Here is a 57,671-nt window from a genome sequence, read left to right as displayed (position 1 = left end):
CATTCTTCGTATTCTTTTTCGGGAACTGATTGTGATGTAATTGCACTACCTACTGAAAAGGAAACATATTCTTTTTCCTGATTGTATAAAATGCTTCGGATAACGACATTAAAATCAAAATCTCCCTCTGGCGTAAAATAACCTACTGCCCCACTATACAATCCTCGTTTGGTTTCTTCTAGTTTATCGATGATATTCATTACCGAAATCTTTGGTGCTCCAGTCATACTTCCCATCGGAAAAGTTGTTTTTAAAACATCAATTGGTGAATATTGAGAATCTAGTTTTGAAGTAATCGTCGAAATCATTTGATGTACTTGCAAAAAAGAATAAATCTTGCACAACTCTACCACTTCTACCGAGCCTTTTTGAGCGGTATGCGATAAATCATTTCGAACTAAATCGGTAATCATGATATTTTCGGCACGTTCTTTTGGATCTGCTTCTAACTGCTTTTTAGAATTTTCGTCTTCTATCTTATCTTCAAAACGTTTTGAAGTTCCTTTTATAGGTTGCGAAATTATCGTATCTCCTATTTTACGAATATATCTTTCTGGCGAAGCCGATAGTAAAAACTGTTTATTATTTTTAAAAAAAACAGTTAATGGTGCTTGTGATATTTCATTAAGTTTTTCGAACTTTTCTAATGGATTTATCGTTGCATTTTCTGCGTAAAACTCCATGCAAAAATTAGCTTCATAAATATCTCCACGATGAATATGCTCTAGAACCGAATTGACTTTGGCAATATAATCCTGTTTAGAAATTCGTTGATTGATCAGAAGATTCGTTTGGCTTTTTATATCCAACCTTTCACTTTTTACAATTTCATCATAATCTTCTTCGACCTCATCATCACACATCGATAAATATTGAATTTCGAGTTGATCTCCTTTCAATAAAAATATTTTTTTAGGCTGAAAGAAAAATAAATCAGGAAATTCTAATCCATCAAAATTTGTCGATTGTAATTCTTCGATATCATTTTTTAGATCGTAGGTAAGATAACCAAAAAGCCAATCTCTGGTCGTTTGTTGGTATTGTTTTAAGTCTTCGAATGCGTTATGAAAATCGGTTTTTATAGATGTAAAAGCATCGACAGCCAGCAAACAATCGAAACTTGAATATTCTTGTGGATACAAATTACTATCCATAAAAACAACTTCTCGGTGTTGTTGTGCCCAAACTAAAAGTTGCTGTTTAAAGGCCGCAGGATTCGAAATATGCTTGTGAATTGAAACTCTCAAAAAATTATTTTTTTTATCCGTCAAAATTACGACAAAAAAATTCCTTCGATAAAGTAATCTCAAAAAATATTGGCACGCTTTTTATTACACCACTTTATATTCATTTTATAAAATTGATACGAATATTGAGACAAAACTATTTTTATCCTTTTATAAAAAACACTCTATTAAGTAACCTAATTTATTAATCTATAATTATATCATTTACCCATGAAAACAATTGCAAAATTTGGCATGACTACAGTAGTAATCATCGCACTATTATTTTCCTGCAAAAAAGCAGATACATCTCTCGAAGACTCTGCTGCAGAATCAGCTGCTAGTACAGCTGATACAATTTCGTCATCCGCAGCTGTCGAAAAAAAAGATAGCGATCGTAAATTTATTCGAACCGCCGACATAAAATTTAAGGTCAAAAATGTAGCAAAATCAACTTATGCAATTGAAAACGCAACAACAAAATTTGGAGGTTTTGTTACTTATACTAATTTACAAAGTACAGTACAAGACGAAATACAAACCAAAATAAGTCAAGATAGTACTTTGCAAACCACTAAATATTCGGTAGTAAACGATATTACTATTCGTGTTCCCAACACTCAACTCGATACGGTTATAAAAATCATTGCCAAGCAAATAGATTTTCTGGATTACCGCGTTATCAAAGCCGATGATGTTTCTTTAAAATTGCTTTCGAACCAGCTTGCTCAAAACAGAAGTGCTGAAAACAGCAAAAGAATCGAGAATGCTATTAATACTAAAGGCAAGAAAATAAACGATGTTATGGAAGCAGAGAATACGCTTGCTGCACAAAAAGAACAAAATGATTCTAGCAAAATCGAAAAACTATCTTTAAAAGATCAGATAAATTTTAGCACCATTACTTTGCAATTGTACCAAAATCAATCTTTAAAACAAGAAGTAGTTGCTAGCATCAAAGACAATAACTCTTATAAACCAAATATTGGTATCGAAATTATTGATGCTTTAAAAAGTGGTTGGTACTTACTACAAGGTATAATTGTCTTTTTTATAAATATTTGGCCATTTATTTTAATTGGTACTGGTGGGTTTTTCGTTTATAGAAAATATGTTAAAAAACAGTCTAAAATATAAGAATTCATGTGTTTATTTATAGCGTAAAAATCATTATATTTGATATAACATTAAACAAATCCTAAAACATCATTAAATAGTTTATACAATTCATAATAATTTAATAATTAAACCCGTTTTTTAATTATTAAAATGAGATTATTTTATATCAAAAATTTTATTTTTTAACCTATAAAAATCATCTATATCATGAAAATCGCCACTATTATTATCCGAACTTTAATTGGTCTTTTATTGCTTTTTGCATCAATCAGCTTTTTCTTCCACCTTATGCCGGCAGAACCTGCAGCAAACGATAATTTTAAAGCTTTTAATTCGGGACTGGTTGCATCAACGTATTTAATGCCATTAGCAAAATCAATAGAATTAATTTGTGGGATTGCTTTTGTAACTGGTCGTTTTGTAACGCTTGCTAACATTTTAATCCTGCCTATTACCATAAACATCTTATTTATTAATTATTTTATGTCTCCAGAAAACTTACCTATTGCAGCTTTGTTATTTCTAGGTAATATATTTTTGATTTATAGATATTGGGATAATTATAAAACTGTTTTTACAGCGTAATAAAGACGCACTTTATTAGACGCATGCGGTGCGTCTCTACAGAACGGTGCATCTCTACAGAACGACCGTGCGTTACCGAAAATTCATAAAAAAACCCGACAATTAATTGTCGGGTTTTTATTTTTGGTATAATTTGTTATGCTAAAAACGCATTGTAGTGCATCTCTACAACGTTTTTATACGTGTAATGCTCTATTATCTGTTGCTGCTAATGCTGCTTCTTTTATTGCTTCTGCAAATGTTGGATGTGCATGACTCATTCTTGAAATATCTTCAGCAGATGCTTTAAATTCCATTGCTGTTACAGCTTCTGCGATTAAATCGGCAGTACGTGCTCCAATCATGTGTACTCCAAGAACCTCATCAGTTTTAGCATCGGCAAGAATTTTTACGAATCCATCTAAATCTCCACTTGCTCTTGCACGTCCTAATGCTTTAAAAGGAAAACTTCCTACTTTGTACTCTACTCCCGAAGCTTTTAATTGCTCTTCTGTTTGTCCAACAGCTGCAACTTCTGGCCAAGTATAAACTACTCCCGGAATTAGGTTATAATCGATATGTGGTTTTTGTCCTGCTAAGATTTCAGCAACCATTGTTCCTTCTTCTTCCGCTTTGTGAGCTAACATTGCTCCACGAACTACATCTCCAATTGCATAAATATTAGGAACGTTTGTTTGTAAATGATCATTTACTTCAACTTGTCCTCTGTCTGAAATTTTCACTCCAGCTTTATCAGCATTCAATCCGTCTGTGTATGGACGACGCCCTACAGAAACTAATGAATAATCTCCTTCAAGAGTGATTGTTTCTCCTTTTGCATTTTCAGCCTGAACTACAACAGCATCGCCGTTTCTTTCTACTGATTTTACTTTGTGAGAAACGTAGAATTTCATTCCTTGTTTTTTCAATACTTTAGTTAACTCTTTAGACAATGAACCATCCATTCCTGGAATAATTCTGTCCATGAATTCTACTACTGAAACTTGTGCTCCTAAACGTAGGTAAACTTGCCCAAGCTCGATTCCGATAACTCCTCCTCCAATAATAACAAGGTGTTTTGGAACTTCTTTTAAAGCTAATGCTTCTGTAGAAGTAATAATTCTTTCTTTATCAATTTTGATAAAAGGTAAAGACGAAGGTTTTGAACCTGTTGCAATAACAGTATATTTAGCTTCGATTGTTTCTGATGTTCCATCTTCTTTTGCAACTGCAATATGTGTAGCATCTACAAATGAACCTAAACCATTAAAAACGGTAATTTTATTTTTATCCATTAAATAATTAATCCCACCAACAGTTTGGTCTACAACCGCTTGTTTGCGAGCAATCATTTTCTCTAAATTGATTTTTACATCACCAGAAACTTCAATTCCGTGATCTGCAAAATGTTTAATTTCAGCATAATGATGTGAAGATGACAATAATGCCTTTGAAGGGATACATCCTACATTTAAGCATGTTCCTCCAAGCGAATTGTACTTTTCGATTATAGCTGTTTTGAAACCTAATTGTGCGCAACGAATTGCCGAAACATATCCGCCGGGACCTGAACCTATAATGACTACGTCAAATGAACTCATAGTATTTTGATTTTTTTATTTTTTAGCGATACAAAATTAAGGAATTAAGTTTTGTTTGAAGTTTAAAGTTTGAGTTTTTTCTCAGGATTTCTAGAAGTATGGAAAACTTATTGTAATAAATACATAAAAATGTTAAATTTTCTCTCTGTTTTAGCAAAAAATGCAGATTGTTGATTTGAGATTTTTGATTAACGATTGCTGATTTTTGATTTGAAAAATCTATCTCGCAGAATTATTTAAAAATCTCTCGCAAAGACGCGAAGACGCAAAGTGTAGAGTAAATACTCTTAATCTTCTTTTTTTCTCAAGTTTGTCACTCTGAGTCGAAGGGCAATGCGGGGTTTCGACTCCGCTCAACCTGACAAGATTGTATTTATATATATAAAGTGTATTTTTAAACGTTTATTATGCTAAGCCATATTAGTATTCAGTCTCTTTTCAACTTCTTCCCAACTACTACCTATACTTTTTTCAGAAAGATATTTTTCACGTTCTTCTGACACTCTGTTGTAATGTTCATTGGGTATTATTGAATTTATCTCTTCTTGATTAATAGCGTCAAAAACTCCTTCCAAAACTTCTAATTTTGAATCGTCTTCTATAAATTTCCCAAAATCAAGTATAAGCTTGTGTCTTAATTCTTTAATTTCCATTTTTATTTATTTAATTCAAATTTAAGCTTTTATACCTGATTACTATATGATGTTTTTCTATTTAACATTTTTAATAACCATTACTTATTTGTGATTTGTCGCTTTGTCTCAACGTATTGAGTAAATGCTCTAAATCATGTTTTTGTTGTTTTTTATCTCCTTGAGCGTCCCGATCCCGAAACTTCGGGACGGGAGAAAGGCGATGTGGGCTTCGACTCCGCTCAACCTGACAGTTTTTTGGTGTTTCTCGCGAAGACGCTAAGTCGCAAAGCCAAACCTTTGATTCTTTGTAACTCTGAATCTATGTAACTTCAAAAAAAAACTTAGAACCTCAGCATCTCAGAACCTTAGAACCTTAAAACGAAATCACTGTTGTATTTTTTACTTCGCTTATCATAAAGGTGCTTTGTGTACTACCGATATGTTGTAGGTTTGTGAGTTTGGTTACTAGAAATTCCCGGTAGGCTTCCATGTCTTTTACGAGTACTTTTAGAATGTAATCATAATCTCCACTTACGTGATGGCATTCGAGTACTTCTTTTAGCTGTATTACTTCGTTTTCAAATTTGGTTAAGAATTCTTTGGTATGCTGAATAAGTTTGAGGTGACAGAAGACTACAAATCCTTTTTCTATTTTGGATTTATCGACTAGCGCTACATATTTATGAATGATTCCTTCTCGTTCTAGTTTCTTGATTCGTTCATAAACTGCTGTTACGGATAGGTCTAGTTTTAAGGATAACTCTTTAGTTGTTTTTTTACTATCGGTTTGGAGTAATAATAGTAGTTTTTTATCGGTGGAATCTAATATCATAGTTGGTTGGTTTTTTAGTCTGAAAAATAATCTGTTTTGATCTTATTTCAAAAGTAAATTTAGACAATAAATCTAACTAAACATCTATTTATAGTTTAATAATCTAAATATAACAACTATGATTGATTATTATTCTGATATACTTTTATTTTGAATAAGATTTATGGTGTACTCGGGTTTCATAGCCCCGATAGTAGCGACATCCTTTTTCTTGATATCCTGACGGAGGAAGGGTTTCAAGAAAAAGATATAGCGGATAGCGGGAATAGCTTCTTAAATACAGGTAAAAACTAAAGCTCTTGTTTTTTTTTAATTTATTGATTTTTAATTAATTATATGTTTTTAAACAGATTAAATGTATCTTTATATATGTTTAAACCTACACAAAACATACTAATTATCAATTACAAAGAAAAACTGCTCACAAGTTTTTATTATTTCAATTCCCTAAATCTATTATTTAAAACTTAAAACAAAAACCTATGGAAAATTTCAGCCCAGCAAACTGTATTCAGGATTTACAATATTTCGGAGAATTCGGAGGTGTAAACCCATCTATTTCAGATTCTTCTACCTATACTTTTCTTTCGGCAAAAACAATGTCTGATACTTTTGAAGGAAATATAGAAGGATGTTATTTATATTCCCGCCATTCATCGCCTAGTAATTTATACTTAGACCAAGCTCTTGCTGCTATGGAGGGGACTGAAACTGCAAATGTTTCGGCTTCGGGAATGGGTGCAATTACACCTACATTAATGCAATTGTGCAGTGCGGGAGATCATATTGTTTCGAGTCGTACTATATACGGTGGAACGTATGCTTTCTTAAAAAATTTAATTCCGAGATTTGGAGTAAAAACGACTTTTGTAGATATAACAAAGTTAGACGTTGTAGAGGCTGCAATTACTCCTGAAACTAAGGTTATTTACTGCGAAACGGTAAGTAATCCTTTATTAGAAGTTGCGGATATTAGAGGTTTGTCTCGCCTTGCGAAGAAACATAACTTAAAATTAGTTGTCGATAATACGTTTTCGCCTTTATCCGTTTCTCCTGCCAGACTTGGTGCCGATATTGTGATTCATAGTTTGACAAAATATATAAATGGTAGCAGTGATACTGTTGGTGGGGTAACTTGTGCCTCTAAAGAATTCATTAACAGTTTGAAAAATGTAAATAGTGGTGCAAGCATGCTTTTAGGCCCTACGATGGACAGTTTACGTTCGGCTAGTGTGATGAAAAACCTAAGAACTTTGCACATTCGAATCAAACAACACAGTCATAACGCGCATGTTCTAGCCGATAAATTTGAACAAGACGGTCTTAAAACGGTTTACCCTGGTTTAAGAAGTCACCCTAGCCACGAATTATACAAAACGATGATTAATCCTGAATATGGTTACGGTGGTATGCTTACAATAGATGTTGGTTCTCTGGCTAAAGCCAATGAATTAATGGAATTGATGCAGCAACGTAATCTTGGATATTTGGCGGTAAGTTTAGGTTTTTACAAAACTTTATTTAGCGCTCCAGGAACCTCAACTTCTAGTGAAATTCCGCTAGATGAACAAGCTACGATGGGTTTAACAGATGGTTTAATTCGTTTCTCGATTGGATTGGATAACGACATCGAGAGAACTTACCAAATGATGAAAGCCTGTATGATAGAGCTTGAGGTTTTAGAAACACAAAACATTTCTTTATAAATAAATTTGCTTAATTTTTAAATTTTGTTTGGATCCGCTGGGGAAATTCTCTTAGCGGATTTTTTTATTTTATAATTAGACTTGCTTAGATTGTTAGACTGCTTAGATTATTAGACTTACTTAGACTTCTTAGATTATTGGACTTACTTAGACATCTTGGATTATTGGATTGTTGTTACTTTTTACTGGTACTGAAAATAAAAATCCGTTCTGAATTATACTCAGAACGGATTTTTATTTTAGACTTCTTAGATTGTTAGACTGACTTAGATTATTAGACTAGTTAGATTTTTTAGATTGTATTGACTTTATTTACATTTAACTTTTTACTAAAAGTAGAACTTACTGTTTCTCAACAAAATTCAGTTTACTATTTTTTCGGCTAAAGCCAAAGTATATGCAAAGTCCTATTAGCAACCAAACTGTAAAATAAATCCAGTTCCAAACGCTTAATTCGGCCATCATGTATAAGCAGCAAATTAATCCTAATAACGGAATTAAAGATAAATTTTGTTTAAAAGCCCAAACGGTTAATCCAACCAAAACAATTAAGAAAATCCACATTGGAATTTTATGTTTGAATAAACTTAAACCACTTTCATATTTTATAGAATCTGCAACTGGTAATCCTGCAATTACTCTTGCATACTTAGTTTCATCTTTTTGATATTGATTTAATATTTGCTCTAAATCTGGTTTTCCAGTTGTAGCATTTTTAGCATCAACGGTCACTAAATAATCATATACTTGTTTTGTATGGCTTTTATCTAATGATGTGATAATATCTGCTGATTCATTAATTTGAGTTTCATTGGTAATAAAACTCATTGTTGCTTTTTTGTTGTATCCAAAAGAAAAAACCAATCCGATTATCAATAAAACTGGCATTATGAATTTTGAATTTACATAAGGTGTTTTGAATTTTCCTCTTGGAATATTTGGTTTATTCTGCAATACCAAAACTCCTGCGCAAACTAATACAAAGGCAAATAATGTTCCGATACTACATAAATCGGTTACCATAGTAAGGTTTAGGAATAAAGCTGGAACCGCTACAACAAAACCTGTTACTATAGTTGCGTAAGATGGTGTTTTAAATTTAGGATGCACTTTAGAGAATCGTTTTGGCAATAATCCGTCACGGCTCATGCTCATCCAGATACGAGGTTGTCCCATCTGAAAAACTAACAAAACACTTGCCATAGCTACTACTGCACTTACAGCAATAATTCCTGACATCCATTTTAAATCTAATTTATCGAATACAAAAGCAAGTGGATCTCCTACATTAAGTTGGTTATAACTTACCATTCCGGTAAGTACCAATGCAATTGCGATATACAAAATGGTACATATTATAATTGCCCACATCATTCCTCGTGGTAAATCACGTTGTGGATCTTTACATTCTTCGGCAGTTGTTGAGATGGCATCAAAACCAATATAAGCAAAGAATACTGCTGAGACTCCTTTAAGAACTCCTGTTACTCCATTTGGTGCAAACGGATCCCAATTGGCAGTATCTACGTAAAAAACTCCTACTGCAATTACTAAAAGTACAACGCATAATTTTACAACAACCATGATATTACTCGCATTACGAGATTCTTTCATTCCGCGATAAATTAAAGCAGTAATCAAGATAATAATCAATAAAGCTGGAAGATCGGCAACAAAATGGAATGAACCTATTAAAGGTGATGTTGTCCATGCTGTATATGCTGATTGTAAGGCTGGTTCTAGATTCTCGAATGATTTCCCACCGTGCATTAACGCTGTGGCATCTTTAAATCCGTTAGAAGCTGTTAGATAATCCATTTGAACCCATTGGGGCAAATGTATTCCTCCGCTGGCGAGTAATCCTGTAAAATAATCACTCCACGATATGGCGACGGTTATGTTCCCGACCGAATATTCCATTATCAATGCCCAACCAATAACCCAGGCTATAATCTCGCCAAAGGCAACGTATGAATAGGTATAAGCACTTCCTGAAACTGGAACCATCGAAGCAAATTCGGCATACGCAAAAGCAGCAAAACTACAAGCAATGGCTGTAAAAAGAAACAGAAAAATAACGGCAGGACCTCCATCGGCACTGGCTTTACCTATTGTACTAAAAATACCTGCTCCTACAATTGCAGCAATTCCAAAAGCAGTTAAATCACGCGCCGTCAAATGCTTGCCCAATGTATTATGACCATCGGCATTATTTTTTTCGACTTGACTCAAAATATCTTGTACAGTTTTTTTTCGAAATAGACTTGAAAACGACATAGGTGTATTTGCTATTAATAATTAATTTCTTTCTGGCTTTTTGCTTTTATTTTACAAATAATGCAAAAATTATCGTGATTTCAAATATATAAAACGATTTTGTTTTGCAACACTTTTGATTGACTTTTATTATTAACTATATAGTTAAAAAAATACATTGTAGTAAAAATCTACTTTTTAAATTTTATAGATTAAGATATGCTTTTTTTATTCCTGAATAAAAGTCATTTTTTTTGCCATCTTTTTTTGCCATCCATAAGGCAAAATCGAATGTCCGTTTTCGACCATTGAATTCATTTGTTCCATGATTTTATCTTGTATTTTCTTTGGAATCGTATAAAATTCAGCATCTAAACTAAAATTCCTTTCATCATCCAAAATCCCATTCTGGATTCGAATCCCAATCTTTTTACCTTTATAATATAATAAGATTTTTATTCTCCCATCATCATATCCATTATATCCGTTTGTGCCATAAATTAGTATTGGTTCGATAATTCCATCATTATCAAAATCTTCTACATAGACATACTTTGTCCAAAACCAAATACTCTCTTCTTCTTTCTGTTTGAAATCATTGGTCTCGAAAGTTTTTATCCAACGGTTGTTTTCAATTTTAAAATTGAATGCTTTAACGGCATTATTAAAATTATTACCATCAACTGGTTCTTTAAATTTATCTTCTGTCAAGACTAAATAATATTCACCAGTTTTATCTTTATAGTTGTAAACTTTCCAAATATTAAAGTTTATTCCTAATTCTTTTCTTTTTTCTTTTGTGAAAATTTCATTTATTTTTTCTTTCGAAAGGGTTTTGTATTTACTGTTTTGCTCATTCATAAGAAATTCTGAAATCTCTCCGATTCGTTGTGTCAGAATTGCGATATTTTTTATTTCGGTATCCGAATAAACAATATTGCTATTATTGGTCACTGGTTTATACCAACTATACTTTTTGAAAATATTGGCATATTCTGGACTCGAAAACACATATCCTTTTCTTGCATAAATTTCGTTCTTTAATAATTTTAGAGAATAAATATCTTCGTTTTTTAGCTTACTTTCATCAATAAGCTCTAATGAACATTTAGAACAATCTATCTTATTTTGTGCTTTTACAGTAATAGTAATTAGTAAAATTATAAAGAGGTAAAACTTCATTTATATATGATTTGGTTGATTATTGCTTTTTGCCAGCAATTACACAAACTTACATGAATTATTATAAGGTTACAAATTTCATGAATTCAGATGATTTTTTTGCCTAGTGTTTAAGCATTTCTTTTATAGAGTCTGGCATAAAAGGATATTACTTCCATCAGGGCTAGGCGTTTTGACTTTCATAATAAAATTTTAACGTATTAATTCATTTCAAGTACCAAGACTTCTCCTTTAAATCATTCAAGGTTCTTGCAGGTACTCCATTTAGCTCAATCATTTTGTTACATATTTGATTAAAATCTGCATGATTATAATAAGCCAAATCGACAACTTCATCCATTTCCCTAGTACCTTTACATCCAATTAGAAGTCTATTTGATGAACTAAATTCTTCAGACAGCTCAGTCATAATTTTGATTAATTGTTCAGAAATATTTTTTTCTTCAAAATGTAAACTACCAAATCGTTCGATACATCCAATTAAAACAACATTTTTATAAATAAAAATATCAAAACTCCCTCCTTCCCCCATTATATATTCAGGTTCGTTTAATTCTGCCTGAATTAGAATTAGAAACCAGCTCTCGTCTACATTTTCTGGAAAATCTGAATATTTTTTTAAATGTAAAAGTTCTAATTTTAGTCTACTAAAAACATTATTTAATTTCTGTTTAATTTCCTCAATACTATAATTTTCTTCTTTTGGAATTATACAGTTTATACTTGACCCCATGTTTGTTACTTAATTAAATACCTATTAATAATAAAGTCAAGACTTAGTATTGTAATTTCAACTACCTATCTCGATACGCTTCCTTCAAAGCTAGGACGCTCAGCTTTTAAGAATTTTTATTAGAAATTATTTTACACAAAAAGTGATTCTTTAAGAACTCTATAACTTTTAAAAACACATCCAAAGACAGTCCCCTCTATTTTCTCTATAATTACCCAAGCCAATATCTCTTTCTCTATAAGCTGATATAACTCATAGTCAATATAATCAGCACTATAATTTAATTTCTGATAATCAGGATGAGTTCTAATAAACTCCGAAAATTTCCATTGTGAAAACTGAATTTCATTTATCGAAATGTCATATTCATAAATAACCCCGTCTTTTTCAACCGTACATCCACTTCCATGAAACCAATATTCTATTCCCTCAATAGTTCCTTTTCTCTCAAAACCTAATCTTGAAAAAGAGCATGGATTTACATCCATTTTATATTTGTCTTTTAATAAAGCTTCAAATGCCCTTATAAAATTGATATAGTCAGTTAGAATTTCTTCAATCATAATTTAATTTGAATCTAATATATATTTCTGCAATGATAACAAGAAAATTCATTCTATGCTTACAAAAAACAGAACTTCTCTTTATTTATTCAATATGGGAATATGAAAATTTTCTGCCCTAAACAAATTACATATATAAAATATCTGCTTTTTTTCACGTAACTAACATGGTTTTTCTCCTACTGCAACTATCATTTCGCAAGGCCCAACAAAACCGTTATCCGATTCAAAAACTCTCAACTCCTGTTCAATTTCCTGCCAAACAGTTTCTTTTTCTAAATCAGATAAATTACTCAGCATTTGGTGTAAAGCACCAAAAGATTCTTTTTCAAATCGAATACATTCCTTTGTCGAAAAAAGTTGTAATGGAGAATCTACATCCTCAGACTTTACATTTATAAATCCAGCAGTTAGAAACAACTTTTCAATAACACCTTCTGAACCTAAACTGAAAGGACCAGGTTGCCCAGACAATGGCGGGGCTAATTTTGCTCTGTTACGGATAATAGAAACTGGAATCGAGAAAAATTTATTCTTCTCAGGGGTCGAATAAACAATTGCAGCTACTTTTCCTCCAGGTTTAAGAACACGTAACATCTCTTTTAATGCCCGATGTTGATCAGGAAAATAAATAAGCCCAACTCTTGAAATAACCGCATCAAATTTTCCATCTTCAAGTGTTAGATTTTCTCCATCCATTACTTTAGTTTCAATATTCTCCAGTCCATTTTGTTTTGCTATTTCTTTGGCATATTCCAAGATATTTGAAGAAATATCAGTTGCCAAAACATAACCAGATTTACCTACTCTTTTTGCTGCTGTAATGGTTTGCTCTCCTGCTCCTGCTGCTACATCCAGAACTCGATCACCATTTTTGATGTTCGCCATATCCAACATTCTTTCAGTTGCATTTCCTAGCCACTTATTAAGCGTAGGACTCCATCGAAACCAAGCATTGGCAGTCTCTTGCCATTGTTCACGGGTAGTATTTTTATATTTTACAGGATTAAACTGAGGTATTGATTTCATAATATATCGATTTAATATTAATGAATATTTTTAAAAACAACCTACAATTTTTTTATTGGCAACTTCTTATCACACAAAACCATCCGAAATAATTAGATATGTATGAGCAATTCTTTAAATACACAAAATTAACCATAATTAATTGTTTTTAAGGAAATTACACTATTTTTAAATCTATATATGTGTGTGTTTTTATCTCAGTGAAGTAGAAATAACTACAACTACATTTAACTACAAAATATTTTGTCTCGGCCTAAAAAAGCGATACAGATTATTATATAAAATTAATTAAATAGAGTAAAATATTTTTGCAACAACTATAGTCTAAAATTATAAAGTACATATAAGAACAGGGTTAATCTAATTCATCATAATCTATAAACTCTTGAGGAATTACTTTTTTGAATAATTCTATTGTCTTTTCTACAAATTCTAGCGGCAAATCCTTTTTATAAAATGAAACTGTATAACTTTTCTGCGTATCATCTCTAAAAATTTCAATCAACATCTTTTCATCTTTATATATCATAATACCAATTCCGTCACGTTCATTAACATCACTTGCAATTTCTATTTCGTAATCTTTAAAATAAATATCTTCCATATTATTATCTTTTTTTAGGATAATCAAATATATAAATAATCAAAACCAATACATTTTAACCGCTCATATATTACCTCTCCTTATAACTGTTCATTATTAACACCGATTAAAATTTCCACCTACCCCTTCTTCTCTAACGCTAAAGAAAAAACAGGCAAAAAACAACCCCTAACTCAAAACACAAACCCACCTATAACATTTTTATCTTTTTCACTGAAATTAACTACAAAAAAACTAATTTTACTAATACGCACTGATAAACAATTAAATACAACATAAAACACAATATTAATTTGATTTTTTTTCCTAATAAATAACCATTTTTATTATTTATACATATCCCCACATCTAGAAAATAATAATTCAACAGAACTTAATTACTATGAAAAAAATTACTCTAATTCTCGTTCTAGCAATTTATTTTACTCCAACCTACTCTCAATCTAATCCAACTATTGACATCCTTTTTAGGAATAGTTATAAAGTTTTTGAACTTCAGAGACTTCCTAATGGAATGTATAGAGATTCGAAACTATTTAGCGGAAATGATTATCATCCAATATCAGCTGCTAATACAGGCATGGGATTAGTCGCAATATGTATTGCCGACGCGATGGGCTGGATTACTAACGGACAGGACTTGGCTTTGGCAACGCTTAAAACTGCAACGGGACATACTCAGGGTTTTACACCTGATAGAACATCTAATGGGTATTACAGACATTTTATGGATATAGATACGGGGCAACAAGCTTGGGGTTCTGAATACAGTACTATCGATACCGATATTTTAATGTCGGGAGCATTATTTGCAATGAAGTATTTTAAAAATGATGAAATCACAAAGTACTCCTTAGAAATGTGGAATTCAATTGATTTTGAAGCTGCCATTTCTGATGCTTCAGGAGGAGCTATTTATTTATCAATGAATGCAAACGGAACTGGCATATCAGGTTCTGCCTGGCCTTATAATGAGTACATGATAGCCGCTTGGCTAGCCAAAAATGCCTCTCAAACACCTACTGGACCAGGGAATGTATTGTGGAATAATCATTACAGTTCTCCAACTCAATTACCAAAAGTAAATTATAATTCTATTCCAGTTTTATCGGATAATGCTACACGTTTTATGCCTTCATTTACACATCAGTTCAATTATTATCTTTGTAATTACTTTACGACTTCTAGCGACTATATGCTGTTTTTTAAAAATGCGCAACAAGCCGATTTAGAATGGTGGAATAATCAGGGAGGAAATACCTATCAATGGGGATGCGGTGCTGGCTCAGCAATTTCGTCCTCCTATCATGCAGATGCAATAAATGATAATCCTGATCAGATTACATCACCTCATATTATTGCTGGATTTATTCCTGTAAACCCTAATAGTAAAAATGATTTAATTGCATTATGGGATAACAATAAAGGCAAATATCTTTTACCAAATTCAACTGACCCCATTTTATGGAGACATAGTGTAAGCAATACAGCCTGGATACCTAATGAAATCATTGGTGTTGATTTTTCTACCATGCTATTCGGGATTGCTACTTTACCAGAATATTTGGGAACTAGTTTTTTCTCAACCAATAACGCTTTTTTCCCTTTACCAACACCATCATCTCTAAGCGTATCAAGCTTCAATTCTAATACCATAAAACTTTATCCAAATCCGTTTGTAAATACCTTTAAATTAGAATTAGAGGAAATGAACGAGAATGTTTCAATAAACATAAATGATTTAACAGGGAAATCGGTTTACAATAAAACTTTTTCAGAATTAAAAAATCTTGATATTCAGCTAAACATAAGTAGTGGTTTATATGTTATTGATGTAAATAAAAACGGCGAATCGAAAAAGTTTAAAATACTCAAAAAATAATATTGAATGATACATTTCGTAAAGTTCAACTTTTGCACCTGATCCTTTTTTGCTCTTAGTCATAAAAACAAGAAAAATCATAAAAGTTAAACCCCGAAACTTTCGTTTCGGGGTTTAGCTTTTATAGAGAAAGACTCTAAAGTCTTTACTCTTAATCCCAGAAAAAATAAAGATTACAAAATATAATTTAAACGAGGATTGCACCATTTTCAGCTTCGTAAATCATCATAGGATAAAAAATTATTTAGCAATTTCTGATACAAGAATCAACTCCCCTATCCAATCACTGCTAAACTCAAAACTACATTTTATTATTTAAAAACTTCGAAACTATTCTACTTCTCATTGAGGACATATCCTAAATGTACATTTAAGATTTTAATAATAAATTAATACACAACAAACACATTTCAAAAAGAAACAGGTAATTATACTTATTGTAATGTGTAGCATTTCTTCTAATTTCAAACACACCACAAACAACTCAAATACAGTGTTTTAAAACCCGTAATCGTCTATTTTAAGCAGAGACGGTAAAAATAATTCTAGAGGAGACTAAGTAAAATTTATGTTCTAAAATTTAAAAAGTAATCTCCTGCTGTTATTTCGGTTTCCCATGGATAAAAATTCGGCATTCATACCATTTTTTTCTTTTAAACTATTGTGTACTAGTAACTTTATTATGAAATAAACCCCAACTGGATTTATTTTCAAAATATGTTTTTTTTAATTAATACTTCATAAGTATCAGCCTCACTGTTTTCTCGTAGCTATAAAATTATGCGTGTTATACTATATCAATAAGAAATAAAAAGTGGAATTCAGAAACCACTTTAATAAACGAGGCGTAACCTGAAAAGCCATATGAGTAAGGAACAAAAAAATAAAAAAAAATGGAAAATTCAATCGACTTAGAACAAAAAACATGCCCTTATCAAGCTCAAAATGCTCTACAAGCTCAACAAGCAAGTACAGTAGCGTTAATTCCAGACATTACAACGCCACTTGTATCAACAACTAATCAGCCACCAGTTGTGGGGCCTATTAATCTCGGGCTTTTAAATAATCTTATTGGTACTTGGAACAGTCCTACCGGAGAGGCTGCAACGGGCTATAATGTTATGCCCTTGCCACAGACAGATGCTCCAAATGGTTACATTACTAAAAACTTCCCTTATTTTGAAGAAATTACATTTACGCCTATAGCAGGTGGAGCACCAAATCGTGCGGGAAATTTTACACAAACAAGTGGAGTGTTGTTTTATGAACAACGAGTATACATTGCAAACAATGCCCAGCCAACTGGAAGTCAACCAATTGAAAACACTTTAATTCATGCCGAAAATGGCACTTGGTTATATCATTTTATACGACAACAAATGGAAGGCCCTTATGGTCCTGGCAATGTTCAAAACCCTTCAATTCCTGCACAAGATCCAAAAGTTCAGTACAACAAACAAATTTCGGTACCTCATGGAGTTTCCGTTTTAATGGTAGGAGGTCCAGTTGTTACCGGAACAGGAAATCCGGCTTTCCCAACCGCAAATAGAACTCAATTACCGTTTACAGATCCTAATATTATTGACCCATCAACCTATTTAACGAACCAATTAAAATCATTGAACGACAAAGGCATCACAGTTGTTAGCTATTCTAGCATTAATGTTAGCTCAAATGAAATATTGGGAGGCGGAATAAATAATATCCATTTTGAGGCTTCTTTTGGAAAAGTAGTTTCAATGGATACTACCTGGTATATTGAAACGTTGAGTAACGGAACTGTTCAATTACAATACATTCAAAATATTATTTTACAGTTTGAGATTAATGGTTATCCAAAACAGTTTTCACATATTGATGCTAACACTTTACAGCTTGTGGAAACGTATGTACAGGTCGATGCAAAATTACCATGGCAAAATACAGGAATTACTGTACAACCGGGGAAACCAATAAGTATAAATTACGATTCAGGCCTGTGGACTGCTGATCCTGCTACAAACAATGGTAATTTATATGACGCAAATGGATACTCAGGCTATAAGATAGATCTTCCCTTCTATCCACTTCAAGGTGTAAATATGGGATCGCTTATAGGTCAAGTTGGTACAAATCCTCCATTCTTGATAGGAAACGGCCCTGTTACAACTCCTGCAGGACAAACTGGACTATTAAGTTTATGCATTGACGATGATTTAAATGCTAAAGGTGGGGCTGGATTAGCCGATAACATTGGTAGTTTGCAAGTACGCATAAAAGTTTAAAATACTAAAAAAGACACTTTAAAATGAAGTATTTATAACCCTAAGATAAATACGTCTCCAAATCTACAATATCAGAAAAATGAAACCTACAAAAGAATTTACAGTGGCAGATTATCTGCTCACGCGTCTCAAGCAATTAAATGTTACCGAAGTTTTCCAAATCCCAGGCGATTATGTAAAACACTTTACGCAGGCCTTAGAAGACTTTGAAGGCATTAAAACCATTGGAGCTTCAAATGAATTAGATGCTTCTTATGCAGCAGATGCTTATGCTCGTACTCGAGGTTTAGCCGCAGTTTCCTTACAATATGGAGTAAGTACTTATAGTGCATTAAACGCTATTGCCGGAGCTTATGTAGAGCGTAGCCCAGTTATTGTAATTAGTGCTACTCCCGGAGCAGATGCCCGGCAAATAGGCAGTATGTACAACGTACTTTATCATCATTCTACAGGTAATCTCAATGCCGATCAGGAAATTTACGAAAGAGTAACTGTTGCAGCCGAGACTCTGAGCAGTTCTGTAAATGCTCCCGAAAGAATCGATAAATTAATCATTGCAGCACTTACACACCAGCGACCAGTGTACATAGCATGTTTTAAAGAAGTTTGGGGCGAACCTTGCCCCAAACCTTCGAATAAAAAACTAACACCACTGATAATAAAAAGTGAAGTAGCAGCACTTAACAATGCCGTTTCTCAAGCTTGGACTCAAATTAGTCAAGCAAAATCTCCTCTTATTCTTGCAGGTGTAGAAATCTTACGACACGATTTATCAAATCAATTAGAAGAACTTATTAAAGAAAGTGGCATGTTGTACACTACAACTTCACTAGGAAAAACAGTTCTGGATGAGAAAGGAGATAAATTTATAGGAACATATTCTGATCAAGCTTCAATACCCGAAGTTATCAAACTGGTTGAAGCTTCTGATTGTATTCTATCACTGGGAACTATCATTACCGATGATTATTTATGGTTGGTCGAAAATAAATTTTCGGATATGATTCAGGCAACCACTCAAGAAATGAGAGTTGGTTATTTTACGTATAATAATGTAACTCTAAAAGACTTTATCGAAGCATTAATAGAACGTTTTAAAAAAGCCGCAACATATCCTTTAAAAACTGTGGCGCCAGCTCAACCAAAATTCCCAGAACCCTGGATATCCAATTCAGATCCTAAATATGATAAAACACCCGAAGTAATAACGTTTAACCGTTTTTTTGAACATACGGTATCTTTCTTAAAAAAGAACAAAATGCTAGACGATATTGTTATGACTTTTGGTGTAAGTACCTCTATGTATGTGGCAACTAATATCTACGGATTATCTAAGAATGCATATATTTCTTCGGCTGCTTGGCAATGTATTGGTTTTGAAACCGGCGCTGCATCTGGTGCGCAACTTGGGAGTGGTAAACAAGCCTGGACTGTAGCTGGCGATGGTGGTTTTATGACGGTAGCACAATCACTTTCGACTCTTGTAAAATACAATATCAACTCAATACTCTTTGTAATGAGCAACGGAGTATATGCCATAGAGCAAGTATATGTAAATATAGATGCATTTAAAGCAGGACCATCTCATAAGTTTGATGCGTTTGATATTCTTCCAAAATGGGATTATCAGGCACTAGCCAAAGCATTTGGTGCAAACAGCTACCGAGCCGAAACAGTTACTGAGCTAAACGAAGTACTACTTAATCTCAAAAAGAAAACCCACCTCCCAACCTTAGTCGAAATTGTAATTCCTCAAAAAGATCTGGCACAGCAAATGGCAAGATTGGGTAATGAATAAAAGCAATCACAAAACAATCGAATAAAAATTTTAAAAACATATAATCATGAGTACAAAAACATATTCAATTTTTGGAGCTGGTGCAGCTGGACTCTATACCGCTTGGAGATTACTTGACGGAACTTCCAAAAACAAAAAAAACGAAAAATTGCTTGTCAAAGGAGATATATTAGAACTCTATGACTGGGGGAAATACGATTTTTCTAAAAAAAATCCTGGAACCAGAGAACCAGGTGCACGTGTTTGTACATGGCACTATAAAGACAATAAAGATAATTCGTACCTAGAATTGGGTGGTATGAGATATTTGTATTGGGACGGAACCCCTAAGGGACCGGGGCATCGTTTAGTAACTAAAGCCATAGAAAAACTGGATTTAAAAAAAGATTCAATTCCTTTTAATGAATCTGCAGACCCACTAATGTCTTTGCGTTCTAAAAACATGTATATATCAGATGTTACTTCTAACCAGCCAGCTCCGTATGCTGCAAACAATTACGGCGAAGATGCTCCACCAGATGATGGATTTACAGTCATACAATCTGTAGCTATTACTCAAGATTCTGGACCAGTTACCCGAAGAGAGTGGTGCAAATTTTATGAAGATGGAAAAATTAATATTGAAATGCCTGAAAGTTCTATCTTCAAAAAAGGTGATTTGCTAAAAGAAATTGGGTACTGGAATCTCGGTTATGATATGCTCGGACAAGAAGGATTCAGCTATTTATCTGATGGTAATGGCTATAGTTCAAACGTAGTAAACAGCAATAGTGCACAGTCCTTTAATGTCAATGACGAGTTTACTCCAGGAACAGAATACAAAACTTTAATAAAAGGATATTCGAGCTTATTTGATTCCTTATTTGAAGAAGTCGAAAAACTAGCAAAACAAAAAGGGATTACTCTCAATTATTATCCAAATACGCGATTGCGTTCTATTTTACATACCAAGTCAGGAATACATTTTACAACAGCAAAACGTGAATCTCCTGATAAACTTGCAGAAAGTAAAAAATGTGATGCTGCATTTCTTGCAATGCCAAGAGCTGCCATAGAATTAGTAGCTGAAGCAACTAGATATTCCGATGCAGAAGGTTTAGATGTATTAAATCACGAAAAAGTTCAGTTGTATTTAGAATCTGTAATCATGGAACCTTCATACAAAATAGGTATGTTTTTTAAGACTCCGTGGTGGAGAAAAACTACAGACGGAGGTCCTACTTATCCTGCCAAACTAACAAGTTACTTTCTGACACTGGAGGGAATAGCTAAATTAAAAAAAGAGAATTTCCCTGCTGAATATCTAAATAAAATAAATAATCCAGCTATTATAGGTATTCCGTTTAACGATAAAGCCAGTTTTATTGCTGCTGTAGAAAATGCAATCCAAGAGCGCCTAACTTTTAAACAAGAAAGCCAAATTTTAACTGTAGCCGAATTAGATACCATTGGGCCGAGTATTACAGATATGCCTATCCGACAAGTAGTTTATTTTGGTGATAATGCCAGAAATGAAAAAGGAGATAAAGTGTATGGTATTCTTGCCAGTTATGATGATATCCAATATTCAACATTCTGGAAAGCTTTAGAACTTGGTCCAAAAGCAACACGTAAAATTCCTGAATCCAGAGATTGCCAACCACTCGAAGGACCGAGAAAGGCCACACCTGTAATGGTAAAAATGCTTCGCTCACAATTGGCGGCATTACATTTTGGACCACAGACAGATTATTCTGCAGTACCAGAACCTTTAGAAACTAAGTATATGGATTGGTCGCTCCCTCCTTTTAATGCGGGTTACCATGCCTATAAATCACATTATAATTTAGGTGATGTGCAAAGAAAAATTAGAAAACCATCACAACTTGTTCCAAAAACAGATTGCGATATTTTTATAGTTGGTGAAACGTACTCAAATGATCAGGCTTGGGTAGAAGGTGCTTTTTGTACAGCCGAATCTGTTCTTAATGATTTTTTTGGCATTGAACCAATTATAGATGAAAAATACTATCCATTTATTTCTCCAGAGTAACACTCTAAAAACTGTAACTATATACGAAAGCCTAAAAACTTTTTACACATACAAATGAGAATATCAAAGAGGTAATACAACACCTAGCACTTGCGTGTAATGTAAAACAAGCTGTTTGCCAAACACCACCAGTTCTAATTGGGTTGGAAAAGTACTATCTTTTCCAACCCATTAAATATAGTTACTATGAATAATTTTTTATAGTTGCAGAAGATGGACAAAAAAGTCAAAATACCATTACAAGATTTCTAACAATGGATGCTACAACTTCTGCCTGATCCATACCAACAAACAGGAATCAAGCCTAGTAATTTACTTTCTAATGCATCAAATAAATCATGTCTGACAAGACTAAGAGTAGAAATAAGAAAAGTCATAAAAGCAAAAAACCCGAAACTTTCGTTTCGGGTTTTAAAATACTGGCGGAGAAAGAGGGATTCGAACCCCCGGACCTGTTACAGTCAACAGTTTTCAAGACTGCCGCATTCGACCGCTCTGCCATTTCTCCAGTATGTCGCTTTCATTTCCTGATTGCGAGTGCAAATATAAGACGCTTTTTTGATTATAACTAATCGAATTTCCAAATACAATAAAATTAAATCGTTTGCCAGAATTTAAGCTACCTAAAAATCATGTGAAGTAGTAAAAGTTTATCAATCTAAAAGCAATAAGTTCAACATTAAATTTATGTTTAAAAGACTAAGAGACTGCTATTTTACTTATCTATTCTTTGCTTTTACAGATTGTCTTTGGCTTCTAATACACACTAATCTATTATAATTTTCTTTTTGTAATAAATTTTCTTTTTTTTTTTCTTAATCCCTAACTTTTGAACAAGATTCAAGAAAACTAGAAAAGTCATAAAAACAAAAAACCCGAAACTCTCGTTTCGGGTTTTAAATACTGGCGGAGAAAGAGATTCTTCTCTAAATCACTTCAAGCTAATAAAACCAAAGGTTTACATATATGCATATTTTAGGGTACTGACTGACAAGAGTACTAAAGAACTTTAGAAACAATCATAGCAATAATAATGTAAATATACTATAATTAAGACATTTTAGATATTAAATAATTTAGATTGACTTAAAAACAAAATTCTTAATGTTATTTAGTTCAGAAACATCACATCTTTGAGAAAGTCTATTTTTAAATGAAATATTATCTGGTTGGAATTTATGTTTCGAACGTATTCTTGATTTTACTAATGGTAGAAGATAATCTTTTCCAGAAACAAATTTTAATAGCTTAGTATTTGAACCATTTATAATTTCTTTTCTCTTTTGAATCTCATAATCTAATTCACCTTGAGACAGAACACCTAATAACTTATTAGTTAAATCTGTTATTCGATTTTGATTCTTTAATTCACAAATAACACCAGTGTTATCTTTACACATATCTGTAACTTTATATCCTATAGTTTGTTCTGTAGAGAGATATACCATTACAATTGAATATATAATAAATAAATCTACTAATGATACATTTGATTCCATCCATTCTTCAAAGTTTAAATTTCTTAAAATTTCATCTTTGTCATCATTTGCATCTTCCTCATTTGCTATGTCAACTAGTAAACTTTCTTCAATAAAAAAATTTTCTATACAGTATCTTGGTAAAACAAATAAACCTTTCAGGTTGTTTTTATGTTCCTCTGAAATTCTATCGTTTAAATTGTTATTTAATAAATAAAAATCTCCATCAATAATAAAAACCTTATGCCTGCCATCATCTATTTTTTGATATTTTTCGCACTCTTTTATTACTTTATCGCTACCACCTAATGGGAAGACTTGTTCAATTTTATATTCATCTTTGAAAATTCGTCTTAAAATTTCTTTATATACTTTTTTGTATCCAAGTGCTGTATCTTCTATATAAATATCAATATCATTAACATCTTCGTAAAGAACCGATATAGCCGATTTTGCGGCTGATTTTCTTTCCATATCCTAATTATTAGAGTTTAATTTTATAGTATCAGCTTTATAATCTCCAATTATATCAGGTGAATGTGTTGCAATTATAAATTGTGTTTTTTCTGAAGCTTCATAAAGACAATCTATAAATTTTTCTTGCCAACGAATATGCAATGAAATTTCTGGTTCGTCAATAATCATTATTTCATTTTTAGTAGTTGAAAATTTATATTTGTCAAAAATCACGTTTGCAAATAAAATTATTAATTGCCTTTCCCCAGAAGACAATTCATCTACAGTTAAATCTCTACCATGAGGTTTTTTAACTGATAAACGTCCTACTTCATCTACATAAAGTCTTTTTCCAGTGTCTTTGAAAAAAGAATTTATTATATTCAAAAATTTTGTTATTGGCGCAAAAGTCTCTTGAACTTTTGATTTATAAACATCAAGTATTTCTACAAGTTTTGATAATTTATCAATTTGAGATTTATTTAACAGCCATTCAATTGTAATTTGGGAATTGTCAAAATCAACTCCTTTTACAGTCATTAGAAGTTTTTCAATATTGCTGAAAAATAATTTTAATTTGTTGGATAAATTTTTATCAAGAATTCCAATTTTTTTTAATGACTCTTCAATTTCACTTTGTCTTGCAACTAATTTATATTTTTCAGATAAGGCAACTAGGTCAGTTGAGCTGTCTAGGTTAAAATCAATATATTCGAAAGAACTGTAAATTAATTCTTTTTGAATAGAGTTAGAGTAATGCTCTTCCACAGATTTTAACCTTTTGTAAATTGATTGAATTAGCAACTCAGTCTCTAAAATACTAACTCCAAGTGTATTTTTTTGAGTTCTTCTGTACTTATCAATTTCAATAGCTTTGTTATGTAAATATAGATTTCGTTCTAATAAGTAATTTTTGTAATCCTCTTTGACATCAGAGTTTGTACGTTCTAGTCCAACGAATATCGGAGATGAAAGGTTTTTTATGAAAGTGATTATTTCATGTGCATTATATTTTCTAAGAAGCAAATCGCCATAGTTTATTTCAGATTTGTTTTTATATTTCATGTAATCCATTTCTTCAAACTGTTGAAAGTCAATTATTAGTTTGTCAGTTACAGAACTAAATGAATAAATATCATCTTCAACATATTTGACGAGGTATAAATGGATTTCAATTTTAGTTTTGTCTTTATGAACTTCAATTGAATACGTCTCAGATAAATGTTGAATTTCTAATTGTAGTAATTTGTAAGGTATTTTAATTAATTCTTCTAAATTTGGACACAATATCGAATGAATAAGATTTAGGGCAGTAGTTTTTCCTGAACCATTTGGACCTACGATTATCGATAAATCGTTATTAAATTTAATATTTAAGTCTATATACTCATTTATTTTTTTACCAATAAAATTATTTATTTTCATGCTTTCATGTTTTTATATTGCTTTTTGTAAGGAAGGTAAATATAGCTTTTTAAATGATTTTTTTTAAACCCATTAGCTAATGAATTTCGGATGAAAAATAATTATTTTTTCTAAATCACTAAACAGGTATAAGTACGCTTTTTTTTTTATTGATTTTGTAAGTTTTAAACAATATATTTTTTCCTAATCCCAACTTTTGAACAAGATTCAAGAAAACAAGAAAAGTCATAAAAACAAAAAACCCGAAACTTTCGTTTCGGGTTTTAAATACTGGCGGAGAAAGAGGGATTCGAACCCCCGGACCTGTTACAGTCAACAGTTTTCAAGACTGCCGCATTCGACCGCTCTGCCATTTCTCCAGTATGTCGCTTTCATTTCCTGATTGCGAGTGCAAATATAAGACGCTTTTTCGGTTCTCAAAACTTTTTTAGAGCTTTTTTGACGATTATTTTAAATTAATTTTCAACTACCTAATTATCAGTATTTCTCTTTTAAAATAATTTTGCGCTAATTTGCAAATTAGTCCATAATCGGGATTGGTTTTTTATTTTCATCAACCGCAACAAACGAAAAAGTACCTGAAACTACCGTCTCGCGAAGTTCAGAGTACATTTGTTCCATGAAAATATCTACATGAATTTTACAACTTGTTCTCCCAACACTATCAACTTTTGCAACTAATTCAATTAATGTTCCAGCCGGAATTGCTTTTTTAAAGTCAATTTGTCCAGTTGAAATCGTTACCACTTTCTTTCGGCTGAATCTGGTAGCACAAATAAAAGCAACTTCATCCATAAGATGAAGAGCAGTTCCCCCAAATAAAGTATCATAATGATTCGTTGTACTCGGAAAAACAGCTTTAAATATACGTGTCTCAGATTTTACAATTCTTTCTTCAAATGTGTCCATATACTTTAATAGCTTACGTATTCTGTTATTTCAAGTCCGTAACCTATCATACCAACACGTTTAGTTTGTTCTGTATTTGATACTAATCTAATTTTAGAGATATCAATATCATGTAGGATCTGTGCTCCTATCCCATAATCTTTACTATCTATGATTACTTTTGGTGCTTTCATTACTCCTTGAGATTGTAATGTCTTAAGCTCAGCAATACGGTTTAATAAATTTACAGCTTGCATATCCTGATTAATAAACAATACTGCACCTTTACCGTTCTCATTAATAACCTTAAACATATCATCCAATTGTTGTTCTGGATTATTAGTTAAAGTACCTAATAAATCATTATTTACCTGAGATGAATTAATTCTGGTAAGGATAGATTCACCCAAACTCCAAGTTCCTTTTGTTAAAGCAATATGAATTTGTTTATTTGTTGTTTGCTCATAAGCTCTTAAACGGAAAGTTCCGAAACGAGTCTCTATATCAAAATCTTCTTTTTTTACAATCAAACTATCGTGTTGCATTCTATATGCTACCAAATCTTCGATAGAAACCAATTTTAAATTGAATTTTTTAGCAACTTCTACAAGTTGAGGTAAACGAGACATAGTTCCGTCTTCATTTAAAATTTCACAAATTACACCCGCTGGTTTAAATCCTGCTAGTCTTGCAAAATCGATAGCTGCTTCAGTATGTCCTGTTCTTCTTAATACACCACCTTGTTTAGCTACCAAAGGAAAAATATGTCCTGGTCTTGCTAATTCATATGGTTTTGTATTAGGATCTGTTAATGCAAATACAGTCAGAGATCTATCGGCAGCAGAAATTCCTGTAGTAACTCCATTTCCTTTTAAATCAACCGAAACTGTAAAAGCAGTTTCCATATGATCTGTATTATTGGTAACCATTGGTTTTAAATCCAACTCTTTGCAACGACTTTCTGTTAATGGCGCGCAAATTAATCCACGTCCGTGTGTTGCCATGAAATTAATCATTTCTGGTGTTACCTTTTCGGCTGCAGCAAGAAAATCACCTTCATTTTCGCGATCTTCATCATCTACTACAATGATTACTTCACCTTGACGAATAGCTTCAATAGCTTCTTCAATGGTGTTGAGTTGTATTTTATTTGTTGACATAATTAGGTTTTGTTTTGAGAAGGAATAAACTTCTCAGAGAGTTTTTTAAATAACTTGTTCAATGGAGCCAAAATAGTATCCATATTAATTAAACCAATATCGTTTGTAGCACGATAAGTTAACAAAACGGCTAATGGTGTAAGTATAAAAGTAGACATCCAAGCTCCCATAAAAGGAGTTAATCCGTCTTCTTGTGAAATTCTTTTTCCAAAAGTATTGATAAAGTGAAAAGTAATAAATATCAAAACTGCAAAAACTATTGGTAACCCAAGTCCTCCTTTTCGGATAATTGCCCCGAGTGGTGCACCAATAAAAAACATTAAAAAACAAGCAAAAGCAATCACGAATTTCTCGTAAAGCGCCGTAAGATGACGGTTAATATTTCGTTGTTTCTCTTTTAATTCATTTTTTGTAGCGTCAATAGAATACATTGCGCTTGTAAGATTGCTACTTGCCACTTTAAGTATTTCCGCCTTTTTATCATTGGCATAAAGTGATAAAATATCGTTTGGCAAAGGTTTTTTCTTTTTATCTAATTTAGCAGTTGGTATACCTTTGGCAATACCCACTTTTTGATTGATGTTTTCTGAAAAAGAAAGTATTTCAGTATCTAAATTTTTACTTAATGAATCCAGCGTATAACGCAATTCACTAGCATTTAGCATTCCGTTTGTATTACCTATTTCCTGACTATCATCTACTTTATTTAATTCGGACAAATCGATGTTGATGATTTGCTTTTTAAATTTCCCTTTTATAAAAGGCATTTTACTTCTGTCTTCGTATTTCTTAGGCGTTACATCTTGGTAATAGTAACCATCATTAAGAACTAACTGAAGAATACTAGATTTATCATTACTTATTAATTCGCCAGTTTTAGATTTAATAACGGTTTTATTTTCACCACTATTATTTGCTTTTTCATGAATGGTTACTCCTGTAAGCTTATTTCCGTTTTCGCCTGATTTTTTATTTACCTTAATATTATAAAAACCAACATCGCTAAATTGTCCTTCGGCTATAGCCATTGCGGGCTTAGCTTGCGCGATGCTTTTTCTAAAATTAATAAATTTATATTCAGCGTAAGGAATTACATTGTTTGCAAAAAAGAAGGCAACAATACTTAAAAAACAGATAAACACTATTAAACCTCTCATAGCTCGCTGTAGCGAAATACCCGAAGCTTTCATTGCTGCAAACTCATAGTTTTCAGCCAGATTTCCGAATGTCATAATCGAAGCCAGTAAAACCGATAACGGCAATACCAACGGGATAATTCGAGGCATCGAAAACAATAAGAATTTAACAACTAAAATTAAATCCAAATCTTTACCCGCCAACTCGGCTATAAATAGCCAAACGGTTTGAAGAATGAATATAAAGAATAGAATTACAAATACAGTAGTAAATGTAAGAAGGAAAGTTTTTAGTAAGTATTTGTCTAGTATTTTCAACCCGTAATTAGTCTAGTTTATTGATGTAGTAATTTGGATATTTACTTTGCGCAAAGGTAAACTGATTTTTTGATAATGGCTGATTGGTTTTAAAAGAATTAACGGTTAAAGTAGTTTTTGTTCCGTTTTTACCCATTTCGATTAAATTATAAATATGCTTTGTTTGCACATCAATCCCCAAAAGAATCTCTTTACGCTGGTCTTTAGCGCTTGTTGGATTTAATTTTATGTATTGAATTTTTCTTCCTTTTACGTTCTGAACAATATCCATTGCATACTTATAACCAGAATTAAAAAAAGTCAACATTTTTGAAGGTGTAATTGCATTATCATCTTTTTCGTTAACTTTAGAAATCGTAATTTCCTCGTCTTCAGGAACAATTGTGTATGTTTTTTGTCCGTCGAATATTTTGGTAACACCCATAAAATTCAATACAAACTGATTTCCTTTTATAGTTACATTTCCTTTGCTATCCTGATTAATGTTTTCTTTGGCATTATTCAGAGTATATTTAAAATCGATTACGATATTATCGTAGCTTTTTACTTTTGCAGTTACCTGATCCAATAATTCTTTGGCTTTTTTATCTTGGGCCTGAACAGAAAAAGTGACAAGGAATAAAAAAACAATTTGAAAAACCTTTTTCGTAAGGCCGTTTACATTATTTTTTTTGAAGTTTTGAATCGTTGATTTCATGATTTAATTGTTTTGTTCATTGTTAAAAAATTGATCAAGAGAACTTAAATCTAAAATATTTACACTTCTGGCTTTACTACCTTCAAATGGGCCTACAATTCCTGCAGCTTCTAATTGATCTATCAATCGACCTGCACGGTTATAACCCAGCTTTAATTTTCTTTGTAATAATGAGGCCGAACCTTGTTGGGCATTCACAATTATCTCGGCAGCCTCTCTAAATAAAGTATCTCTTTCGGAAATATCCATATCAAGATTAATGCCAGTTTCTTCTCCTACAAACTCTGGGAGCAAATAAGCAGTAGAATATGCTTTTTGTGAACCAATAAAATCAGTGATTTTTTCAACCTCTGGTGTATCGATAAAGGCGCATTGTACACGAACAACATCGTTTCCGTTGGTATATAATAAATCTCCACGTCCTATTAACTGATCTGCTCCTTGCGTATCTAAAATAGTTCGCGAGTCGATCTTTGAGGTAACTCTAAAGGCTATTCTCGCTGGGAAATTGGCTTTTATCAAACCTGTAATTACGTTAACCGATGGTCTTTGTGTCGCGATTATTAAGTGTATACCAATAGCACGAGCCAATTGCGCTAAACGAGCAATAGGAACCTCAACTTCTTTTCCTGCTGTCATAATTAAATCGGCAAACTCATCGACTACCAAAATAATATAAGGTAAGAATCTATGTCCTGCTTCTGGATTTAATTTTCTAGCTTTAAATTTATCATTGTATTCTTTGATATTTCTAACCATTGCATCTTTTAATAAAGAATAACGGTTATCCATTTCAACACAAAGTGAATTTAATGTATTTACAACTTTTGCATTATCGGTAATAATTGCATCTTCGGTATCTGGAAGTTTAGCCAGATAATGTCTTTCGATTTTATTAAATAATGTTAACTCCACTTTTTTAGGATCCACCAAAACAAATTTTACTTCGGCTGGGTGTTTCTTATATAATAATGAAGTAAGAACTGCATTTAATCCAACCGATTTTCCTTGTCCTGTAGCTCCTGCCATCAATAAGTGAGGCATCTTGGCTAAATCGACAACAAATGTTTCGTTAGAAATTGTTTTACCCAAAGCAATTGGCAATTCCATTTCAGCTTCTTGAAATTTAGCCGAACCAATAACGCTTTTCATCGAAACCATCGTTGGATTCTTATTAGGAACTTCTATACCAATTGTTCCTTTTCCTGGAATTGGCGCAATAATACGAATTCCTAATGCCGATAATGACAATGCAATATCGTCTTCCAGACTTTTAATTTTCGAAATTCTGATTCCAGCTTCTGGTACAATCTCATACAATGTTACCGATGGACCAACTGTGGCTTTAATCTGTGCAATTTCGATTTTATAGTTTCGAAGTGTATCTACAATTCTATTTTTATTTTCTTCTAATTCTTCCTGATTGATTGTAATTCCTCCGGTAGAATATTCTTTTAATAAATCAATTGTAGGGAATTTATAATTAGATAAATCCAAAGTAGGATCAAACAAACCAAAATCGGCAACTAAACGTGATGCCAAATTTTCTTCGATTATATCTTCTTCCGGAGCTTGTTCTATTACAAAAGACTCATCGTGCGAAGCAACAACTTCAGGTGCTTTAGACGCAACATCCATTTTGATTGGCTTTATAACCGGATCCAAATTAATCTCTGATGAGTGAGCAATCGTTGGCTTTAAAGCTTCTTTATTAATTTCGAATTGAGAATCTGGAGTTTTTAAATGGATATTATCTAATTCTTCATTTTCATCAATCGCAAATTCTTCTAAATTATAAGCACCTTTATCTGTATTTAATGAAGATGATGAATTTAAACCTGATCGAAGTTCTTTTTTGGTATTATCAAAAAAGGCTTGAATCTTATCTGGTGATATTTTTATTTTGAAGATTAAATAAATAATCAATCCAAAAAGCAAACTTAACAAAGTTCCTGTTTTACCTATATAATCTTGTAAAAACAAATTAAGCTCATACCCTATCGTTCCGCCTAGTTCTGGTGCCGAAGTTGCAAAAAAACCAAACAATACTGATATTATAATAATGACAAATAAATCCCAAAACCAGATGTTTTTAAGTTTTCTTAGCGAAAGCTCCAAAATCAGAAACATTCCTGTTAAGAAAAATAAACGAACAAATATAAAAGAGGCTAATCCGAATCCTTGGTAAACCAATAAATCGGCTAAATAAGCCCCGAATTTTCCGAGCCAGTTTTGCACAGGTTCGCTTCGATCAGTAAGTGCTGTTAATGCGCTCTGATCTGATTGTCCGTAGATATAAAAGGAAATAAAAGCAACTAATAATGCAACGGAAAATAATACCAAAAGGCATCCCAAGACAATTTTTTGTTGCTTGGTCATTTTCTTAGACGTAACTGTCTCAGATTTGGATTTATTTTTATTGTCTACAGTTTCTTTTTTTGTTGTTTTTGCCATTCTTATTTTGGGTGCTAACCGCTTAAATATTTTGTATATATGGTATATATATTGTTAATCCGATTGCTATTGCTGTCATTGCTGCAAAAAACACTGCGCCTGCAGCAATATCTTTAATAAAACCTATTCTTTCGTGATAATTAGGATGAATAAAATCGGCTACTTTTTCTACAGCCGTATTCAATCCTTCCACGCTTAATACTAAACCGATGGCTAATATTTGAAAAAGCCATTCGGTATTTGTAATATGAAAATAAAATCCAGCAATTGTCATTATGATTCCTAATGAAAATTGCACCATTACGCTATGCTCTGTGCTTATAAGCTTTGCAGCTCCTTTATAAGCATAGGTAACGCTTTTTAATCTTCCTTTAAAAAAAGAATTATCTTTTTTAAATTCCATTCTTTGGATTTTATAATGCAGCTAATGCAGCTTCGTAATTAGGCTCATTTGCAATTTCTGCAACTTGTTCTGTATGTGTAACTTTTCCGTTTTCATCAACAACAATAATCGCTCTTGAGTGTAAACCTGTTAATGGTCCGTCAACGATTTCTAATCCGTTTGCTTTACCAAAAGCTCCTTCTTGAAAATCTGACAAATTAACTACATTCTCTAATCCTTCTGCACCACAAAAACGTTTTTGAGCAAATGGTAAATCTCTAGAAATACATAAAACTGTAGTGTTCTCAAGATTACTTGCATTCTCATTAAACTTTCTAACTGAAGTTGCACAAGTTCCTGTATCGATACTTGGAAAAATATTTAAAACTAATTTTTTACCAGCAAAATTGCTCAATGAAGCAACCGAAAGGTCATTTTGTACTAATTTAAAATCAGCTAGTTGTGAACCTACTTTTGGTAATTCTCCTGATGTATGAATTGGATTTCCTCCTAATGTTATTGATGCCATGTTGTTTGTTTTTTTATGAGGTTCAAAAGTAAGGATTAAAATTTGAATCTAAAAGAATTTGTTATCGGTTTAGGGATTGTTTCCTAGTGTACGTTTGTCGTTGTATACATAACCTTTGTCAAAGTTTTTTCACTTTGACAAAGGCTGAATCAAAACTTTGCGTGATTTTGATTGTGTTGACGCACTGCAGTGTGCCTCTACCTGTGCGCGGGGAAAACTTTGTGTCATTTTGATTGTGGTAGACGCACTGTGGTGCGCCTCTACCTGTGCGCGGGAATCCTTTGTCAAAGTTTTTTTTACTTTGACAAAGGTTACGATGAAACTTTGCGTCATTTTGATTGTGGTAGACGCACTGCGGTGCGCCTCTACCTGTGCGCGGGGAAAACTTTGTGTCATTTTGATTGTGGTAGACGTACTGCGGTGCGCCTCTACAGTTACGATATCATTACTAATTTTATTTAATAGTATATACTCTATTCTAGATATAGCTTATACTCTATTTCTATTCTCTTTCTTCTATTCTCTTTCTTCTATTCTCTTTCTTCTATTCTCTTTCTTCTATTCTCTTTTCTCCGCGAGAGGGATGGTCGCTGGCTACCGAAGTAGCGCAAACAGCCCGACACCATTAAGGAAAGGGGCGTATGTAGATTTGCTTGGTTTGCCCCTTTTTTTAATGGTGGCTCGCCCAAAGCTTGATTATAGGCAATAAAAAAACGCACCCCGTTAAGAATGCGTTTTTAATAATAATTATTTTTTTTAACCTTTTAAGCCTAATAATTATTTATCGATTGATCCTAAAACACGTTTCATAAACGTATTTAATGCTTCTTTTTTATCAGTTCCCTGAACTACCATTTTATGCACTTCTAATGCTCCGTACATATTAGAAATCAATTCGCCGATTACATCTAATTCTTCATCTTTTAATGATGGAATTTCGGTCATTGCCTCCAAAACTTCAATAGTTTCGATGATATAATCCTGATCGTTTTCTTCTATAAACTGCGTTAATTGTTTTATTACTGGTAATTTCATTTTTTTATTGTTTAAAGTTTAAGGTTTTAAAAAGTTTAAGGTTCAAAGTTTGCGAGTAAAAATTGCTCGATGAAGTTTAACTGTTAAGTTCGTCAACTTTAAACATTAAACTAAAAAAACTTTAAATAATCTCGTTTACTAACTCGATTAATACTTCTTGTTTGTTGGTTTGTGTTTCGTTTACCAATTTACCATTTACAAATGTTGCAAATGTTGGTAAGTTACTCACATTAGCTAATTTTCTTGATTCTGGTGAATTTTCGGCATCTACCAATACAAAAGTTAAGCCTTCGTTTTCTGTAGCTAATTTTTTGAATTTTGGTTTCATTATGCGGCAATTTCCACACCAAGAAGCCGAATATTGCACGACAACTTTCTCATTTTTAGCAACTAAATCTGCTAAAGTATCTTCATTTAATTCGATTAACATTTCTTTTGTTTTTTAAAGGTTCAAAGTCGCAAAGGTTCTAAGACACTAAGTTTTAGACCTTAGAACCTTGTGACTTTTTATTTTGAGATTGTAATTTATTAAGATTCTATTGTGTTCGAGTTTAAATCTTAGAGACTTTGCAACTCTGAACATAGAACCTTAAAAAAAATTAGTTTGCGCTTAAATACTCAGCTGTACTTAATCTATCTGCGCTCATTGCTTCTTTACCAGCTTCCCAGTTTGCAGGACAAACTTCTCCTTTTTCCTGGATATGTGTGTAAGCATCTACCATACGTAAGTACTCGTTTACGTTACGACCTAATGGCATATCGTTAACACTTTCGTGGAAAATTTTTCCTGTTTCATCAATTAGGTAAGTAGCTCTGTAAGTTACGTTTGAACCTTCGATGATAACTGAATCTGTTTCTTCGCTGTATTCTGTAGAATCAATATCTAAAATTCCTAAAATGTTAGATAAGTTACGGTTTGTATCAGCTAAGATTGGGTAAGTTACCCCTTCAATTCCACCATTATTTTTTGGAGTGTTTAACCAAGCAAAGTGCACTTCGTTTGTATCACATGAAGCTCCGATTACGATTGTATTTCTTTTTTCAAATTCTGGTAATGCAGCTTGAAAAGCGTGTAATTCTGTTGGACATACAAAAGTAAAATCTTTTGGGTACCAAAACAAAAGTACTTTTTTGTTCTTGTTTACTGCTTCTTCAAAAATATTGATTTTTAAATTATCTCCCATTTCTGAGATGGCATCAATTGCAATACTTGGGAATTTTTTTCCTACTAAAGACATATCTTTCGTTTTTAAGTTAATTATTTATTTGATGCAAAAGTAATGCATAAACCCATCCGGAAGCAATAGGATGTGATTATAAAAATTTATCCATTAATAAACTTTAGCTATGATAGAAAAAAGTGTTTTTATAATTTATTGAAGCTCAATATTTACCGGTAATTTCCCTATACAATTAGAATTTTCTAAAAGTTGAATTCCTGCATTTTTTTGAAACGTAATAAAATCCTGATATACTTCGATAAGTCCTAAAGCTTGTTTTGCATTAGGAATTATTGGTAAAACATACGGGTTCCCGAAAACGTAAAGTATACATTTTTTGGTTTTCAATAATTTCCCTAAAAGTTCTAAAACCGATTCTTCGATATCGAAATTATTAAGTGGTTTTGCTTTTGGTACAAATAACGAAATGATAATTGTATCGAATGGTTCTAAATCCTGTTCTACTGAAGAAATTGTAGTATTACCTACTTCGATTGCAAATTCTGGGCTCGCTAATTGTGTATTTAATGTTTTAAAGAAATCATTGTCTACGCTTTTGTATAAGCTTAATTTGGCAAGTGTATTATTTGCATGTGCTTTAAAAACAGTTTCGGTATTAGAATTATCTATAATTTTTGTGATACTGTTTTGTGCTATTTTTTCGTTTAATAAAGCTGTTTTTTCAAAATCCAGAATTCCTGAACCTGCTTCTGCCTCATTAAGGATTCCTGCTTTTTCTTTGCATTTCCAGATTCTGTTAAAACTTTCTTCGATACGTTCTGGCGAAGCATTTTCTAGAATTGCCTGAATTCCTTCGGGTACATTTTCGGCAAAACACAACACATCGTTTCCTGCATTAAATGCCTCCCACTCTAGTTGTCCTTTTACATCATATAATTTTGATACGCTGTGCATATTTAATGCATCCGAAATCACTAATCCGTCATAACCTAATTGTTCTCGTAATAAGGTTTCGATAATAGGTTTTGATAATGTTGCTGAGGTATCTTTTCCTGAATTTAAAGCTGGAACTGCAAGATGTCCTATCATAATAGAATCGACATTATGCTCGATTCCTTTTATAAATGGATATAATTCGTTTTCTAGTAATTCTTCTAATGTTTCTTTTAGAACTGGTAATCCCAAATGTGAATCTACATTGGTGTTTCCGTGTCCGGGGAAATGTTTTAAACAACCTAAAACTCCAACATCTGACATTCCTCTTAGATATTCTAAAGCAAAATGGGAAACTTTTTCTTTGTTCTCTCCAAATGAACGATACCCTATAACTGGATTATCTGGATTATTATTTATATCGGCCAATGGTGATAAATTATACTGAATCCCTACCGATTTAAGGTCTTGCCCTATTTGTTTTCCTACTTCGTAAACCAAATCTGATTTGCTCTCTGGCAAAGCTCCAAGGGTAATTGCATAAGGATATTGTGGTGTTTTCTCTACTCGCATTGCTAATCCCCACTCGGCATCGATACTTATTAAAAGTGGTGTTGGAGCACATTTCTGGAAACGCTCTATTCTCTCTTTTAACTGTTTGTAACTATCATCGTTAAAAACGATTTTTTTATTGCCTTCGTAGTTTGTTGCAGCACTAGCTCGACTATGAAAAAAAGTCAATCCGCCGATATTATATTCTCGTATTAATCGTTCAGTTTCCTGAATATTTTCTTCGGTATCATTTATAAAAACTGCAGGAAAGAAAAACTGTCCTACTTTTTGTTGCAATGTTTGTGGTATTTTGCTCATTAGTTAATTGTTTTTTTCATGCATACACTATTATCCATAACATCATATGGAGGATAATTTGGTATTATTGAATATTCTGCTTTTTTGTATAGCGATATCGCTTCTGGTTGGTTTATGCCAGTTTCTAATATGGTTTGTTTGTATTCTATTTCTGAAGCCCAAAGTTCTAATTCGGCTAGAATTCTATATGCGATTCCTTTTTTGCGATAATCAGGATGCACAAACATTCTCTTAATCTCGACAGTTTGATCGTCATATCTCCTAAAAGCGCCACAACCTGCAGCTACTCCATCTTCATAGTACACAACTACATGTTTTATTTTATCGGTTTTATTAAACTGATTATAAAAATCGTGATCATCTCCATCTCTAATTTTTAAATCCTGATCTAGTAAATAAACCAGATTTGTAAAATCGATATTGTCTGATGTTGTTCTTTTTAATGTAATCATGATGATAAAAAACTATAAAATTCCTGTTTTATTTAAGCTTCTTTTTCTTCTGTTTTGCAAGTAGTGCTTTGGTTTGCAATGCTTTTTCTAGTCTGTTTTTAAACCTAAAAAGTTTTGGCATTCCTTCAATTCTATCTTCGAGCGTAATTTCTTCGTAAATTAGAATGGCTTTTTCTAACACTCGAATTTCATTATCTACATCATTCTGGTTTTTATAAATAGTTGCCAATCTATCATAAGAGTGATTTCCTCTAAAACCTTCATTACTATTTTCTTCGTATAACGCAATTGCTTTTTCAATCTCTCCTGCTTTTTCAAATTCAATTGCTTTCAGGTTACGTTCAACCTGTATGTTTTCATTGATTTCCATGGGCGTTATATTCTAATTAAATCTTATTCTATCTTCTTACCAAAGTCTTTTGGAAAGAATAAAAATCGGGAAAGTATTACTCCCGGAATTGTTGCCAAAAATACCCATATAAAGAAATTTCCGTATCCTAAATATTCCTGAATATATCCGCTTACCATCCCTGGTAACATCATTCCAAGTGCCATAAATCCTGTTGCAATAGCATAATGTGACGTTTTTGATTCTCCTTCGGCAACATAAATTAAATACATCATAAAGGCTGCAAATCCGAAACCGTAACCAAACTGTTCTACAATTACAACAGCATAGATATAATAAATAGAGGATGGATGAAAATAAGCCAATAATATAAAACCAATAATAGGTAAATGCATTGTTAGGATCATAGGAAGCATCCATTTAGTAAGTCCATGCCTTGAGATAGCAATTCCGCCTAAAACCCCACCAAGCATTAATGCAATTAATCCGAAGGTTCCGTAGATTAAACCAATATCTTCGGTATCTAATCCCATTCCGCCTTTTTCAATTGTTTTATTGCTTCCTTTGCTAGTTACTAATTGATTCACAAAATCTATCCTGGGCTTATTTAGGCTTTTATATTCTTTAGTATCTTTATTTTCTACTTCTTGTAATAGATTTTTCGAATTTCTTTTCTCAACCTGAATTGGTAATTTAGCATACACTAATTTTAATTCATCATCAGATAATTTTTCTCCTGTCTTAATTTTTGAATTATAAATTGCTAAAGCTTTAACCTGACTTTCATCTGAACTTGTTTCGACTAATTCATATTTTATTGGATCTACTAAAAATGGCGTTAGCATTTTCATTAATTGAGATTCTCCTAATCTAAATAATAAGATAAATGCAAGTGCTAGTACAATTTGTCTTTTTCTGAAGAAACTTGCAAAAACGGAAGCAAAACTTTGATCTGCAATTTCTTTAGCAGTTCCTGCTGCATTAGTTTCTGTTCTTGGTGTCGAGAAATAATTGTATGTCGTTATAAATGTCATTAATAAACCAACAAAAATCATCGTATATGACCATGCTTTACGATTATCTCCGTATTTGTGCTCCAGATAACCTGCTAAAAGCACAATTAATCCGTTTCCTGCCAACATCGAAAGTCTGTAGAATGTACTTCGGATTCCGAGAAAAAAAGATTGTTGGTCTTTGGGTAAAACCAATAAATAAAACCCATCGCTCGCAATATCATTAGATGCCGAGGCAAAAGCCGCAACCCAAAATATAGCTAAGGTTAATATGAAGAAATTATTTAGCGGAATGGTGAATCCGACAATTAAAAACGCAATCGATATAATTAATTGCATCGATAAAAACCACTTTCTTTTGGTTCCGTTCAACTCTATAAACGGACTCCATAATGGCTTAATTACCCAAGGCAGGTATAATAAACTGGTATAAACACCAATATCTTCATTTGTAATCCCTAAGTTTTTGTACATAAGTACCGAAACCGAAATAATTACCGCATAAGGTAATCCAGATGCAAAATTCAAGAATGGAATCCAAAACCAAGGTTTATTTTCTGTTTTCATCTGTTATTTCAGCTACGTTTATTTTAAATCCTTTTTTTAAATCTATAATAGTTGGAGTACTTTCGTTTGCATAATAATCGATAAATGTGATTGCGCAAGCTTTGTACTTTTTCATTGTTCGCTCTGAAAGAACAAAATAAATAGCTCCATCAATTTCATGAACTGTCAATTTATCTATAATTTGTGTAGCGTCATTTATATCAAGTTTTGCCTCACTTTCGGCACCATAAACTACAATGTAACGTACTTTGGTATTCAGCGGATAGGTAATTTTAAATGAGTAATTAACACTATCTTTTGTAAACTCGCTTACTGTAGGAACATCGGCCACTACCTTTCTAAGATTAGGAACTGCAAGCGGAATCGCAGGATATTTATATTGATTCTCTGCCAAAAGACGTACTACATCCTGATTTTTGTTTATAAGCAGTTTTGCACTAAAATAAGCACTTCCGGTTACGTTACTAAAACTTCTGGCATAATCAACCTGATTAGGAATTTCTGTTGCAAGATTCCAACTTTTATCACTATCGGCTCTAATTTTATACGGACTATGGCCGATATAAATAGCAACATTATTAGAGTTTTCTGACCACCATTTTACTAGTTTAGAATAATTAGCTCTCGGATTATTCATACTCCAATACAGTTGAGGTATTATGTAATCGATCCATTTGTTATCCATCCATAAAACAGGATCTGCGTATAAATCATCATAATTAGATGTCGATTGTGTATCTGAACCTTTTGGATCTTTGGATTTATTTCGCCAAACTCCAAAAGGGCTAATCCCAAATTGTATCCAAGGTTTACAAGTTTTTATCGTTGTCGAAATAGTATGAACAAAGCTGCTCACATTAGCTCTACGCCAATCGGCTAGACTAACACCATTCCCGTATTTTTTATAAGAAGCTGTATCGTTAAATTGTTTTCCAGGAACTGCATAAGGATAGAAATAATCATCAAAATGTATTGCATCAATATCATAATTCTCTACAACTTCTTCTACAATCGTAGTTAAGTGCTTCTGAACTTCGGGCAAGGCAGGGTCATAATATATTCTTCCTCCATATTCTATCATCCATTCTGGATGTTTGATTATATCATGATTCGGGCTTAAACTATCTTTTTTTAAGTCGAATGCAGCTCTGTATGGGTTCATCCAGGCATGGAACTCAAATCCTCTAGCATGTGCTTGTTCAATCATCCAAGCCAAAACATCGTAATTTGGTTTTGGTTCCTGACCTTCTTTTCCTGTCAAATAGCGCGACCAAGGTGCTAACTCTGAAGGATAAAAAGCATCTCCAACGCTTCGTATCTGTACAATTACAGCATTAAAATTTAGTTTTTTATAAGTATCTAGAATTTCGAGGTAATCAGCTTTTTGTTTTTCTCCACCATCAATTTTACTTTTAGGCCAGTCAATATTAACAACAGTTGCAATCCAGACTCCTCTAAATTCGTTTTTAGGATGTTGTTCTTTTTTCTGAGCGGTTACACTCCACCCTGAAAATATAAAAAATAAAAAAAATAATATTACGTGCTGATTTTTATGCATTTCAATCTTAATTTATACAGAAACCAAAAATAGTTTTTTTAGTGAAGTTTACAGGATAATTTATTAATAAAAATTTATAACTTACAGAAATGTAAGCATTAATAAACCTAAACAGAATCTACATTTAATTAAACAACTATATATGAACCAAATATAATTGTTTTCGTTAAGAGTCAAATCTGATTTTATAGTCGTACTTCCATTATGGTAAACTCCTGCCCTGACTTAAAAAAGGTTATCTGAGTATCTATTAATCCAAATTTCTCGTAAAAAGACTTTTTGTTTACTCTCGCATTACACCAAACTCGTTTTATACCATTAGTTTTAGCACGTTGCAAAATATATTCTAAAAGCTTTGTTGCATAACCTTGCCCTTGTTGTTCTGTTAATGTTGCTAGTTTCCTAAATTGCATTTCCTCATTATCCCCAAAACAAGAAACGATAGCAACGAGTTCAGATTCATTATATAACCCAAAATGTACACCTAAATCGTCTTCCTTTAATTGTACAAATTCAAAAGGCATATCGGGCCACATCACTTTATGCCTGATTCCCCAAGTTTCTAAAGCTTGAATTTCCTTGATTATCATAATTACTTTTCTTTAACTTGGACAAGAACCCAAATTTAGAATTTATTATTACAAGTGAATCTGGTTTGACTCACAAAGCTTTTATAATTTTTTACAGAATTCACCTATATTAAACTTCTAACATATATGCACTTTCACTTTATAAATCATATTAATAAAAAACACATTCTACTATATTTCAAACAAATACAAAACACTTTCTTAAAAAAACCATAAAAAATAAATAAGATATATCTTTCGATTTCAGTTTATAATATTTAATTTTAATGTCTAAATAATAATTACACTAACAATTCACACGTATGAAAAAGTTCTTTTTAATCACGCTATTATGTATCAGTGCAAACAGTTTTGCCCAATTAATACAATTTGGCCCTATAGTTTCTTCTAACATAACTTCTATACTAACAGATGATTATAGCTCCGATAGTTCAGGAACTTCGGTAGGTTTTGGAGGATTTGCCAGAGTAAATGTATTAATGCTTTATGGACAAGCTGAATTTGGATATGCACAATCTAAATTTACTGTTTCTGAAACAGGAATTGCCGATACCGATTATAAACTATCAGGAACTGAAGCTACTCTTATTGTAGGTTTTAAAATCGTTCCTCTAGGAAAACTAGGAAACGTAAGGATTTTTGGTGGATACAACTGGAAAAATTATTCTAATATAGATATGAGTAATGACCTAAACTATATCGACATTGTTAAGAACAACAATAGTTTCCTTGGCGGAGTTGGTGTCGATTTATGGAAATTCACGCTAGATTACAGATATTTAGCAGGAGTTACAGATATTGATGCATCTGGTTTAAAAGCAAAAACAGCTGTTTCGAATATCAGCTTAGGATTCAAATTCTAAAGAAAATAACCTTATCATATAAACGAGAACTTAACTTTAAAATTAGGTTCTCGTTTTTTTTACCCTTCCACAAAAAAATTAAATATTTTACTGTTTCTCATAATCTCTGGAATAATTTTCTTTTGTATTTTTATAAAATAAAACAACTATTTTTAACCTTAAACCATACTATAATGGGAAAATTTGTAATCACGAAAAGAACTAACGGAGAGTTCCAATTTAATTTAAAAGCTGGTAACGGACAAACAATTCTTGCAAGCGAAGGATATTCGGCAAAAGCAGGTTGTTTAAATGGCATCGAATCAGTAAAAACCAATTCACAAGACGATTCAAAATTTGACAGAAAAACATCAACTAATGGTAAACCTTATTTCAACCTAAAGGCAACCAATGGTCAAATCATCGGAACAAGCGAAATGTACGAAAGCGTAGCTGCAAGAGACAACGGAATCGAATCGGTAAAAACCAATGCACCTACTGCAACTATAGATGATCAAACTAGTTAAAAATAGTTTAAACATATCTCTTAAAATACCAAAACCACTCTTACCGGGTGGTTTTATTTTTAGAACCTACCGAAGTGTTGGGACTACCTCTACGCTATATCTTTCTGTTTTGGCAAGAAAAAGGATGCGACTATGATCTAGGCTTGAACTCCCGCTTCTGTTAAAAAAATAGTCCAAAAAACTCAATATCAGTCTTAATCCTTAACTAAACGTTAAAATATATAAAATTCTTTTTTAAAATAAAAACTAACTATCAGTTAGTTAAATATTTTTTTAGAGTACATTTACTAATAAAATTAATATAAATTATGAAAACAGGAGTAGTAAAATTTTACAATGAAGCAAAAGGATTTGGATTCATTACAGAAGAAGGTACAGGACAAGACATTTTTGTTCATGCATCAGGTTTAAAAGAACAAATTAGAGAAAGTGACTCTGTTCAATTCGAAGTAGTTGACGGAAAAAAAGGTAAAAACGCAGTTGAGGTTACAGTAGCTTAATACTCACATCAATTACGATTACCTATTGGTTTAAATATGAAGATAAAAGAATAATATTCGATATACTCTCAATAATAAAACCCGACACATTACTCACAACAGTTTAAGAAACAAAAAAATCCTGTAAACATAGTTTACAGGATTTTTTTTGTGGAATTAATTTCATCATTTTAACACTCAACAAAAATAACGATCATAAACAACTGAAAATCTTTACTTTAAATACAAATAATTTTTTTTTAGAACTAAATTTCAAAAGAAAAGAGGTAAATTTATTCTCCTTAAAAAAATAGAAATTATGAAAGTATTAAAAGTAATCGAAGTTCTTTCTAGTTCAGACACTAGTTGGGAAGATGCAACTCAGAAAGCAGTTAGCAAAGCATCCAAATCTTTAAAAAACATTCGTTCTGCATATGTTCAAGAACAGAGCGTAACAGTCTCAGATGGAAAAGTCACTGAGTTTAGAGTAAATCTAAAAATAACATTCGAACTCGAATAGTGCAAATGGATTATTAACACGAAAACAATTGAATTAAAGTGCCAACTAAAAACAAAAAAATCCTGTAAATTGTATTTACAGGATTTTTTTTATTGGAATTAACAATCACGCTTCTATAATAATTTCATTTTTAATATTTAGGCATATTATTATTTAACGATATTATCCGTGTTGGCCTGAATTCGTTGGAGGCGTAATTTTTATTTTTTCCTCGTCGGTATCACCTCCAATAATTGCTTTCATATTCTTAAATTCTGCTACTTTAAATTTATCCAAAGATAATTTCTTAACCGTTTTAACTTGTTGCTTTTTCATAGTTTTTAGTATAAGTTTTTTTATTTTAAGTGAATATACTATCTCCTGTAATCAGTTAAAAACTCTTGTAGTCTGAATTTATAAATTTCGCCCATAAATTTCAACAATCTACATACTACAATATATAAGATATTTACCCAAAAGCGCATTATTTATAGTGGTTTGAGAAATCTATAAGATTAAAATAGTTTGTCAACACTTTTAAATATATAAAAGCAATTTTACTAATTATTGCTCTCCATTTTTTATAAAATAAGATGGCTGATATCCTGTTTTCTTAAAAAAGGCTTTTGAAAAAGATTCTGAATTACTAAAACCTACCTCCTCTGCGATAGCTTTTATCGAATAATTTCTAAACTTTTTATCCTCTCTTAATCTTGTAATAGTATCTTCTATTCTTAAATCATTAATGTATTGACTGAAGTTTTTATTTTTGTATTGATTAATTGTTTTGGATAAGTAAGTACTATTCGTTTCTAGTCTTTTTGCAAAATCTGCCAGATTTATATTTGGTTCTAAATAACCTTTGTTTTTTTCGAATTCCGCGATTTTTTCCAAAATTTCATTTGCTTTCTCTTTTGGCAGAACAATTGTTTTTTGGGCATTCTCATTTGGCTCAATAACGATATCTGAAACAGGCTTTTCTATTTCGTTACTTTTATTTTCTGTATTATGTATATCGAGTAATTCATTTACTCTTTTTTCATAAAGTTGTTTTTCTTTTTTTGTTTTTAATAAATAAAAAAGAGAAAACCCAAGTCCTATAAGAACGATGAAACCAATACCAATGTAAATTCTTTTTTCCTGATTTATTTTTAAAATTACTTTTTCCTTTTGTAATAATAAATGAGGTGTATCATAATTTTTGTTTATCTGCTCTCCTAAAATAATATCATTTTTGCTTATATAAGAATCTATCTCAAGCAAACGATTCAAATAATATAACTGCTTTTCATTATTTTGTAATTTCTTGTATATTTCAATTAATTGGATACAATTATTGCGTAAATCTGCTGTATTTAAACCACTCTTAACCAATATGGAATCTGCTGTTTCGAAATCATTTATAGCTTTATCTATGTCTTTTTCGTTTTCCAAATTGTTTTTACCTCTGTAATAATAACTAATTGCTAAATTCAATTTATCACTGGTTGGAGTTAGCATTATAATAGCTTTGTCTAATAAAATAGTACTCTCCCGAAATTGCTTTTTGTAACTATAACAAATTCCTTCATACATTATCAAATATTTATAAAATCGATTATCCGACTTTATTTGTTTCTGCAAATCTTTAATGTAATATAGTGCGGTATCTATTTTTTTTAAACGAATATAAATATCTGCCAAAACCCAGGTAGTATATACATAATCGATAGAATGTATGTTCTTAGATTTAAAATGATTATAATTTCTTATTATAAGTGGTAAGGCTTCTTCTGATTTTCCAAGTTCAATTTTAATTAATGCAATTTGCTGATTAACCAATAAATTTTGTTCAATATTTCCTTTCTGTAAAGAATATTTTTCTGCTTCCAGGATATTAGCCAATGAAGACTTTAAATCCATTTTTTTCATCAAAAAATTACTCTTTAATATATATCCTTTAGCAGGATAATTAAAATCATTACTGTTCTTAGTTAATGCAATGATAGTATCAGCGTATTGTAACGCAGCTGTGTCATTGGCAGTAGTCATTGCTGCCATATACAATCCATTAGCCCGGATTATTTTATCCCTTTGTAGTTTAGATTTTTTATAATACACATTAGCGTAAAGGGCTTTCGTTTTTTTATCTATAAAATAATTCTCAAAACGTTCATCCAATTCTTTAAAAGATATATTCTTGAGTGAATCTGGAATAACAAAAGTTTCTTCCTTTTGAGAGAAAAGCGCAGTTGTAAATAATAGTAAAATAATTAATATAGAATTCTTCATATTCTGGCTGCTATATTTTTATAATATCTGTTCATAAAATCATAACACATCATTTCATAATGTCTTTGTTTTGATCTAAAAATACGATTGACATTCATGTGGATAAGTGATGAAATAAAATCTTCTAAACTAGTTGACGATTTCATACTTATTATTTCTTTTATTACCTCGATTTCTTTTTGGGTTATTTTTACTAAGTCAATTAATCCTTCTAAGTAAGCGGGCTCTTGTTTTTCTTGTAAATATAATATGATTTCATTTCTGTAAGTTCGATATAAAAAATCTAACTTCTTATTATTTTCTTTCTCAATGTGTTGTTCGCTCTTATAATCTTCTTGCATAGTCTTCACAAAACTAATTCGATTATTTAAAGGGATATTAAAACATTCTAATAAATCATTAATCATTTGTAATGAAGCAAATATCCTAGCGATTTCATCTTCCTGAGGTGTGGTATTAGTGATTAAATTTACTATTTTTTCGCTGTGATAATAAAATAATTTTTCAACAAGTTCTATAGTTGATTCACCGTAACGCTCAATCTCTCTTTTATAAGTTGCCGTTACAATATCGCTCACTAAATCTTTTTTGATTAATTCACTAAAATGCGTCTGCATTAACTTTATTATTACTTGAATATTATCTAGGTTCTCTATTTGAAAACGTAATCTCAAATGATTATTAGGATCATTATATCGTATAAAAAACCACTGAACAATAAGTCCTTTTTGAACCAATTCATTAACAATTGGCAAGATACTTTCAGCTAAAACAAGGTCTGCCGAATAATGTCCACAATAAATTTTATAGTATAACCATTCTTCTCCCAGAATAAAACTTCTCTTTACTTTTTGCGTATGCATCGTTACTTAGGTTTTATTTTTTACACCAACAATAAATTGATTTGCATAGCTGCCCATTTCCCCCTTAACTACTTTGCCAGAAGGGAATAAAAATTCTTCTAAAATAAATTGTGTTTTATTTTTAACTGTTTCAATTAACATTTCAATACAAGTATCATTTTCAAGATTGATTACTAATGTATTGTCTCCATCGATTAATGACAGATATTGAAACCCTTTTATATTCATAGAAAGAATAGCTGAACGAACTAAATCTGGAGTGAAATTTGTTTTATCATTCACTATTTTAAAAAAATCCGGACATCTGTTTTTATTAAAGATCCATTTAGCTTTAGAAATAATACAATTCCCGACCGTTACTCTTGGCAAGTAATCAAAAAGCCTCTCAAATTTATTATTAAATCCTATTACTGATTTACAATTTTCAAATTGCATATCGCATAAAAATTGATAAATGGGTAATGCTTTATAAGAATAATTATGAGCGTTTGTTAGTCTTGTAATCACTTCTTTGTTATGTTTTTTACTCCACAAAATCAATCTGCCTTTTTTTACAAATACCATTAAATCCTCAATATTTATTTGATTTGAGAGTTGTACGTTTGATTGACCTAAATACGGTATTTCATAAGTTCTAAAACTTGGTCTTCTTAATATATTTCCAGTTCTTGATTCTGGTAAATGAATTATTTCTGCGATGATTTTATTAGCAAAACTTTCAGATTCAAATTGTGTGATTTCATTTGCTAAACTATTTACGCCTTCATTTCCATAACAAAATCGGGCTAATAAATTTGCTGCACTAGAACCGCCTATACTCTGGATTACAATCCATTCTTTACCTGCCTCTTCAACGATTTCAAAAACACATGAAAATGTATTTGGCATGTTTTCAGTCGAGAAATCTTCATTTTTAAAATCAGAATACTCTAAAGCAATACTAGATTTACCATTCTGTAAGGCATTTTGCAATTTATTGTAGATGATTTTGTCTACTTTATTCAAACTTATTTGATGATTCTCGCTATTTGTTTTTTGTTTTATTTCTATACAATCTAATAGTGGAGTCGAATCAGAATTATTATTTTGTAAATATCCTATTCCTGTTTCTATGTCTAATGCCTTAACCAACGGAATCATTTCATATTCATACCTTTCGATAAAAGCTTTTTTAAAATTTTCTAAGGGTGTATTTTTGGGTCTTTCTGAAATTTTATTCAAAAATTTTATCGCATTATATAATTCAGATGTATATTTTTTTTCTAGTTCAAATCCTTTAGACTCGAGAAATAAATCGGCTTGAAATAAATACTTTTTATCAAAAGAGATTTTTGTTTTGGATAGACTTTCTTCTATGTCTCTATAATAAGATATATCGTTTCCTAATTTTGTGTCAATATCCTGTAATTGCTTCTCAACTTCATTAATCAAAGTTTCAAATTTAATTGCAGCTTCACTTTCTTTTTTGGCTCCGCTTATTAAATCATTAACAGAAGTGTTTCCTGTAAGTTTTGGCTCTAATTCTGAAACCAAAATCTGATTATAAATTAATTCTTCAATAAATTCTAAAGCTTCATTTTTGGTGATATCTTCAATCATTAAGTAGCCTGCCAACTCCTCTTTAGATATTCCGTTACTGGCTTTTTGTACAATTAAATCCAGATAATCTGTTCGCTTTAATGCTTCAAGAGAATACTTCCGGCTATTATTTTCTAATGTATATTCTACATATCTGTAAAAATCCCCTAATTGATAAAGCGTGCTATTTGGATAAAAAAGCAATTGATCCTGAATAGTCAAGTCTCCGGCTAATTTGCTATATAAATTAGCAACAAATTGCATATCTAAACGTGTCTTTCGATAAAAATAATTTTCCTTATCTACAGAATTACTATCGACACTTATTTTTGTTACGTCGCCAATATTCCCACAACCACATGCAGCAAAAAGCCCAAATGGAGTACATCGAGTAGACATTCGAATAAGATATTTTAGTACAGAAAGTTTAATTTTTTCACTTTTATAAATAGCATAATCTTCTTGATTGCACCATTTTTGGATTTCCGAATATAATTCGGGCGATGCTAAATATAATGCTTCGTTTATTTGAGAATCTTTTACTAATTCTTTTATAACATCAGGTTCAATTGAAAGTTCTTTTGTAAGATTTTTATAAAAATCAATTGAATAAGCTGGCGTACGTATTATTAAAGAAGAAAAAAAGGAAAAATTCATCTGCAATTTTGGTATATCAACAATAAAGTAAGAATATTAATAATTAAAATACCGAAATTAAGCATTTATTTTAGACTATCCTCTCATTTTATATTAAAACCTGATTAATATACGCAATGAAATACTTTTAAAACGCCCTTTAAAATCAAGCAATTACATTTTTTTATTCCAAAAATTTATAAATCCAGACACGATATTTATAAATGTCGACTACCATAGTTTGCATCTAATAAGTTGTTAATCTAGTTTTGATTACAGAAAATCACAAAAAACAGGATCTAACTTTATGTTTAGAATTACAAGAATACTAATTGCCGCAATCCTGTTTTATAGTCCTTCTTTATTAGCACAAGTAAAAATAAAGGGGAAAGTGGTAGATATTAAAAATAATCCCATTGAGTTTGCTGAAGTTTTATTGATAGATAAAGATTCAACCGCAATAAAAAGCGAAATGACCAATAGTAATGGTGATTTTATACTACTTACAGAAGTTGGTAATTATTTATTACAAATAAAACAAATGGGTACCGTTTTATGGAAAAAGAAGGTAAACATTATAGACAATATCGATTTTAAATCTATTCAGGTAATTGAGAAAGAAGAGAAACTTAGTGAAGTAGTCGTAAAGACCCAAAAAAAGATTATGGTTCGAAAAGTAGACAGATTAGTTTTCAATGTCGAAAATTCTATCTCGGCGATAGGAGGCGATGCTATTGATGCCTTAAAAGTTACTCCTGGAATAAGAGTACAAAACAACTCTATTGCAATGATTGGCAAAAGTGGTATGGCTGTAATGATTGATGATAGGTTAATACAACTTTCTGGAGAGGATTTGATTAATTTTCTAAAGTCGATTCCTTCAGATAATATAAAAAGTATTGAGGTTATTTCTACACCTCCAGCAAAATATGATGCTCAAGGAAATAGTGGTATTTTAAATATTAAGCTAAAAAAGGTATTAAAAGACAGTTGGAACACAACATTACGGAGTACATATCTACAACAAACGTATCCGACGGGTAGTCTTGGCGGAAATTTTTCATACAAAAAAAACAAACTGAATTTGTTATTTGATATTAACTATAGAAAAGGAAGTGCACTTGATAAAGAGGATTTAACCTTTTTTTACCCAACAGAGACCTGGAATTCTATAAATAAAAATAAACCCTCCTATACTTTCTTTAATTCTTCGTTGAATTTAAATTATAAACTCACAAAGAAAACAGATATAGGAATACAATATTTAGGCGGCCTTGGAAAATTAAAAAAGCAGAACTCTAATATAACAACTATAAATGAATCTGTTTCTAATAACTATCTCTATGATATTAATACTACAGGAGATGATACCAAGAAAAACAATAATAGCTCAATAAATATTTACTCAACAACTCTTATTGACACTTTAGGAAAAAAATTCTCGATAGATCTGGATTACTTTAATTTTAAAGAAGATAAAGATAAAAACTTTAATTCGTACAATAATAATCCTGCGCAAAGCTCTTCTCTTATTGGTAATAACCTAAGCAATCAAGATATTAGTAATTATTCGGCTAAAATTGATTTTGATATGCCTTATGGATTTGCTGATTTATCTTTTGGTGGTAAAGTTAGTTTTACAAATAACAAGAGTGATGCCTCATTTTATGATTTAACATCTGGAGATGCAATTTTAGATCCATCACAAAATAATGTATTTAATTATAAAGAGAATACTCAGGCTTTATACGCTTTAGCAAGTAAGAAACTAGGCAAAAAATGGGAATCTAAATTCGGACTACGAATGGAAGCTACTCAAACTATTGGTACTTCTGAAATACTAAACCAGACTAATAAAAACAACTATATAAAATTTTTCCCGAGTGCTTACCTCTCCTATCAACTTAATGAAAAGAATGTTTTTAATTTAAGCTATAGCAGAAGAGTTGGAAGACCATCTTATTGGGAAATGAATCCTTTTAGATGGTATGACAATTCAAACCTATTTTCAGAAGGAAATCCATTTCTTCAGCCATCTTTTACAAATAATTTTCAGATATCACATTCCTATAATAACATCTTAAATAGTACTATTTACGTATCCAAAATAGAAAATGGTTTCGGACAACTATCAACTTTTGAAGTAATAGATGGGCAGAAAATTCAAAAATTTCTAAGACTTAACTATTTTGACCAAACCGATTTAGGATTTGATATATCACTAACATATAATTTTACTAGCTGGTGGAACTATTTCGCCGATTTAACGATGTACTATAGCGAGACCAATACTAAGTCTATTTATGTACAGCCTAAATTTTCTGGCTGGGGATCTAATTTTACAAATACCAATACATTCACTTTAAATAAAAATAAAACTTTTTTTGCAGAGGTAAGCTACTTCTATTTCTACCCTGCACTCTCCGGAATATACACCATTAGTGATTATTCTTCTTTTGATTTTGGGATTAAAATATTGTCTCTTAATAAGAAATTACAAATTTCAGCTAATGTCTATGATGTATTTAGCAGCAATAGACCTCAATATACATATGTGACAAATGGAATCAAACAAATTTCTAAGAACTATTATGATGAAAGATATCTTAGAATATCATTAAAATACAATTTTGGGAATAGTGATATCTCTGTTAAAAGTCGTGATTTAGGAAATCAGGATGAAAAAAGCAGAGCTGGAAAATAATAATTGATTTAATTCTCCAAGTATTTTTTCAGTGGCCAATGAAAAGAGAAAGGAAGCTTAAATATCTCCGCTTGCAAGCAAATTAATTAACCATTTAGGAGAATCGTTCTCTTGAATTATTTAACAATTGAAAAACATTAATAAAATGAAAAATTCAAATTTAAAAAATAAGCTTTCAGGTTTAACTACAACTAAATCTTTTGAAATCATCGAATTAAACGATTCTTTAAGAAAAATTATTGGTGGTGCAGTTCCAGCAAACAATGGGTCAGGATGCAATGGTTCAGGATGTAATCCAAAAGTAGAAATAGAAATCCGCAAATAATTTCTTAATTAGGGGATAGGCATTGCTTATCCCCTAAAATAAAATTTAACTTATCATGAAATATAAATTATCCTATTATACTATCATTACGGATCCAATTCCTAATACAAATGTTTGTGTTATTTTCGGAACAAAAACTTCAAAAGCTTATAATCTTGACAAAAAAATTATTGACCTTTTAAAAGAAGAGGACTTTGATGAAATCCCTTTAGATATAATTAATAATTTAATTATCGCTGAGATCATAGTTCCAAAAGATTTAAATGAGTTAAGCGAATTTTGTGAGAAAGCTAAATTAGACGCTACGGCAGAAGATGGTTATCTACACGTTACCGTAATGAGTTCTGGAAATTGCCAGTTAGGCTGTTCTTATTGTGGACAAGTCCATTCTAAGAAAAAACTGGAAGACGATACTGTCGAGTTGATAGAAAAGAGATTAACACATTTATTTAGCAGTAAACCCTTTTCTGAATTCCGCATAAGTTGGTTCGGAGGAGAGCCACTAATGGCGTTAAATAAAATGAGACTGGTTAATACTTTTGCCAAAAAGATTTCAAAGAGCAATGATGCTATTTATAGATCTCATATTGTTACTAATGGACTCTCTCTTAAAAGTAATATCTACGAAGAATTAGCCCATGAATTTAATTGTACATCTATAGAAATCACATTGGATGGTATAAAAGAGTTTCATGATACTAGAAGAGATACAAAAGCAAAAGAACCTACGTTTGACCTCATATTCAATAACATTTTATCCATTACAAGTTTAAAGGACTACCCTATTAATGGATGTTATATAAAAATACGATGCAACGTAGACGACACTAATAAAGAAGGTGTAATTCCTTTAATAGAATTATTAGCCGAAAATAATCTACAAGACAAAGTTATTTTCTATACAGCTCCTGTATATAGCTGGGGCAACGATGCGCATTTAACAAATACTAAAGAAGAATATGCGATTAATGAAATCGATTATTTGTTAAAACTTCATGAAGTAGGATTTGAAATTAACTCCATTCCACAAACAAAAGATGTAGTATGTTCGGCAGTTACGCCAAACTATGAATTAATAGATCCCAACGGAAAAATCTTTAATTGCACCGAAATTCCATTGGTACCTATGTATGGAGACGAATACTTAATAGGAGATTTAAAAACCAGTTTTACCGAGGTTAAAGAATACGCAGAAAGACCTTATACAAAATGGTATGATGAAATTCAGGATAAAAGCAATGGCTATTGGTGTACATCATGCAAAATTTTGCCTTTATGTGGAGGACGATGCCCAAAATCATGGAAAGATGGAATTCCTCCATGTCCAAGTATGAAATTAAACATTGAAGACAGACTAATGCTGGCAAACTATTTAATTCAAGAAGATAATATTACTCAAATAGCATAAACCATGAGAAAAGATGACATCTCCTTATCATTATCAGACATTGTAAATTCTGATTTTATAAATGATAATCAATCAGGAGCCATAAGTTTTGATGATTTATTCACCTCTTTTGTTTTTAATCAGTTTGAGCTAACTGAAAGAATGGACATCCAATTAATATGGAGTTATTATTCTAAAGCATTAAATGAGTGTAAGCAAAACAGGTTAACAAAAGCAGATTATTTCTATACAAAAGGTTTAGAAGCATTAAATAATTCTGATTTAAATGAAAGAGCAAAACTATATTTAAATGTATACATATACCCTAATCTGGCATTTAGAGTATATAAAGACAAAAACTATGAAAAAGCTTTAGAGTTATTGCTTTTGGCAATTCAGAACATCGAAATTATTGAAAAAGAATATCCAGATATTTATGCTGCCAAAATTCAGCAAATCCATAATGTTATTAGGCTATTTTTAAGAGCAAACAAAAGCAGCGATTATATCGATTTAAACATTGCTATAATAGAACATATTCTTTTGGAAGTAGAACCAATAAAGAATAAATATAACTTAAAAAATTCGATATTAAATCAGACAAAACTTCAATATAAAGAAGAAATGTTAATGCAGATTTTTACTGAATTTTTGGTGACACAAATGACTACTGATACGCAATCATTTGATTTTGATTTTTTCTGTAAATCATTAAATGAAAAAAAACATAATACAGAAAATAAATATCTAAACGATTGGTTAGCTTTAGTTAGCCTAATTAACGATAATTCTCAAGACATAGCTTTACTATTAAAAGATGTTTTAAAGAAAGACTATAAATATGCTTTTTTTAAAATATATGTTTTAAATGCGCTTCAAAATAAAAGTTTCTTGTACTTACAATCTGAGGATTCAATACAAAATGTAAAAGCATTGACAGCTACTTTTACAAACCAAATTCATGATAAAAATATTCTAGAAAAAATTCAAAAAGCATCCAAAATAAACATTAAATGATTTTTATACCCCAACAAGATCAAATGGATTGTGGCCCCGCTTGTTTATGTATGGTTGCAAGTGCTTATAAAAAAAAATATTCTTTACGATACCTAAGAGAACATTCTTTTATTACACGTGAAGGAATTTCTTTATTGGGGGTTAAAGAAGCTGCAACCAAAATAGGTTTTGAGACTCTTACGGCTAAGCTAACCATTGAAAAGCTTAATGGAATGCCTATGCCTTGCATTCTTCATTGGAATAAAAATCACTTTGTGGTTCTTAATAAAATAAAAACGAATCTATTTACAAAAAAAAAGTCTTACAAAATTGCTGATCCAGGTCATGGTTTTGTCGCTTTAACAGAAGAAAAATTTAAAAAATCATGGTTATCTGATGGCGATTGTGGAATTGGAGTATTCCTAGAACCTACTGAATCTTTCTATAAATTAACTCCTCCAAAAGAAGACAAATTAAATATTAAATATATTTATAACTACTTAAATCCATACAAAAAACAATTAGCTTTTCTTTTTGTTATGTTATTAATAGGCAGCGCCCTAACTTTAGTTTTTCCGTTTTTAACTCAAAACCTTATTGATAATGGAGTAAGTAAGAAAAACTTGAACATAATAAGTCTTATTCTTTTAGCACAACTCGGCTTATTTTTTGGATCTATAACTATAGAAATAATTCGTAATTGGTTGATGCTTTTTATAGGAACAAAAATAAGTATTCGCATTATATCTGATTTTTTAAAAAAATTATTACAGTTACCTATTAAGTTCTTTGACACTAAAATGACTGGAGATTTTAATCAACGAATACAGGATAATGAACGTATAGAAAACTTTTTGACTTCTCAAAGTCTAGTTACTTTTTTTTCGATGATTACCTTTTCCGTGTTTTTTGGAGTACTTTGGTATTATGATGTTACCATCTTAGTGGTTTATCTTATTTTGACTGTAGTATCTATTAGTTGGTCATTCTATTGGCTCAAAAAACGAAAAATATTAGACTATTTTCATTTCCAGCAACGAAGCCAAAACCAGGAATCTATTCTGGAAATCATCAATGGAGTAACTGAAATGAAATTAAACCAGTTTGAAGATTTCAAACGCAACGAATGGGAAGAAATTCAAAAGAAATTATTTAAAATTAATACCCGAATATTAAAATTAGATCAAATTCAGTTATCTGGTTTTGAATTTCTAAATCAATTCAAAAATATTTTAGTCACTTTTTTAGCTGCATCATTTGTAGTTAAAGGGCAAATGACATTAGGACAACTTTTGAGTGTATCCTATATCGTAGGGCAAATGAATAGTCCGATAAATCAGCTTGTTAGTTTTTTCCGTTCTTTTCAGGATGCACGATTAAGTTTAGAACGACTTAACGAGGTACAAAACCATCCAACAGAAGAAGGAGAAAATAATAATTTTTTAAAAATAAGAGATATTAGTAATTGTTTTCCTTTAGGGATCAAAGGTCAAAATTTAAGTTTTCAATATGAAGGCCCCAAATCTCCATATGTACTAAAAAATATTGATTTTAGTATCCCCGAAGGAAAAATTACTGCCATTGTTGGTGCAAGTGGTAGTGGAAAAACCACTTTATTAAAATTATTATTAAAGTTCTACGAGCCTACACAAGGTGAATTATTGTTTAATACTAAAAATATTATCGACATTTCTTCCCGAAGTTTACGTGAAAATTGTGGTGTAGTCATGCAAGACGGTTTTATTTTCTCAGATACTATCGAAAGAAACATAGCTACTGGAGATGAAAACATTGATAAACAAAAATTAAAAAGAGCAGTTAAAATTGCAAATATTGAAAGTTTTATCGAGACATTACCTCTTGGATATAATACAAAAATTGGAGCATCAGGAAATGGACTTTCAGGTGGCCAGAAACAGCGTTTATTAATTGCACGGGCAATTTATAAAAATCCGCATTATATCTTTTTTGATGAAGCGACATCTGCACTTGATGCTGAAAATGAAAAAATTATTCATGATAATCTACAAGAATTTTTTAAAGGAAAAACAGTCGTCATTATCGCGCATCGCTTGAGCACTGTAAAAAATGCTGACAATATCATAGTACTTAAAAATGGTGAAATTGTAGAACAAGGAAATCATTCTGAATTGGTTTACAACAAAGCTGACTATTTTAAATTAGTTAAAAACCAATTGGAATTAGGAAATTAAACGCTTTAGTAATGAGTTGACGAACAAGAAATTTTACCTATTTATTTTTTGATTAAAATACTTTTAAATGCTTACTTTTAGAAAATATAATAAAAAATCCTGTAAATAATCTTTACAGGATTTTTTTTAGAGTCAGGTTAATTACAATTGTACTGCTTATTTCCCTATTAATGTTCTCTCTCAGGCACAATAAATTATTAAATAACACATTTAATGTCAATATTATCTAATCATTTAAAAAGGAGGATAAAATTATATTTAATTATTATGAATGGTATTATTTATAGAATAACAATTATTTGCACATTATTTGTTGTGTTCGGATGTAAAAATGAATCTACAAAAGAAGCATTTAAAAACAATGCTTTGAGTATAGGGAATATAGAATTATTGGAGATTAAAGATACATTAAGACTTGACTATAATGGAGATGACTTAGGTGAAGATATTGATTTTGGTAAAAATGAATACCAATATAAATCATTATTGTTTAAGAAAATTTCCTTAAACAGTGAGAGTTCTGGTGATTTAAAAAAACTAGGATATAATGATAAAAAAGAATTTGAATGGATAAAAATAAAAAAAAGAATCAATTTGAATTCAAATTATAATACAGTAATACTTTCAACTCTAGAGTCAGTTTACACATTATTAAATTATAATTCAAAAGACGAGCTAATAGATTTTCTAGATTTATCAAAATTCAATCAACAAATCTGTCAATGCACATCCAAAGTATATATAGACAAAAAGGGTGTTATTCATTGTCAAATTGAATCAGGCAAGCCTTTTCATCCTTATGTTAATTATAAAGTTAATGATAAAGGGAAATTTGAAATTGTCGATCAGTTTAC

At 31.4% G+C, this 57,671-nt stretch carries 49 protein-coding genes and 2 tRNA genes (1 of these 51 running past the window's edge); 17 read left to right on the top strand and 34 right to left on the bottom strand.

The genetic code is table 11. The features are described 5' to 3' along the window. Positions 1-1,247 carry the 5' portion of an anthranilate synthase component I family protein gene (locus OA93_RS13585; RefSeq protein ID WP_039113990.1) on the bottom strand. It extends 40 nt beyond the left edge of the window, so the window shows 1,247 of its 1,287 coding nt (coding positions 1-1,247); the start codon lies at positions 1,245-1,247; its stop codon lies off the left edge, out of view. Positions 1,248-1,457: 210 nt separating this feature from the next. Between OA93_RS13585 and OA93_RS13580 the strand changes: the two genes are divergently transcribed. Both OA93_RS13580 and OA93_RS13575 read left to right on the top strand, forming a co-directional pair. Continuing rightward, on the top strand, positions 1,458-2,363 hold the full coding sequence (locus OA93_RS13580; protein ID WP_039113902.1) for a DUF4349 domain-containing protein: 906 nt from the start codon (positions 1,458-1,460) through the stop codon (positions 2,361-2,363). Between the two features lie 189 nt (positions 2,364-2,552). Beyond that, on the top strand, positions 2,553-2,930 hold the full coding sequence (locus OA93_RS13575) for a hypothetical protein (RefSeq protein ID WP_039113901.1): 378 nt from the start codon (positions 2,553-2,555) through the stop codon (positions 2,928-2,930). Positions 2,931-3,106: 176 nt separating this feature from the next. Here the strand turns inward: OA93_RS13575 and lpdA are convergent, their stop codons facing one another. The 3 genes from lpdA to OA93_RS13560 all read right to left on the bottom strand — a co-directional run bounded on the left by lpdA (position 3,107) and on the right by OA93_RS13560 (position 5,977). Next, on the bottom strand, positions 3,107-4,510 hold the full coding sequence (lpdA, locus tag OA93_RS13570) for a dihydrolipoyl dehydrogenase (protein ID WP_039113900.1): 1,404 nt from the start codon (positions 4,508-4,510) through the stop codon (positions 3,107-3,109). 410 nt (positions 4,511-4,920) lie between these two features. Beyond that, positions 4,921-5,163: a hypothetical protein gene (locus OA93_RS13565; RefSeq protein WP_039113899.1), complete on the bottom strand. Its 243-nt coding sequence runs from the start codon at positions 5,161-5,163 to the stop codon at positions 4,921-4,923. A 355-nt stretch (positions 5,164-5,518) separates the two neighbouring features. After that, a complete protein-coding gene (locus OA93_RS13560; protein ID WP_039113898.1) occupies positions 5,519-5,977 on the bottom strand; it encodes an Lrp/AsnC family transcriptional regulator in 459 nt (152 codons plus the stop codon). A 482-nt stretch (positions 5,978-6,459) separates the two neighbouring features. Between OA93_RS13560 and OA93_RS13555 the strand changes: the two genes are divergently transcribed. Next, positions 6,460-7,683 carry an aminotransferase class I/II-fold pyridoxal phosphate-dependent enzyme gene (locus OA93_RS13555; RefSeq protein ID WP_039113897.1) on the top strand — a complete coding sequence of 408 codons (1,224 nt, stop codon included), beginning with the start codon at positions 6,460-6,462 and terminating at the stop codon, positions 7,681-7,683. A gap of 342 nt (positions 7,684-8,025) precedes the next feature. Here OA93_RS13555 and OA93_RS13550 read toward each other — a convergent pair whose 3' ends face one another. The 6 genes from OA93_RS13550 to OA93_RS13525 form a co-directional block, all read right to left on the bottom strand. Continuing rightward, positions 8,026-9,960 (bottom strand): amino acid permease, encoded by a 1,935-nt coding sequence (locus OA93_RS13550; RefSeq protein WP_039113896.1) that lies wholly within the window; start codon positions 9,958-9,960, stop codon positions 8,026-8,028. A gap of 207 nt (positions 9,961-10,167) precedes the next feature. Further along, positions 10,168-11,121, bottom strand: a complete 954-nt coding sequence (locus tag OA93_RS13545; RefSeq protein ID WP_039113895.1) for a YARHG domain-containing protein — start codon at positions 11,119-11,121, stop codon at positions 10,168-10,170. Between the two features lie 205 nt (positions 11,122-11,326). Continuing rightward, the gene (locus tag OA93_RS13540) at positions 11,327-11,854 is read right to left on the bottom strand and encodes a hypothetical protein (RefSeq protein WP_039113894.1); all 528 of its coding nucleotides are present in this window, start codon (positions 11,852-11,854) and stop codon (positions 11,327-11,329) included. A 131-nt stretch (positions 11,855-11,985) separates the two neighbouring features. Continuing rightward, entirely contained in the window at positions 11,986-12,417 is a 432-nt protein-coding gene (locus OA93_RS13535; RefSeq protein WP_039113893.1) for a hypothetical protein, read from the bottom strand. A gap of 162 nt (positions 12,418-12,579) precedes the next feature. Then, positions 12,580-13,446 (bottom strand): class I SAM-dependent methyltransferase, encoded by an 867-nt coding sequence (locus tag OA93_RS13530; RefSeq protein WP_039113892.1) that lies wholly within the window; start codon positions 13,444-13,446, stop codon positions 12,580-12,582. A 355-nt stretch (positions 13,447-13,801) separates the two neighbouring features. After that, the gene (locus OA93_RS13525) at positions 13,802-14,050 is read right to left on the bottom strand and encodes a hypothetical protein (RefSeq protein ID WP_039113891.1); all 249 of its coding nucleotides are present in this window, start codon (positions 14,048-14,050) and stop codon (positions 13,802-13,804) included. A 382-nt stretch (positions 14,051-14,432) separates the two neighbouring features. On the opposite strand from OA93_RS13525, the gene OA93_RS13520 reads away from it, so the two are divergent. The 4 genes from OA93_RS13520 to OA93_RS13505 all read left to right on the top strand — a co-directional run bounded on the left by OA93_RS13520 (position 14,433) and on the right by OA93_RS13505 (position 22,026). Further along, entirely contained in the window at positions 14,433-15,932 is a 1,500-nt protein-coding gene (locus tag OA93_RS13520; protein WP_082001819.1) for a T9SS type A sorting domain-containing protein, read from the top strand. An 893-nt stretch (positions 15,933-16,825) separates the two neighbouring features. After that, on the top strand, positions 16,826-18,196 hold the full coding sequence (locus OA93_RS13515) for a heme-binding protein (RefSeq protein WP_039113889.1): 1,371 nt from the start codon (positions 16,826-16,828) through the stop codon (positions 18,194-18,196). A gap of 79 nt (positions 18,197-18,275) precedes the next feature. Continuing rightward, a complete protein-coding gene (locus OA93_RS13510; RefSeq protein ID WP_039113888.1) occupies positions 18,276-19,994 on the top strand; it encodes a thiamine pyrophosphate-binding protein in 1,719 nt (572 codons plus the stop codon). 46 nt (positions 19,995-20,040) lie between these two features. Beyond that, entirely contained in the window at positions 20,041-22,026 is a 1,986-nt protein-coding gene (locus OA93_RS13505; RefSeq protein ID WP_039113887.1) for an FAD-dependent oxidoreductase, read from the top strand. 420 nt (positions 22,027-22,446) lie between these two features. On the opposite strand, the gene OA93_RS13500 is transcribed toward OA93_RS13505, so the two are convergent. From OA93_RS13500 to OA93_RS13405, 20 genes are all read right to left on the bottom strand, one after another. Continuing rightward, a tRNA-Ser gene (locus tag OA93_RS13500) sits at positions 22,447-22,534 on the bottom strand. Positions 22,535-23,102: 568 nt separating this feature from the next. After that, on the bottom strand, positions 23,103-23,978 hold the full coding sequence (locus tag OA93_RS13495) for a DUF4435 domain-containing protein (RefSeq protein ID WP_039113886.1): 876 nt from the start codon (positions 23,976-23,978) through the stop codon (positions 23,103-23,105). A gap of 3 nt (positions 23,979-23,981) precedes the next feature. Further along, positions 23,982-25,385, bottom strand: a complete 1,404-nt coding sequence (locus tag OA93_RS13490) for an AAA family ATPase (protein ID WP_039113885.1) — start codon at positions 25,383-25,385, stop codon at positions 23,982-23,984. Between the two features lie 271 nt (positions 25,386-25,656). Beyond that, positions 25,657-25,744: transfer RNA gene (locus OA93_RS13485), tRNA-Ser, on the bottom strand. Positions 25,745-25,904: 160 nt separating this feature from the next. Beyond that, positions 25,905-26,294: an acyl-CoA thioesterase gene (locus OA93_RS13480; protein WP_039113884.1), complete on the bottom strand. Its 390-nt coding sequence runs from the start codon at positions 26,292-26,294 to the stop codon at positions 25,905-25,907. 5 nt (positions 26,295-26,299) lie between these two features. Continuing rightward, positions 26,300-27,433: a 3,4-dihydroxy-2-butanone-4-phosphate synthase gene (gene ribB, locus OA93_RS13475; protein ID WP_035624622.1), complete on the bottom strand. Its 1,134-nt coding sequence runs from the start codon at positions 27,431-27,433 to the stop codon at positions 26,300-26,302. A 2-nt stretch (positions 27,434-27,435) separates the two neighbouring features. Further along, on the bottom strand, positions 27,436-28,887 hold the full coding sequence (locus OA93_RS13470) for an LptF/LptG family permease (protein WP_039113883.1): 1,452 nt from the start codon (positions 28,885-28,887) through the stop codon (positions 27,436-27,438). Positions 28,888-28,894: 7 nt separating this feature from the next. Next, entirely contained in the window at positions 28,895-29,584 is a 690-nt protein-coding gene (locus OA93_RS13465; protein ID WP_039113882.1) for an outer membrane lipoprotein carrier protein LolA, read from the bottom strand. A 3-nt stretch (positions 29,585-29,587) separates the two neighbouring features. After that, positions 29,588-32,038: a DNA translocase FtsK gene (locus OA93_RS13460; protein WP_039113881.1), complete on the bottom strand. Its 2,451-nt coding sequence runs from the start codon at positions 32,036-32,038 to the stop codon at positions 29,588-29,590. Between the two features lie 22 nt (positions 32,039-32,060). Beyond that, a complete protein-coding gene (locus OA93_RS13455; RefSeq protein ID WP_039113880.1) occupies positions 32,061-32,441 on the bottom strand; it encodes a diacylglycerol kinase family protein in 381 nt (126 codons plus the stop codon). A 10-nt stretch (positions 32,442-32,451) separates the two neighbouring features. Then, complete coding sequence (tpx, locus tag OA93_RS13450) at positions 32,452-32,949, bottom strand: thiol peroxidase (protein ID WP_039113879.1); 498 nt, start codon at positions 32,947-32,949, stop codon at positions 32,452-32,454. Positions 32,950-33,726: 777 nt separating this feature from the next. Next, positions 33,727-33,984, bottom strand: coding sequence for a hypothetical protein (locus OA93_RS13445; protein ID WP_035621165.1), 258 nt, complete (start codon positions 33,982-33,984; stop codon positions 33,727-33,729). A 121-nt stretch (positions 33,985-34,105) separates the two neighbouring features. Then, on the bottom strand, positions 34,106-34,414 hold the full coding sequence (locus OA93_RS13440; RefSeq protein WP_039113878.1) for a thioredoxin family protein: 309 nt from the start codon (positions 34,412-34,414) through the stop codon (positions 34,106-34,108). Positions 34,415-34,583: 169 nt separating this feature from the next. Then, complete coding sequence (locus OA93_RS13435) at positions 34,584-35,222, bottom strand: peroxiredoxin (protein WP_039113877.1); 639 nt, start codon at positions 35,220-35,222, stop codon at positions 34,584-34,586. 135 nt (positions 35,223-35,357) lie between these two features. Then, on the bottom strand, positions 35,358-36,968 hold the full coding sequence (locus OA93_RS13430; RefSeq protein WP_039113876.1) for a glycoside hydrolase family 3 N-terminal domain-containing protein: 1,611 nt from the start codon (positions 36,966-36,968) through the stop codon (positions 35,358-35,360). Next, positions 36,968-37,420 (bottom strand): GNAT family N-acetyltransferase, encoded by a 453-nt coding sequence (locus OA93_RS13425; RefSeq protein ID WP_039113875.1) that lies wholly within the window; start codon positions 37,418-37,420, stop codon positions 36,968-36,970. Before OA93_RS13425 ends, OA93_RS13430 begins: the two co-directional genes overlap by 1 nt. A gap of 28 nt (positions 37,421-37,448) precedes the next feature. Next, positions 37,449-37,790, bottom strand: a complete 342-nt coding sequence (locus OA93_RS13420) for a hypothetical protein (protein WP_039113874.1) — start codon at positions 37,788-37,790, stop codon at positions 37,449-37,451. A 23-nt stretch (positions 37,791-37,813) separates the two neighbouring features. Next, the gene (locus OA93_RS13415; RefSeq protein WP_039113873.1) at positions 37,814-39,349 is read right to left on the bottom strand and encodes an MFS transporter; all 1,536 of its coding nucleotides are present in this window, start codon (positions 39,347-39,349) and stop codon (positions 37,814-37,816) included. Then, positions 39,333-40,907: a family 10 glycosylhydrolase gene (locus tag OA93_RS13410; RefSeq protein WP_039113872.1), complete on the bottom strand. Its 1,575-nt coding sequence runs from the start codon at positions 40,905-40,907 to the stop codon at positions 39,333-39,335. The genes OA93_RS13415 and OA93_RS13410 overlap by 17 nt, the downstream gene beginning before the upstream one ends. A 185-nt stretch (positions 40,908-41,092) precedes the next feature. Beyond that, positions 41,093-41,497, bottom strand: a complete 405-nt coding sequence (locus OA93_RS13405; RefSeq protein ID WP_039113871.1) for a GNAT family N-acetyltransferase — start codon at positions 41,495-41,497, stop codon at positions 41,093-41,095. 302 nt (positions 41,498-41,799) lie between these two features. Between OA93_RS13405 and OA93_RS13400 the strand changes: the two genes are divergently transcribed. The 4 genes from OA93_RS13400 (at position 41,800) to OA93_RS13385 (ending at position 43,865) form a co-directional block, all read left to right on the top strand. Then, positions 41,800-42,360, top strand: a complete 561-nt coding sequence (locus OA93_RS13400) for an outer membrane beta-barrel protein (RefSeq protein ID WP_039113870.1) — start codon at positions 41,800-41,802, stop codon at positions 42,358-42,360. Between the two features lie 173 nt (positions 42,361-42,533). Beyond that, the gene (locus OA93_RS13395) at positions 42,534-42,866 is read left to right on the top strand and encodes a YegP family protein (protein ID WP_039113869.1); all 333 of its coding nucleotides are present in this window, start codon (positions 42,534-42,536) and stop codon (positions 42,864-42,866) included. Between the two features lie 308 nt (positions 42,867-43,174). Next, positions 43,175-43,366, top strand: a complete 192-nt coding sequence (locus OA93_RS13390) for a cold shock domain-containing protein (protein ID WP_035621148.1) — start codon at positions 43,175-43,177, stop codon at positions 43,364-43,366. 298 nt (positions 43,367-43,664) lie between these two features. Further along, entirely contained in the window at positions 43,665-43,865 is a 201-nt protein-coding gene (locus tag OA93_RS13385) for a dodecin family protein (RefSeq protein WP_039113868.1), read from the top strand. A gap of 162 nt (positions 43,866-44,027) precedes the next feature. Here OA93_RS13385 and OA93_RS25095 read toward each other — a convergent pair whose 3' ends face one another. From OA93_RS25095 to OA93_RS13370, 4 genes are all read right to left on the bottom strand, one after another. Continuing rightward, on the bottom strand, positions 44,028-44,180 hold the full coding sequence (locus OA93_RS25095; protein WP_165572111.1) for a hypothetical protein: 153 nt from the start codon (positions 44,178-44,180) through the stop codon (positions 44,028-44,030). A 228-nt stretch (positions 44,181-44,408) separates the two neighbouring features. Further along, positions 44,409-46,115, bottom strand: coding sequence for an AraC family transcriptional regulator (locus tag OA93_RS13380; protein ID WP_039113867.1), 1,707 nt, complete (start codon positions 46,113-46,115; stop codon positions 44,409-44,411). Next, complete coding sequence (locus OA93_RS13375; RefSeq protein WP_039113866.1) at positions 46,112-46,978, bottom strand: thiopeptide-type bacteriocin biosynthesis protein; 867 nt, start codon at positions 46,976-46,978, stop codon at positions 46,112-46,114. Before OA93_RS13375 ends, OA93_RS13380 begins: the two co-directional genes overlap by 4 nt. Before the next feature lie 6 nt (positions 46,979-46,984). Further along, positions 46,985-49,213, bottom strand: coding sequence for a lantibiotic dehydratase family protein (locus OA93_RS13370; RefSeq protein ID WP_039113865.1), 2,229 nt, complete (start codon positions 49,211-49,213; stop codon positions 46,985-46,987). 286 nt (positions 49,214-49,499) lie between these two features. Between OA93_RS13370 and OA93_RS13365 the strand changes: the two genes are divergently transcribed. From OA93_RS13365 to OA93_RS13340, 6 genes are all read left to right on the top strand, one after another. Beyond that, positions 49,500-51,896, top strand: coding sequence for a TonB-dependent receptor (locus tag OA93_RS13365; protein WP_039113864.1), 2,397 nt, complete (start codon positions 49,500-49,502; stop codon positions 51,894-51,896). A gap of 145 nt (positions 51,897-52,041) precedes the next feature. Further along, complete coding sequence (locus OA93_RS13360) at positions 52,042-52,221, top strand: hypothetical protein (protein ID WP_039113863.1); 180 nt, start codon at positions 52,042-52,044, stop codon at positions 52,219-52,221. 55 nt (positions 52,222-52,276) lie between these two features. Beyond that, positions 52,277-53,629, top strand: coding sequence for a radical SAM protein (locus OA93_RS13355; RefSeq protein ID WP_039113862.1), 1,353 nt, complete (start codon positions 52,277-52,279; stop codon positions 53,627-53,629). 3 nt (positions 53,630-53,632) lie between these two features. Continuing rightward, positions 53,633-54,625: a hypothetical protein gene (locus OA93_RS13350; protein ID WP_039113861.1), complete on the top strand. Its 993-nt coding sequence runs from the start codon at positions 53,633-53,635 to the stop codon at positions 54,623-54,625. Continuing rightward, a complete protein-coding gene (locus OA93_RS13345) occupies positions 54,622-56,817 on the top strand; it encodes a peptidase domain-containing ABC transporter (RefSeq protein WP_039113860.1) in 2,196 nt (731 codons plus the stop codon). The genes OA93_RS13350 and OA93_RS13345 overlap by 4 nt, the downstream gene beginning before the upstream one ends. A gap of 267 nt (positions 56,818-57,084) precedes the next feature. Continuing rightward, positions 57,085-57,671, top strand: a 587-nt coding sequence (locus OA93_RS13340; RefSeq protein ID WP_039113859.1) for a hypothetical protein, incomplete at its 3' end; no start/stop codon positions are given.

Origin of the sequence: Flavobacterium sp. KMS (assembly GCF_000813005.1) — a bacterium.
GTDB lineage: Bacteria > Bacteroidota > Bacteroidia > Flavobacteriales > Flavobacteriaceae > Flavobacterium.
The sequence above is the reverse complement of the archived record's forward strand: the minus strand, read 5'-3'. Positions and strand labels throughout refer to the sequence as shown.

Coding starts and splice junctions, on each gene's coding strand:
- OA93_RS13580 (WP_039113902.1), top strand. CDS start 1,458: ATGAAAACAATTGCAAAATTTGGCATGACTACAGTAGTAATCATCGCA.
- OA93_RS13575 (WP_039113901.1), top strand. CDS start 2,553: ATGAAAATCGCCACTATTATTATCCGAACTTTAATTGGTCTTTTATTG.
- lpdA (WP_039113900.1), bottom strand. CDS start 4,510: ATGAGTTCATTTGACGTAGTCATTATAGGTTCAGGTCCCGGCGGATAT.
- OA93_RS13565 (WP_039113899.1), bottom strand. CDS start 5,163: ATGGAAATTAAAGAATTAAGACACAAGCTTATACTTGATTTTGGGAAA.
- OA93_RS13560 (WP_039113898.1), bottom strand. CDS start 5,977: ATGATATTAGATTCCACCGATAAAAAACTACTATTATTACTCCAAACC.
- OA93_RS13555 (WP_039113897.1), top strand. CDS start 6,460: ATGGAAAATTTCAGCCCAGCAAACTGTATTCAGGATTTACAATATTTC.
- OA93_RS13550 (WP_039113896.1), bottom strand. CDS start 9,960: ATGTCGTTTTCAAGTCTATTTCGAAAAAAAACTGTACAAGATATTTTG.
- OA93_RS13545 (WP_039113895.1), bottom strand. CDS start 11,121: ATGAAGTTTTACCTCTTTATAATTTTACTAATTACTATTACTGTAAAA.
- OA93_RS13540 (WP_039113894.1), bottom strand. CDS start 11,854: ATGGGGTCAAGTATAAACTGTATAATTCCAAAAGAAGAAAATTATAGT.
- OA93_RS13535 (WP_039113893.1), bottom strand. CDS start 12,417: ATGATTGAAGAAATTCTAACTGACTATATCAATTTTATAAGGGCATTT.
- OA93_RS13530 (WP_039113892.1), bottom strand. CDS start 13,446: ATGAAATCAATACCTCAGTTTAATCCTGTAAAATATAAAAATACTACC.
- OA93_RS13525 (WP_039113891.1), bottom strand. CDS start 14,050: ATGGAAGATATTTATTTTAAAGATTACGAAATAGAAATTGCAAGTGAT.
- OA93_RS13520 (WP_082001819.1), top strand. CDS start 14,433: ATGAAAAAAATTACTCTAATTCTCGTTCTAGCAATTTATTTTACTCCA.
- OA93_RS13515 (WP_039113889.1), top strand. CDS start 16,826: ATGGAAAATTCAATCGACTTAGAACAAAAAACATGCCCTTATCAAGCT.
- OA93_RS13510 (WP_039113888.1), top strand. CDS start 18,276: ATGAAACCTACAAAAGAATTTACAGTGGCAGATTATCTGCTCACGCGT.
- OA93_RS13505 (WP_039113887.1), top strand. CDS start 20,041: ATGAGTACAAAAACATATTCAATTTTTGGAGCTGGTGCAGCTGGACTC.
- OA93_RS13495 (WP_039113886.1), bottom strand. CDS start 23,978: ATGGAAAGAAAATCAGCCGCAAAATCGGCTATATCGGTTCTTTACGAA.
- OA93_RS13490 (WP_039113885.1), bottom strand. CDS start 25,385: ATGAAAATAAATAATTTTATTGGTAAAAAAATAAATGAGTATATAGAC.
- OA93_RS13480 (WP_039113884.1), bottom strand. CDS start 26,294: ATGGACACATTTGAAGAAAGAATTGTAAAATCTGAGACACGTATATTT.
- ribB (WP_035624622.1), bottom strand. CDS start 27,433: ATGTCAACAAATAAAATACAACTCAACACCATTGAAGAAGCTATTGAA.
- OA93_RS13465 (WP_039113882.1), bottom strand. CDS start 29,584: ATGAAATCAACGATTCAAAACTTCAAAAAAAATAATGTAAACGGCCTT.
- OA93_RS13460 (WP_039113881.1), bottom strand. CDS start 32,038: ATGGCAAAAACAACAAAAAAAGAAACTGTAGACAATAAAAATAAATCC.
- OA93_RS13455 (WP_039113880.1), bottom strand. CDS start 32,441: ATGGAATTTAAAAAAGATAATTCTTTTTTTAAAGGAAGATTAAAAAGC.
- tpx (WP_039113879.1), bottom strand. CDS start 32,949: ATGGCATCAATAACATTAGGAGGAAATCCAATTCATACATCAGGAGAA.
- OA93_RS13445 (WP_035621165.1), bottom strand. CDS start 33,984: ATGAAATTACCAGTAATAAAACAATTAACGCAGTTTATAGAAGAAAAC.
- OA93_RS13440 (WP_039113878.1), bottom strand. CDS start 34,414: ATGTTAATCGAATTAAATGAAGATACTTTAGCAGATTTAGTTGCTAAA.
- OA93_RS13435 (WP_039113877.1), bottom strand. CDS start 35,222: ATGTCTTTAGTAGGAAAAAAATTCCCAAGTATTGCAATTGATGCCATC.
- OA93_RS13430 (WP_039113876.1), bottom strand. CDS start 36,968: ATGAGCAAAATACCACAAACATTGCAACAAAAAGTAGGACAGTTTTTC.
- OA93_RS13425 (WP_039113875.1), bottom strand. CDS start 37,420: ATGATTACATTAAAAAGAACAACATCAGACAATATCGATTTTACAAAT.
- OA93_RS13420 (WP_039113874.1), bottom strand. CDS start 37,790: ATGGAAATCAATGAAAACATACAGGTTGAACGTAACCTGAAAGCAATT.
- OA93_RS13415 (WP_039113873.1), bottom strand. CDS start 39,349: ATGAAAACAGAAAATAAACCTTGGTTTTGGATTCCATTCTTGAATTTT.
- OA93_RS13410 (WP_039113872.1), bottom strand. CDS start 40,907: ATGCATAAAAATCAGCACGTAATATTATTTTTTTTATTTTTTATATTT.
- OA93_RS13405 (WP_039113871.1), bottom strand. CDS start 41,497: ATGATAATCAAGGAAATTCAAGCTTTAGAAACTTGGGGAATCAGGCAT.
- OA93_RS13400 (WP_039113870.1), top strand. CDS start 41,800: ATGAAAAAGTTCTTTTTAATCACGCTATTATGTATCAGTGCAAACAGT.
- OA93_RS13395 (WP_039113869.1), top strand. CDS start 42,534: ATGGGAAAATTTGTAATCACGAAAAGAACTAACGGAGAGTTCCAATTT.
- OA93_RS13390 (WP_035621148.1), top strand. CDS start 43,175: ATGAAAACAGGAGTAGTAAAATTTTACAATGAAGCAAAAGGATTTGGA.
- OA93_RS13385 (WP_039113868.1), top strand. CDS start 43,665: ATGAAAGTATTAAAAGTAATCGAAGTTCTTTCTAGTTCAGACACTAGT.
- OA93_RS25095 (WP_165572111.1), bottom strand. CDS start 44,180: ATGAAAAAGCAACAAGTTAAAACGGTTAAGAAATTATCTTTGGATAAA.
- OA93_RS13380 (WP_039113867.1), bottom strand. CDS start 46,115: ATGAAGAATTCTATATTAATTATTTTACTATTATTTACAACTGCGCTT.
- OA93_RS13375 (WP_039113866.1), bottom strand. CDS start 46,978: ATGCATACGCAAAAAGTAAAGAGAAGTTTTATTCTGGGAGAAGAATGG.
- OA93_RS13370 (WP_039113865.1), bottom strand. CDS start 49,213: ATGAATTTTTCCTTTTTTTCTTCTTTAATAATACGTACGCCAGCTTAT.
- OA93_RS13365 (WP_039113864.1), top strand. CDS start 49,500: ATGTTTAGAATTACAAGAATACTAATTGCCGCAATCCTGTTTTATAGT.
- OA93_RS13360 (WP_039113863.1), top strand. CDS start 52,042: ATGAAAAATTCAAATTTAAAAAATAAGCTTTCAGGTTTAACTACAACT.
- OA93_RS13355 (WP_039113862.1), top strand. CDS start 52,277: ATGAAATATAAATTATCCTATTATACTATCATTACGGATCCAATTCCT.
- OA93_RS13350 (WP_039113861.1), top strand. CDS start 53,633: ATGAGAAAAGATGACATCTCCTTATCATTATCAGACATTGTAAATTCT.
- OA93_RS13345 (WP_039113860.1), top strand. CDS start 54,622: ATGATTTTTATACCCCAACAAGATCAAATGGATTGTGGCCCCGCTTGT.